Here is a 55,835-nt window from a genome sequence, read left to right on the forward strand (position 1 = left end):
CGCTGCGCGAAGTGGCCATGCGCCACGACATGTTCGCCACGTTCATGGCCAAGCCCATCGCCGGCGAGCCTGGCAGCTCGATGCACATCCACCAGAACATCATCGATACGGCAACCGGACGCAATCTGTTCAGCAATCCGGATGGCAGCCCCAGCCGCGAGTTCTACTGGTACATCGGGGGCCTGCAGAAATATGTTCCGGCGGCCATGGCCATCTTCGCCCCCTACGTGAATTCCTATCGCCGACTGGTCCGCGACAGCGCGGCGCCCATCAACATCCAGTGGGGCGGCGACAACCGCACCGTCGGCATTCGCTCGCCGGTCTCCGAGGCGCCGGCGCGGCGAGTCGAGAACCGGGTCATCGGCGCCGATGCCAACCCATACGTCTCCTTCGCCGCCACGCTCGCCTGCGGCTACCTCGGCATCAAAAACCGCATCGAGCCGCAAACCGAATGCACGGGAAACGCCTACCACGGTGACTACGAACTGCCCCGCTCCCTGGGAGAAGCGCTAACCCTGCTGCGCAAGGATGCCGACCTGAGCAGCGTGCTGGGTGAGGCCTTCGTCACCGTCTACACGGAGGTGAAGGAAGTCGAGCACGCGGAGTTCATGAAAGTCATCTCGCCGTGGGAGCGAGAGCACCTCTTGCTCCACGTCTGAGACCCGTGCGTGTCGGTACCGACCCGGCGCCCGCGTCGGCCGGCCCCAGCGACGATGTCCTCGACGATCAGGACGCGCGCAGGGTCGTCGAGCACCGCACGCACGGGGTCAAAGAGCCCCTCGGGTGGCAGAAGCCGGCCGCCGGAGGACATGAGCGGTTCTGCCATGAACTTTGTTATGCGATCGCAGATCGCGATTGCCCCCTTCGCAGGGTCCATCCCCAAGCTTCGTCGCGCGGGGCGTGGCCTGCCTGAGAGACAGCAATGACGACTGACCAGTTCTATATCGACGGGCGCTGGGTTGCGCCCCTGGGCACCGAGACGATGGCCATCATGTCACCGGCCACCGGGCAAGCGCTCGGGCAACTCAGCCTGGGTAGCAAGGACGACGTGGATCGCGCCGTCGCAGCGGCAACCCGCGCTTTCACGACATGGGGGCAAACCTCCCCTCGGGAACGCTGTGCGCTACTCGAACGCATCGTCAAGGTCTACACCCGCCGTCGCGACGAGATCGCCGAGGCCATGCGCATCGAGATGGGTGCACCGATCGGCTTGGCGCGCGGCGCGCAAAGCGGCGCCGGCCTCGGCCATCTGCGTGATTTCGTCCATGCCATGCAGAAGATCGAATGGGAAGCACCCCTCGCCCCCGGCGACACGGCCAATCGCATCGTGATGGAACCCAAGGGCGTGGCCGCGCTGATCACACCCTGGAACTGGCCGATGAACCAGATCACCCTCAAGGTCGGTGCAGCACTCGCGGCCGGTTGCACGATGGTGCTCAAACCGTCCGAACTCGCACCCCTGTCCGCCGAGCTGTTTTCACAGATCCTCGACGAAGCCGGGGTGCCCGCCGGCGTGTACAACATGGTCCATGGCACCGGGCCGCTCGTCGGCGAAGCGCTGTGCGCACACCCCGATGTGGATGTGATCTCGCTCACCGGCTCCACCCGTGCGGGAACGGCCGTCCTCAAGACCGCGGCCGACAACATCAAACGCGTCGGCCTCGAACTGGGCGGCAAGGGCGCCGCCATCATTTTTGCCGACACCGATGTCGAACAGGCCGCCGCCGGCACTGCACGCGCGCTCTTTCAGAACAGCGGCCAATCCTGCAACGCGCCGGCGCGCATGCTGGTCGAGCGGGCGGCCTACGATCGCGCCGTGGAAGTGGCCGCCGAGGTCGCCCGCAGCGTGACCGTCGGCGATCCGGCGTCAGACGCAACACAGGTCGGACCCGTCGTCAGCGCCGCCCAGTACGAACGGATCGAAGCGCTCATCGAGGTCGGCATGTCGGAAGGCGCCCGTCTCGTCGCCGGCGGCCCCGGACGTCCGGATGGGCTCAAGTCCGGCTACTACGTCCGACCCACGGTGTTCGCCGATGCCACCAACGCCATGACCATCGCCCGCGAGGAGATCTTCGGCCCGGTACTCACCATCATGCCCTTCGACACGGAGGCCGAAGCGGTTTCGATCTCCAACGACAGCGTGTATGGCTTGGCCGCCTACGTGTGGACCACGGACGGCGAACGCGCGCGCCGCATCGCTCGCCGACTGCGCAGCGGCATGGTTCGGCTCAATGGCACCGATCTGCCCTTCGGCAGTCCGTTCGGTGGTTTCGGACAGTCGGGAATCGGTCGAGAAGGCGGCGTCTGGGGGATCGAGGAGTTCCTCGAGGTGAAGGCCGTCAGCGGCTGGCCACCAGAGTAGCGCCACCACACCTCGGGGTTCATCCCGGCGATGTCCGCCACCTTTGCCGGACGCCCCCCAACCATCGGCCTCGACGGCCCGGAAGAGTATTGCTTCGCGCAGACAACGCGCGCCACATGAGAGTTGTGAGGAAACCATGAACACAGTACGCACCACCGCAGCACTTCGCGCGCTTGACGCGGCGCACCACCTGCATCCCTTCACCAACGCACGGGAACTCAACGCCCAGGGCGTGCGCATCATCGAGTCGGCACGCGGCGTCTACCTGACCGACAGCGACGGCCAAAAGATCCTCGACGGCATGAGCGGCCTGTGGTGCTCGACCCTCGGTTACGGACGTCGCGAGATCCTCGACGCAGTGACCAAGCAGATGGAGGTGCTGCCCTTCTACAACACCTTCTTCAAAACCTCCCACCCCCCGGTGATCCAACTGTCCAAGCGGCTGGCCGAAGTGACCCCGAGCCAGTTCAACCACTTCATGTTCACTGGATCGGGGTCGGAGTCGAACGACACGATCTTCCGCCTTGTGCGCTACTACTGGGACCTGGTCGGCCAGCCCGACAAGACCGTCTTCATCTCGCGCCACAACAGCTACCATGGCTCCACCGTCGCCGCCGCCTCGCTCGGTGGCCTCAGCGCCATGCACAAACAAGGAGGGCTGCCGATTCCCGGCATCGTCCACGCCCCCCAACCCGCATGGTGGGCCGAAGGCGGCGACATGAGCCCGGACAGCTTCGGCCTCCATGTGGCACGCCAGACCCTCGACATGATCGACGAAATCGGCGCGGACAAGGTCGCGGCGATGTTCGCCGAGCCCATCCAGGGGGCCGGCGGCGTCATCATTCCGCCAGCCACCTACTGGCCCGAGTTGTCCAAGGGCCTGAAGGAACGGGACATCCTGCTGATCTCCGATGAAGTCATCTGCGGCTTCGGCAGGACCGGGCACTGGTTCGGCTGCGAGTTGATGAACACCCAGCCCGACTTCATGACCCTGGCCAAGGGCATCACCTCCGGCTACATACCGCTCGGCGCCGTGGCGGTCTCCGACCGCATTGCCTCCGCCCTGCTCGCGCATGGGGACGAATTCGCCCACGGATTCACCTACTCCGGCCATCCGGCCGCGTGCGCCGCGGCCCTCGCCACGCTAGACATCATGCAATCCGAAGACGTCGTGCGCCGCGTTCACGACGACATCGGGCCGTATCTCCAGGAAAAATGGCGAAGCCTTGCGGAACATCCGATGATCGGGGAGGCGACCATGGAAGGCCTGATCGGCTCCTTCCAGTTCTGCGCCGACAAGCAGGCGCGCACCACCTTCCCCGCGTCGGCGAACATCGGACTTGCCGCGCGCGACTTCTCGTTCGACAACGGCTTGGTGATGCGCGCCGTCGGCGACCGCATGGTCATCGCTCCGCCCTTCGTCCTCTCCCGCGGCGAAGTCGACGAGTTGATAAGCAAGGCATCCCAGACCATCGACCAGACCTACCAGCACGCGCGCAAGCTCGGGCTGATCGCTTGATTGTCACGCCGGGAGCCTCAATGGAAATCGCCTCGCACTCCGGAGCCTCCCTGGCGGAAGCCCAAGCGTTCCTGGAGCGATATCCGGACGTTCAAGCCATCGACATCGTGTTGACCGACTGCCACGGCATCGGGCGCGGCAAGTCGATCCGGCGACACGAGTTGGAATCCCTCTATCGTTCCGGGCGGGCGATGCCCAGCTCCATGTTCGGGCAGGACGTGGCCGGCGACGACGTCGACGACTCCGGTCAGGTGCTGAACGACGGGGGCGGCGACAAGCGCTGCTGGCCCCTGCCCGGCACGCTCGGCATGCAGCCGCACAGCCAGCGCGGCCAGGTGCTGGTCAGCATGTACAACGCCGACGGCACGCCGTTCAGCGCCGAGCCCCGGCACGCGCTCGTTCGCCAGATCGACAAGGCGCTGGCCGCGGGCTACCGGCCGCAAGGTGCCTTCGAGCTCGAGTTCTACCTGATCGACCGGGAGCGCGACGCGCACGGCAAGCACCAGCCTGCGCGCTACGCGCTGAGCCACCGGCGTTCGTTGAACCGCAACACCATGTCGGTGGACGAAATCGACGAAATGTCCCCGTTCTTCGACGCGGTGTACGAAGGCGCCAGGCACCTGGACGTTCCCCTCGAAGCGCTGATTTCGGAATACGCGGTCGGACAATACGAACTGACCATCCGCTATCGGGACCTCCTGCGCGCGGCGGACGACGTCATCATCGCAAAACGCCTCGTCCGCGCCGTGGCCCGCCGCTTCGGCTTCGAGGCCTGCTTCATGGCCAAGCCCTTCGGCCAGCAGGCGGGCTCGGGCATGCACTTGCACCTGTCGCTCGCCGACGGGACGGGCGAGAACCTGTTCGGCGATCGCGCGGACGGAACGCTGAGTCCGCTCATGCTGCAGGCCATCGGCGGCATCCGCCACACCATTGCGGAAACGATGCTGATCCTCGCCCCCCATCTGAATTCCTGGCGACGCTTCGCCTCCGTGCTCTACTCGCCCGCCTCGGACACCTGGGGCATCGAAAACCGCACCGTCGCGCTGCGCGTCCCCGAAACGCCGGGAAGTGCGCGCCATTTCGAGCATCGCGTCGCCGGCGTCGACGCCAATCCCTATCTGGTCGCCGCGGTCACCCTCGCGGGAGCGCTCAAGGGCATCGAGGACCACCTCGACCCTGGCCCCGCCGCGGAAGGCAACAGCTATGGCAACACGCGCGCAGCCCACCTGCCCCGAAGCTGGCTGGACGCGATCGATCGCCTGGACGACTCCGAATTCGTCCGCCAGGTGCTGGGCGAATCCTTGCACCAGGGTTTTGTCGCGATCAAACGCGCCGAATGGCAGCGGTTGGCGATCGATGTTTCGGAAGCGGAATGGGACTTGTATGGCTTCGTCATCTGAGAGCTTGTGAAGGAGCAATTCACTCTCGGCCCCCAGGCTTGCATGACTGTGGAGAGGTGGCCGCGGATTCGAGCCGGAAGATGACGAGAATGACGGCTGTCGATGACGGTCACGAGCCGCGGAGATCATGCCCCGCCGAGAACGACTCGGCGGGGCGTCTTTCTTGCTGGGTGGCGGAAAAGGCCTACTCACATCCGGGAGTCAGTCTTGCCTGAAGCGAACCGGCCAGTTGCCTCTCGCCGCCCCCTTGTATGTCAGAAGGTATGGCGAAGGCCTGCCGCCAGCGAGGTGGAGGCAGCCCCATCATCGGTGGCGAGCACGCCACGCGCGGCGTTGTCGTCGTTGGTGGTACGGTTTGCCATCACATAGACGGTGGTTCGCTTCGACAACCCATAGGTGTAGGCAAGCGACAACGACGTCGAGTCGTTGTCAGCATTTTCGTCGTCGCTTAGACGGCCAATGTCAGCATGAATCTTGCCCTTTCCGACCGGAACGACCACGCCGAGATAAGCAACCTGTGCATCCACTACGCCGTTCTCCTTGGCGGTTTGGTAGCTTGCAGACAGCTTCGCCACACCAAAATCCATTGTGCCGCCCAGATAGATCTCTTTCAGGTTGTCTTTGGCACGACGCGAGTTATGGTAGATCGCGCCCACGGTCACTGGCCCTGCCGCATAGGCGGCAGCCACCCCCATCTTGTCGTCCTGCCCCCTGTCGTCGCCGCTCTCTGCCGTCTGAAAGGAGTAGATCGCTTCGGCAGAGAAAGCCCCCATTTTGGGAAGCTTATAAGTGATCGAGTTGTCCCAGCGGGCATCCGTCCCGGGCTGAATTGATGCTCCGGGGATCGAGTTGGTGAGAAATGCCTGGCTGTTGAAGGTAGCGCCGGGGACTGCCTGAGAGAACTTGAGGGAATAGTTGTAACCGGGGGCGTATTGGCGCCCCAACCCCACGCTACCGAAATCGCCGCTCAAGCCAACCCAGGCCTGACGATGAAATTGCCTTGTCGCCGATGCAGGGGCTCCGGTATCGATGGAAAATCCTTGTTCAAGGGCGAATTCGGCCTTCAAGCCACCACCGAGATCTTCCGAGCCCTTGAAACCGATCCGGGGGGCGGAGTACGGGCCGCTGACCACACCGTTGAAGGTCGTATCCCCTGCCTTGCCGTAGCCAATGCCGGCATCGACGATGCCATAGATCTTGACGTTCGATTGTGCAAACACCGGGGCCACCACAAGGCTGGCGGCGGCCGCAACGAGTAGTTTCTTTTTCATCTCTATTCCTCTTTTGATCAGGTCTTGAGTCACTGGTGCTGGCTCCTTGTGCCCTCTCACTCACGAGGCGGCGCACAGAGCCTTTGGCGTGAAATTCATAAAATTCGGATCTGTCTCCTCCCCTCTGACGTGTTGGCATTGCTAAAGAAGGTCGTTCCGGCCCCTCAGCGGCTATCCCTCCCGGAAGGGAAGGTTCATCGCGGTAGGAAAAAGGCCCCAGAGACGGTCATGCCCAGCCATGAAGATCGAACGGCATCCGTTCAGCACCGGGCTCTCGCTTGACAACACGCCCTCGCCCACACGAAGGGCTTTCTCCTGGCAGCCATCAGCCACTTCCGAGCGCGCTCCCTTCGAGATGGGCGGGGAAAACGGCAACACGGAGCCCTGGCAGCTTCCCGCGGAGCGCGGGCTGCCAACGTGTTCTTCAAATTTGGGGTACGACGACGTGAGGCCTAGACGCCCTCTGGACCAAAAGGGAACGCCGACGCGAAACGCGCCGACGTGATCAGTGGATCAGTTGGTCGTGATATGAGCAGCCTTGATGACCTTGGCCCAGCGATCGATCTCGCCGCGCACATACTGGTCGTAGGCCTCAGGCGTACTGGCGCTGATCATGAGCCCCTCCGGCTGCACCCGGTTGCGGAACGCTTCGCTCTGCGCCGCTTTCTTGGCCGCCGCATTGAGCTTGGCGATCACCTCGGGCGGTGTTCCCGCCGGGGCGTAGATGCCATACCAGCTATCCGCGACATAGCCCGCAAGACCCGATTCGGCCATCGTCGGCAGCTCGGGATGTGCCGGCGAGCGCTCTGCCGTGGTCACCGCAATCGCCCTCAGCTTGCCGCTCTCGACGAAGCCTCCCACGGCCGCAGCAGTACCGAACATCATGTCGACCTGCCCACCCAGCAGATCCGTCAGTGCGGGGCCCGCCCCCTTGTACGGCACATGGATCATGTCGATCTTGGCCAGATGCTTGAACAACTCGCCGGCCAGATGCGCCGAGGTGCCGTTCCCCTGCGAGGCAAAAGTCAGCGCACCAGGCTTGGCCGTCGCAGCCGCGACAATATCCTTCACCGATTTGTACGGACTGTCCGGACGAACGACCAGCACGTTGGGAGAGCGCGCGATCAGCATCACCGGCGCAAAGTCCTGGTCCGTGTTGTACGGTAGCTTGGCCATCAGGCTCGGATTGACCGCATGCGCGATCGTCGAGACCACCAGCGTGTAACCATCCGGATCGGCCTTGGCCACCGTGTCGGTGCCGATCACCGTGCTTGCACCCGGCTTGTTCTCGATGACCACCGGCTGGCCAAGCTCCTTGGACATCTCGGCACCGAGGGTGCGAGCCACCAGGTCGGTGCCGCCGCCGGGCGAAAACGGCACCACGATGCGAATCGGTTTATCGGGGAAGGCTGCCTGCGCCGAGGGCAGCATCACCCCAAGCGTAGTCACTGCAACTGCAGCCAGACGCAGGCTGCCCATCAACGTGGAAATAAGGGTAGATCGCATGGTTGTCTCCTGATTTGCGATGTTGATCTCGTCCCACCGACCGATTTTTTTACCGGCGGCTTCGCTCTTGTTTTGCAAGTCCAATGTATGCCATCACACATCATGAAACACCCTCGCAATTCCATTCAGTGGAATTCACCGAACCCAAGCCCCGACGTACTCGGCACGAAAACGGATATATCGGGCAGCACGCCAAATCGATGGTCAGCGAAGAACCTCGGTTGCGAATGCGCCGGGCATGAAGACCGGCATCGTCCCCGGAGATACGCGGATGCTGGACGCCGCGTCGATTGACCGACCCAGATCGAACCGGCGCCGAAGACATCGCCGGCCGCCATATCCCCTACCGAACTTTCGGGGGGCCGGATATCCGGCTCTACCTTGGGGCAGGTATCGTCCACTTCTCCGTACCACAGTCCCCCCGAGAGGCCGGACGCTACCGATTTCAGTGAAGCACGAGCACCGGAAGCCGGGTCTTGGAGATCAATCTTTTTGCATGAGATCCAAAAACAAGCTCCCCGAGCGCCCCTCGTCCATGAGTAATGACCACGATCATGTCGCAGCCGAGCCGTTTGGCTTCTTCGGCGATCGTGCTATCGACCATATACGCGGTCACGGCAACGCCGGAAAAGTCGACGTCGGCCGCCTTGGCCCGGGCTTCGAACTGTCCGAGTAGTGACTGGGCGTGCATCTCGTTGCCGCTCTGATGCGCCTGAATTCGCTCCGAAAAAGTCTCGGCATCACGACTCGTGACCGCCAACGGAAGATCGGGCTCGACCACGAGTCCGGTAATGCGGGCCCCCAATTGCCGGGCCAGTTCAATACTGTCTTCCATCGCCCGCTTGGATAACGCCGATCCATCGATCGGTACCAACAGATGCTTGTACATAGTCAGAACCTCCATTCAGTGCACTAAACGCTCACCACGATTCATGAGCCAACCAGGGCGACTCCCTGTCGAGAGCGGAAATCAATGCCGGTGTGATCTATGGCTACCCACGCCCGGCAACGTGAAAATGCGCCACGCAACCCGCCAGTTTCTCCGCCAACGCGCGCAACTCGCCAGCAGCGACTGCCACGTCCTGTACCGCGCCCGAGTTTTCCGCAGCCATCCGGGCGACGCTCTCGACGCGGCGTGAGACGTCATTGGCACCCGTCGCCTGTGCCCGCAACCCCAAGTCAAGCTCGTCGATGAAACCGACCACTTTGCTCGAGGCTTGCTGGGCACGATGCACCACGTCAGTGGCCTGCCGGGATCTCACCGTCCCTTCGGCGACGGTCGCGACGGCGGTTTCCATTCGCGTCGCCATCGCACCCGAACCCGTGCGAATCGAAGCCACCAGATCAGTGATCTCCCTGGCGGCTTTTCCCGTCTTTTCGGCCAGACTGCGCACCTCATCGGCAACGACCGCGAAACCACGGCCATGCTCCCCAGCGCGCGCCGCCTCGATAGCCGCGTTGAGCGCCAGCAGATTCGTCTGTTCGGCCACCTCACGGATCATGTCGACCATGCCGGCAATGGCCCCGATCCGCCCGTCGAGCGACCGCGTTTCGACATGAGCCTCTTTCACGGTCTTCACGATGGAGTCGATCTCCCGACCGACCTGATGAATGGCATCAACGCCATCGGAGGACAATTCGCCCGATTCGACGCAGACCTGCCGCGCATCGCCCGCGAGCGTCGACACCCTGCCGATACTCACCGAGATATCCTCCAAGGCACTGGCAATATCCGCGGAGGTCTCGGCCTGCGAATCGCAACGTTTGCCAACGGCTTCTGACGAACGGGCAAGCTCACTGGCGGCTTCGTTGATACGGCGCACCGAACACTGGATTTCGACGATGACCGCGGTCAATGCACTGGCCATCCGCCCCATGCCCGCCTCCACCTGAGCCACCTCGTCAGAACCTACGACGACGGGCGCGACGCTCAGGTCGCCATTCCCGACCCGCGCCACCACGCTGGACAATCGGCGCATGGAACCGACGATCGACCGGGTCACGAGCCAACTGATCACGATCGCCAGCACCAAGGCACTCAGGGTCGCGCCAATCAACAGCTTCAGTGCCTGGTCGGCAGACTGGCCGATGCCTTCGATCCGAGAACGACTGCGCTCGGCAGCCACTGTCAGATAGGCATCCAGCGCCTGCTGCGCAAGCTGCAGCGCGGGTGCCACATCCTCAGAAAGAAGCAACCGGGCCGTGGACAACCCGCTCGGTTCCGTCAAGAGCCCACGGACCTCCACGAGCGTCGCCAAAGCGTCGGCATATTTCGATTTGAACAGCCCGAAAGTCCTGATCTCCTCCGCATCGGCACCGTCTCCGACCTGAGCGGCTTCAATCACCTTGGAGGCCCGCTGGACCATCTCGACGGACGCATCGACCGCCCTCAGGACCCGCGTGGCACCATCGATGGTCTCTGCGGTGCTCATGGAAGCGACCGCCAAGCGAATTCGCGTTGCCCCCTCGCTCAACTCGGTCGCGGCTTCGGCCTGCGACAGATACACGTCTTCAATGAAACGGGCATGGCCCTTGATGCCATGGAGCAGAACATACAAGCCCCCGCCGAGCGCCATCAGCAGGCAAACCAGGCAGCCGAACCCGAGCACCAGCCGCTGGCCGATACGCAAGCGCCCCGGCAAAAAACGCCGCCACCGCCCCAAGTGATGGACCGGCCGTTCAACAGGACGCATCGCCACGCCTCCCTACTTCACCAACGTGACAGGCACGGACGAGTGCTGCAGCACCTCCTCAGCGATTGAGCCGAGCAAGACCTGCATCAATCCCGTCCGGCCATGCGTCCCCATGACGATCTTGTCGAACCCCTTCTCTTCGGCGTAGCGCAAAATGGTGTCGGCCACATGCCCCACGGCGATATGCACCTGGCACGGCACGCCGGCCGCATCCAACGCTGCGCGCGCCCCCTCCAGGGCGGCAAAGCCTTCTTCACGGTAGTAGTCTTCCAGCGTGTCATGCTCGACGAACATGCGTACATGACCGGACTCGACGGGAATCTGCACATTGAGCAGGTGCACCTCGATCTGTGCAGACTGGCGATGCAGCTTGAGCACGTGAGCGATCGCCTTTTCGCCAAAAGCCGACCCATCAACTGGCACCAGAATCTTCAGCATGGAAATGCTCCTTCAATGATTGGACGTCGAGCTTTCGCCCGCCGCCAGGTCCACCAGGGGCGGCTCTTCTGCGCGCCCCCTGCCGGCGGCCAACAACCGCCCGATCACAACCACAAGCACAGCCCCGGCTGCGGCCGTGAGGTAGTGCAACCAGCTCGGCGCCCCTTCGAGATACGGTTGCACCACCACGTCGGAAACGATCATGCCGCCGGCGATCCACCCCAGCAACGCTGCCCCGCCGGTAATGACCATGGGAAAACGGTCCATCAGCCGCAGCACCAGCTTGCTGCCCCAGACGATGATCGGAATGCTCACCACGATGCCGAAGATGACCAGATTCAGGTCTCCCTTGGCTGCACCCGCCACGGCAATCACGTTGTCGAGGCTCATCACCGCATCGGCCACGATGATGGTCTTGATCGCCCCGAACAGCGTCGTGCCGCCGTGAACATTCGCGTGCCCATCGTCGTCTTCGGGCTGCAACAACTTGACGCCGATCCACAGCAGCAGCAGCCCGCCGACCACTTTCAGGAAGGGAAGCGCCAGCAGTTGCAGGGCGAAGAAGATCAACACCACACGCAAGAGGATCGCCCCCGCAACGCCCCACGCGATGCCCTGGCTGCGCTGCTTCGGGGGCAGCTTCCGGCACGCCAGGGCGATCACCACCGCGTTGTCCCCCCCCAACAGGATGTCGATGGCGATGATCTGGAGCACCGAGATCCAGAACGACGACTCCATCAAGAACTCAGGCATTTCCCTCTCCTTTCACGTTCATCCTCCAAACTTTCTGAGCGGCTTCACTCTTCCTCACGGAAAGCCTCCTCACGTTTCTTGCGAATGGCTGGCGAGATCACCACGACCAGCGCGATCACTGCGATCACGAGCATCGTTCCGCTGATCGGACGCTCGATGAACACCATCGGGTCGCCCCGCGACAGCAACAGGGCTCTGCGCAGGTATTCCTCCATCATCGGTCCCAGGATGAAGCCGAGCATCAGCGGCGCCGGTTCGCAGTCGAGCTTGCGGAACATGTAACCCACCAGGCCGAACGAGGCCATCAGATAGACGTCGAACGCGTTGTTGGAGAGGCTGAACACGCCGATCGCGCAGAACACCAGGATGGCCGGGAACAGCAGGTGGTAGGGCACCGAGATCATCTTCACCCACAAGCCGATCAGGGGCAGATTGAGCACCAGCAGCATTGCGTTGCCGATCCACATGGACACGATCAGCCCCCAGAACAGGGCGGGCTGCTCGGTCATCACCGACGGTCCGGGCTGGATGCCCTGGATCATCATCGCGCCGATCATCAACGCCATGACAGGATTGGACGGAATGCCCAGCGTCAGCATCGGGATGAACGACGCCTGTGCGCCGGCGTTGTTGGCCGACTCGGGCGCCGCCACGCCTTCGATGGCGCCTTTGCCGAAGTTCTCCGAATTCGGCGAGATCTTCTTCTCAAGGGCGTAGGAGGCGAATGAGGAGAGCATCGCACCGCCGCCGGGCAGGATGCCGAGCACCGTCCCCATCCCCGTCCCCCGCAACACCGGACCGACCATGCGCCGGAGGTCCGCCCAGCTGGGCAGCAGGCCGGTGATTTTGCTCGCTGTCATCGTACGGGTCGTTTCGTGCTGCAGATTGGCGATGATCTCGCCGAGCCCGAACACCCCCATCGCCACCACCACGAAGTTGATCCCGTCGGTGAGGTGGGGAGAATCGAAGGAATAGCGCGCCAGACCCGAGTTGATATCCGTCCCCACCATGCCGAGCAACAAGCCCAGCAAGATCATGCCGAGCGCGTGCAACAACGAGCCGCTGGCCAGAACGATGGATGCGACCAGGCCGAGCGTCATCAGCGAGAAGTACTCCGCCGGCCCGAACTTCAGTGCAACCTCGGTCAGCGGCGGCGCCGCCAGCGCAATCAGGAAAGTGCAGATGGTGCCGGCGACGAAGGAGCCGATGGCGGCCACCGCGAGCGCCTTGCCCGCTTGCCCCTTGCGTGCCATCTGATACCCGTCGATGGCGGTCACCACCGACGAGGACTCGCCCGGCAGGTTCACCAGGATCGCGGTTGTCGAGCCACCGTACTGCGCGCCGTAGTAGATCCCCGCGAGCATGATCAGCGCCGAAGTCGGTGGCAGACCGAAAGTGATGGGCAGCAACATCGCGATGGTCGCCACCGGACCGAGCCCGGGCAGCACACCGATCGCGGTGCCCAGGAATACCCCGATCAAACAATAGAGAAGGTTCGAGAGGCTCGCGGCCATTTCCAGGCCGAGCCCGAGATTCGCAAGAATTTCCATGATCTTTTCTCCTTAGCCGCCGAACCAGGTGCCGAACAAAGGCAGCGGGATGCCAAGCCCCTTGACGAAGACCAGCGAACAGAATGCGATCAGGCCGAACATGGCGGCCGTCGCCTTCCATTCGAAGCGAAACCGGCTGCTCGCCGACGCGCTGATCAGGATGAGTGCCGTCAGGGCAAGAACCAGACCCGCGGGCTTGATCAGATAGGCGAATGCCACCGTTGCGCCAACGATCAGCACAATGGGTTTCCAGGCAATCGCACCGATCGCCTCGCCCCGGCGAAACAGCGAGCGCCCCAGCGACGCGGCACCGAAGATCACCAGCAGTGCGCCCAGTACGGTAGGAAAGTAGCCCGGCCCCATGCGAGCGGCATCACCCATGCCGTAGTCGCGGGCCAGCACCACGCCCAGCCCCCCGATGGTCAAGTAGAGGAGCCCGGCCCAGAAATCCTTGGGGCCCTTGATCAATCCGTTCATCGTGTGTCTCCTTCCATCTATTTGTCGTCCGTCGGCGCGCGGAAAGGGTCGCCGACGGCGGGTTGTCGTCCCGTTTGTCCTTGGTCGGTCCCGTTCTCTGGCGAACGGCGCCTACTGCCCCCTCAAACCCGCTCCAGAATGACTGCCACCCCCTGCCCCACGCCGATGCACATGGTGCATAGCGCGAAGCGCCCTTTGATTCGATGCAACTGATTCACCGCGGTGGTCGCCAGCCGCGCCCCCGAGGCGCCGAGCGGATGGCCCAGCGCGATTGCGCCGCCGTTCGGATTGACGCGTGAATCGTCATCCGCCAAGCCCAGGTCGCGCAGTACCGCCAGCCCCTGTGCCGCGAAGGCCTCGTTGAGCTCGATCACGTCCATCTGATCGAGCGACAGGCCGGCCAGTGCCAGCACCTTGCGCGTGGCCGGCGCCGGCCCCATGCCCATGATGCGTGGCGGTACCCCGGCGGTGGCCATCGCCACCACGCGGGCGCGGGGGTTCAAGCCGTGGCGCGCCGCGCTGCCGGCGTCGGCCAGCAACAAGGCGCAGGCGCCGTCATTGACGCCGGAGGCGTTGCCGGCGGTGACCGTGCCGTCGGGGCGCACCACGCCCTTGAGACGGGCCAGGGCCTCGAGGCTGGTGTCGCGCGGATGCTCGTCGGTATCCACCACCGCCGGGTCGCCCTTGCGCTGGGGCACGCTCACCGGGGTGATCTCGGCATCGAAGTAACCGCTGCGCTGCGCCGCCAACGCCTTTTGCTGCGAGGCCAGCGCCATGCGGTCCTGCGCGGCCCGGTCGATGCCGAACTCGGTGGCCACGTTCTCGGCCGTCTCGGGCATCGAATCGACACCGTAGCGCGCCTTCATCAGCGGATTGACGAAGCGCCAGCCGATGGTGGTGTCCTCGATCGAATTGGCACGGGTGAAGGCGGCGCTCGCCTTGGGCAGCACGAAGGGCGCGCGGCTCATGCTCTCCACGCCGCCGGCGATCATCAGCCCCGCCTCGCCGCTCTTGATGGCCCGCGCCGCGGTGCCCAGGGCATCGAGCCCCGAGCCGCACAGGCGGTTGACCGTCGAACCGGGCACCGACACCGGCAGCCCGGCAAGCAAGGCGCTCATGCGGGCCACGTTGCGGTTGTCTTCGCCGGCCTGGTTGGCGCAGCCGTAGATCACGTCGGTCACGGCCTCCCAGTCCACGTCCGGGTTGCGCGCCATCAGGGCCTGTAGCGGCACCGCGCCCAGATCGTCGGCGCGCACCCCGGAAAGGGCGCCGCCATAGCGACCGAAGGGTGTCCGGATCGCGTCACAGATGAATGCATCGATTGTCATCATGATTTCCTCAATGGTTCGATCGGTGGCGCCGACCTACCAGTCCAGCGCCGGCACCGTGTCGAGCACACGCAGGCGTTCGAGCAAGGCCTGCGCCGCGCCGCTGCCAATCACCGGGGTGGCCAGCTCCAGCATCTTGTCCTCGAGCTCGGCATCGCTCAGCGGCGCCTCCGGATCGCCTTTCCGATTGGGCTGGAAGTACGAATGGCGTTCGCCCGAGTCGAGCTCGATCTCGATGCGCGCGGCGCGTTTGCCCGGGAAGGCGGCATCCAGTTCGGGATCGACCGCCACCTCGATGCGTGCCATCAGCGCCCGGGTGGCCGGGTCGTCGAGGCGTGCCGGCGCGTAGGCGGCCAGCCGCACGCTGCCATGCACCAGCGCCGTGGCGACCACGTACTTGAGGCTGAAGCGCGCCTCGTTGGCGGTGGTGGGTTCCAGGTAGCAGGCGATGTCCAGCGCCGGGCGATAGGTGCCGACCCGCACCCGGGCGATCCGCTCGGCGCGGATACCCTGCGCACGCTGCAGCGCCAGCGCGCCGTCGATGGCCGCAAAGGTGTGGCCGCAGCCGATATGGTTCTTGAAGGTCATGCGGGTGATGTGGAAGTCGCGCCCGAGCGTCTCGCCGATGCGCGACCAGTCCGGCCCATCGCTCATCGCCTTGCCCAGGCCGCTGTCGCCTTCGAGCACATCGAGCGAGCCGGTCACCCCGCGCGCGGCCAGTTGGGCCGCCAGCACCCCGCCCTCCGCCGCCCGCCCCGGGTGCAGGGGCTTGGACATCGAGTCCATGCGGAAGGCCTGTTGCAGGCCGGCGGCGAAGGTGGCCGCGGTGGCCAGCGCATGGGCAAACGGCCGGCCCTCGAGTCCGTACAGATAGGCGGCGACGGCGGCGGCCCCGAAGGTGCCGATCGTCCCGGTGCTGTGCCAGTAGGTGTAGTGCGGCCGGCCCATGACCACGCCGATGCGCGTCGAGATCTCGTAGCCCAGCACCACCGCACGCAGGAATTCGAGGCCGCTGGCGCCTGTCTCCTGGGCCACCGCCAGCGCGGCGGCCACGGTGGCGGCGCCGGGGTGGTACATGGCATCGCGGAAGCTGTCATCGATTTCCGCGGCATGGGCCGCAGCGCCGTTGATCAGCGCCGCCGTGCGCGCCGTCGCGAGGCGGCCGAAGGCCAGTCGCGCGCCGCCCCGGTCGAGATCGTCGGCCAGGGTGGCTTCGAGCAGGCGGACCGGCTCGGTGGCCAGACCCGGGAACAGCGAGGCGTACCAGTCGATCACCACCCGCTTGGCGTGGTGGACCACCTCGTCGCTCAGCGCGGTGCGGCGGAATTCGGCGGCATGGGCGCCGAACAGTTCGGTCACGGTCATGGGCGGATCACTCCTCGAACAGATGGGTCAGGTCACCGCGCACGAAGCCGGGACCACTCAAACGGGCCAGTTCATCGAGGTCTGCCGCGAGCGCGTCGCGCCCGCGTTCGCGCGCCCAGAACACCACGCCGCCTTCCCAGCGCGGAAAACCGTAGCCATTGACCAGCGCCACATCCACGTCGCCGGCATGTTGCGCCACGCCCTCACCCAAGAGCAGCGCGGCTTCGTTGGCCATCGCCAGCAGCGCGCGGCGCTGGATCTCCTCGGTGCCGAGCCGGCGCGGCGCCAAGCCCTTGGCTTCGCGTTCGCTCACGATGATGTCGTGCACCGCCGGATCGACCTCGCGCCCCTTGCCCTCGGGCGGATAGCGGTAATAGCCGGCGCCGGTCTTGCGGCCGAGCCGGCCCGCTTCGCACAGACGGTCGGGGATGGCGACATAGCGGGCGGACGGATCGCGCGTGGCGGCCTGGCTCTGACGCATCCGCCAAGCGATGTCCAGGCCCGACATGTCGGCCACCGCGAAGGGGCCCATGGCGAAGCCGAAGGCCTCCAGCGCGCTGTCCACCTCCTCTGGCCAGGCCCCCTCCTCGATCATGAATTCGCATTGGCGGCGGTAGGCGGCGTAGACGCGGTTGCCGACGAAGCCGAAGGCATTGGCGGTCACCACCGGCATCTTGCGCATGCGCTTGGCCACATCCAGGCCGGTGGCCAGGGCGTCGGGCGCGGTCTCGGCGCCACGCACCACTTCCACCAGGCGCATCACATTGGCCGGGCTGAAGAAGTGCAGACCGATCATGTCCTGCGGCCGTGCCGTGGCCGCGGCGATGGCATCGAGATCGAGATAGGAGGTGTTCGACGCCAGCACCGCACCGGGGCGCGCGCATTCATCGATACGCCGGAATACCGTCTGCTTCACCGACAGCTCTTCGAACACGGCCTCGATCACCAGATCGGCCGCGGCCAGGGTGGCCCAATCCAGACTGGTCTCGAGTCGCGAGCGGCAGGCATCGGCCGCCTCCGGCCGGATCTTGCCGGCGGCGACACGGCCCTCGTAATGGGCCGCGATCCGCTCCGCGCCGCGGTTCAGGGCCGCCGCATCCTGCTCCAGCAGACTCACCCGGTATCCTGCGTCCAGCGCGGCGATGGCGATGCCCGAGCCCATGGTGCCGGCGCCGATCACCGCGATGCGCTCGACCGCACGCGCTTCGATGCCTTGCAGGTCGGGCTGCTTGGCCGCCTCGCGCTCTGCAAAGAACTGATGGCGCAGCGCGCGGGCCTCGCGCGTCAGTCTCAGTTCCTGGAACACCAGGCGCTCGTGCGCCAGGGCTTGGTCGAAGGGCTGTCGCGCCGCGGCCACGATGGCGTCGATGGCCGCCTGCACGGCCGGGCGGCGTTTGCCCTTGCGCAGCGCGGCCTGACTCGCCGCCTCGATGTCGGCCTCGGTGGCCGGGGGCACGGCACGATCCCGCACCCGCGCCTTGGCGCCGCCGAGCGAACGGGCATGCGCGACCGCGGCGGCGCGCAACTCGCCCTCCGCCACCGCGTCGATCATGCCCATCCGGTAGGCCGCATCGGCTTTGACACGGGTGCCGGCGCAGATCAGTTCGATGGCCTTGGGCACCCCGACCAGCCGCGGCAGTCGCTGCGTGCCGCCGGCACCGGGAATGATGCCCAGGGTGACTTCGGGCAAACCGACCACGGTACCGGGCGCGGCAATGCGCGCATCGCAACCGAGCGCCAACTCGTAGCCCCCGCCGAGAGCCGCGCCATGCAGCGCCGCCACGACCGGTTTGGTACAGGCCTCGATGGCGGAAATCACGGTGGGCAGTTGCGGCTCGGCCAAGGGTTGGCCGAACTCCTTGAGATCGGAACCGGCAATGAAGGTCTTGCCGGCGCCGATGATGACGGCCGCGCTCAGTTGCGGATCGGCATCGACGGCGACAACCGCCGCCAGCAGCCCTTGCCGCACTTCGGTCGACCCGGCATTGATCGGGGGGTTGTCGATCACGAGCACGGCAACATCGCCGTCCCGCTCCATGCGCACAGGCGTGCTCATATCATGTCTCCAGCAACGCGTCGCCCAGCCAGTCGATCAGCAGGCGATTCACAAGATGGGGCTGCTCGTACTGCAGCCAGTGGCCGGCATCGGGCACGATGACGGTACGGCGCTCGGGGTGACCGGCGGTGAGGGCGGCGGCCACCGGTCCCGGCTCGACGGTCACGTCGTGCTCGCCCCAGGCCAGCAGCAGCGGTCCGGACAGGGTGTCCAGCACGTCGGCAAGACCGCCGCCGCGGGAGATCTCCTTGCTGCGAAAGCGCGTCCGCAGGCACGAATCGGTATGGATGCGGACGGCCAGGGCATCCACCGCGGCGGCGGCGTGCAACATCTGAACCGCCAGGTTGTGCCGCATGATGTCCGCGAGGCTGGCCGTGTCGCGCGCACCGGCCGCGGCGCGCCAACTGCGCAGTTCGCCACGCGGCCGGCGCGCACCGCGATGACCGGCCGGCGCCAGCAGCGCCAGTCGCCGCACCCCCGGCCAGCGCGACGCCAGGTGCGCGGCGACAAGGGCGCCAAAGGAGAACCCGACCACATCGACCGCCTCCCGCGCACCGAACAAGGCCTCCATACCAGCCACCAACGGATCGAGCACGGCCGCCAGATCCTTGCCCGCCGGGGCATCCGAATCCCCGTAGCCGGGCAGTTCCGGCAGCCACACCTGGGCCTGTCCGGCCAGCGCTTCGATGTTGTGAATCCAGTGCATCCAGCTGCCGTGGCCACCATGGATCAGCACCAGCGGCCGCCCCTGGCCGAAACGCCGCCAGCACATGGCCTGACCGTCATGGACCACGCTGTGCCGCACGGACTGTGCTTCCAGCGCACGAATGCGGGCGCGGGCCATGTCTTCCGTGTTCGGGCTCGGGGTCGAGGTCGGGGCGCACATGGTGGGTTCTCCGGACACCGGTCGATCCGCTCAGGCGCCCAGCACCACGACGCCGTCGGCGGCGCGCACGCCCTGCCCTTCGGTCAGCACGAAGACGGGGTTGATCTCGGCTTCGATCAGCCGCTCGCCCATCTGCGCCGCCATCCGGGAGAAGGCCACGATCGCCCCGACCAACGCGTCCACATCCGCCTTGGGACGACCGCGGAAGCCGTCGAGCAGCGGCCAGGTCTTGAGATCCTTCGCCAAGGCCAGGGCCTCGTCCCGGCTCAGGCCGCTGCCCGGCGGCAGCAGCCGCATGGCGGTGTCCTTGAACAGCTCGGCGGTCACGCCCCCCATGCCCAGCAGCACCGCGGTGCCCAGCGGATCGCGATGCATGCCGAGGATCAGTTCGGTACCGCCGGACACCATTTCCTGCACCAGGAAGCGCTGCGGCGTCGTGCCGGTGGCCGCCTGGACATCGGCCGCCATGCGCGCCAGGCGGGCGCCGATCTCCTCGGCGGGCACATTGACGGCGACGCCACCGACGTCGCTCTTGTGCGTGATCTGGCCGGAGAGAATCTTCAACACCACCCGGCCGCCCAATTCGCGGGCCGCCTGCTCGGCCTCGGCCGCCGATTCGACGACGCGCTCGCGCACGCAGGGCAGACCGAAGCGGGAGAACAGTTGCTTGGCCTGGGCTTCGTCGAGCGAGCCGGCCGGGAAATCCGCCACGTCCACCGGCGCCGGCAGCGCCTCGGCCGTTGCCCCGGGGGTCCAGGTCGAGGCCTGCAGCATGGCTTCGAGCGCCACGGTGCAGCTCTCCGGCGCGGTAAAGGCCGGCACCCCCCGCTGGTTGAGCAGCGCCGCCAGATCGGGCGCATGCGGGCTCACGTAGGCGAGCACGGGTTTGTCGCTGTTGGGCAGGCAATCCTTGATCGCGCCGACCATCAGCTCGGGCATCGCCAGGCTCGACGAGCCGACGATGATCACCAGCGCATCGTAACTGGGGCTGTCGAGCAGGGTATTGATCGCCCCGCGCAGCAGGTCCGGCTGCAGGCCGGCCAGGGTCACGTCGATGGGGTTGCGGTCGAGCGCGGCATGGTCGCCGGTCTGCAGGGCGCGCAACCGCTCGGCGGTCGCCTCGTCGGGCGCCGGGGTATCGAAACCGGACACGCCGAGGCTGTCGGACACCAGCGTGCCCGCCCCACCGGTGGAGGTGAGGATGGCCACCCGCCGGCCCTTGAGCACCCGCGCGGTCGACAACGCGGCGGGGATGTCGAGCAGATCGCCGAAGGTCTGCGCGCGGATCACACCGACCTGACGGAACAGCGCGTCGTACATCCGGTCGGCGCCAGCGAGCGCGCCGGTGTGCGACACCGCGGCCTTGGCACCGGCCTCGGAGCGGCCGATCTTGAAAGCCACCACCGGCTTGCCGGCGCGGGCCGCCTTGAGCGCGGCGGCGCGGAACTTCTCCGGATTGCGGATGGTTTCCACATACAGCGCGATCACACGGGTGGCCTCGTCGTCGGCCAGGTGATCGATGAAATCCGCCAGTTCGAGATCGACTTCGTTGCTGGTGGAAATCAGTTTCGACAGGCCGATGCCGCGCGCCGCGGCGCGCGACAGGAAGGCCCCGAGAATGCCGCCGCTTTGCGACACCACACCGATCGAACCGACCGGAAAGTGTTCCATTTCGAGCGCGCCGCTGGCCGACAGCGGAATGTTGTCGGTGAGGTTCACCAGGCCGATGGTGTTCGGCCCCAACAGGCGCATGGCACCGGCGGCCTCGATCAGCTCCTTCTGCCGACGGGCGCCCTCGGCGCCGGTCTCGGTGTAGCCGCTGGCGAGCACGATGGCCGCTGCCGTGCCCCGTGCGGCCAGGTCGCGCACCGCCAGGTGGGCGCGCTCGGCACCGAGCAGCACGATGCCCACATCGGGCACCGCCGGCAGCGAGGCCACATCCGGATAGCAGGGCAAGCCGTCGATGAACTCGGCACGCGGGTTGACCGGATAGATGTCCCCGTCGAAGCCGTGCTTGCGCAGGTAGGACACCGGCCGGCCGGCGGTCTTGTTGAGGTCGGCAGACGCGCCGATGATGGCCACGCTGCGGGGTTTGATCAGTTTCGAGATGGCATCCATGGGGCTTATTCCTTGTTCCCGGATTGGGCTTTCTTGGCGTCTCGCTTGGCGAGGAAATCCATCACCGACGCGCGGTGCTCGGTGCTCGTGTAGCAGATGCCCTGCGCCTGACTGCCCTGCGCGAACACCTGGCTGGCCGACAGTTCAAAGCTCTGGTTGAGGATGGTCTTGCCCAAGGCCAGCGCGGTGGCCGACCCCCGGCTCAATTCGGCGGCCCAGGCCTGTGCGTCGGCCACCAGGGTGTCGGCGCCGGTGCGCCGATCGACGATGCCCAGCTGCTGCGCTTCGTCGATGTCCACCGTGCGCCCGCTGAAGATCAGCTCCTTGGCCTTCGACAGGCCAACGCGGCGCGGCAGGAAGTACATGCCGCCGCCGTCGGGGATGATTCCGCGCTTGATGTAGGACCAGGTGAAGCTGGCCGCCTCGCTGGCGATGATGAAATCGCAGGCCAGCGCGGTATCGGCGCCCAGCCCCGAGGCCGCGCCGTTGACCGCCGCGATGGTCGGCTTCGGCAGCGTATGCAGCAGGGTCTGGGTGTGATGGACGCGCTGCTGGCGATGCCAGCCGTTGAAGCCCACTTCGCCCGCAGGCGCCTGCATGCGCCGCTCCATGCCGGTGATGTCGCCGCCAGCGCAGAAGCCCTTGCCGTTGCCGGTCAGGACCAGAGCCCGGATCGCCTTGTCGGCCGCCACGCGCTCGAGCGCATGGATGAACTGGGTGCGCATCTCGTCGCTCATGGCGTTGCGCTTGTCGGGACGATTCAGATAGAGGGTGGCGATGCCATCGCGAACCTGAAGATCGATGAAGGTCTGCGTATCCAATGGAGTCTTCCTTGAATGTCTGGACGGATTTCGGGATGGGCGGACGCGCGCAGGCGTCGGTCCGGTCGTTCAGTTGGTGGTGATGTGGGCGGCCTTGATGACCTTGGCCCAGCGATCGATCTCGCCGCGGACGTACTGCTCGTAGGCTTCGGGCGTATCGACGCTGATCATCAGGCCTTCGGGCTGCACCCGATTGCGGAAGGCTTCGCTCTGCGCAGCCTTCTTCGCCGCCGCGTTGAGCTTGGCGATCACCTCCGGCGGCGTACCCGCCGGGGCGTACATGCCGTACCAGCTGTCCGCGACGAAACCGCTCAGGCCCGCCTCGGCGACGGTGGGCAGTTCGGGATGCGCCGGCGAACGCACCGCCGTGGTCACCGCGAGCGCCCGCAGCTTGCCGCTATCGAGGAAACCGCCAACGGCCGCCGCGGTGGCGAACATCATGTCCACCTGCCCGCCGAGCAGATCCGTCAGCGCCGGGCCGGCGCCCTTGTAGGGCACATGGATCAAATCCACCTTGCCTAGGTGCTTGAACAGCTCACCGGCCAGATGCGCCGAGGTGCCGCTGCCCTGCGAGGCAAACGTCAGCGCGCCGGGCTTGGCGGCGGCGGCCGCAAGGATGTCCTTCACCGACGTGTAGGGGCTGTCCGGGCGCACCACCAGGATGTTGGGTGAGCGCGCGATCAGGATCACCGGCGCGAAATCGGTGTCGGTGTTGTACGGCAGCTTGGTCATCAGGCTCGGATTGACCGCGTGCGCCGCGGTGGAAATCACCAGCGTGTAGCCGTCGGGATCGGCCTTGGCCACGGTGTCGGTCCCGATGATGGTGCTCGCGCCCGGCTTGTTTTCGATGACGACCGTCTGACCCAGCTCCTTGGACATCTCGGCACCGAGGGTACGGGCGACCAGATCGGTGCCCCCGCCGGGCGAGAACGGCACCACGAAGCGGATCGGCTTCTCGGGGAACGTGGCGGCCTGCGCAGCAGGCAGACTGAAGGCGCCGAGCACGGCGGAAAGCGTGAGGGTGAGAGCCCGTTGGAAACGGCGCCCAAAATAGCGTGACATCCTTTGTCTCCTGATCCAGTGTGATCCGATAGGCGCTTTCCGCTGCCCCATTGGCATCCGGTTTTCGCGCTCTTGTTTCGTGGTTCCACTATATGCATCCTCACCCGCCGAAACACGCTGCCAATTCCACTCAGTGGAAAACATTGGGCGCTGTTCAGCGAGCCGGACAAGGGGCCCCGAACAACGGGAACATGCCCCACGGCAATGATCGCCATGCACGGGAGCGAGATCGCCCCCTTCGCTTTGCGCGGGGATATGCACCGGCTCGGAATCCCTGCTGGCGGCGGGCAGCGGCCAGGGCCGCCACCACGCCGGGCCAACCCCGACTACGCCGGATCCGAGTGGGTATCGAGGAACAAGCGCAGCGCACGGTTGAACTGCGCCGGCTGCTCCACGCAGCTCATGTGTGCCGCATCCGACACCACCGCGAGCACCGAGTCCTGCAAGTGGCGATGAATGTCGAGCGCGGCGCTCAGCGGCGTACCGATGTCGTGCTCACCGACCATCACCAGCACCGGGCACTGGATCTCGCCCAGACGCTCGGTGGTATGCACCTCGGCAATGGCCGCGCAGCAACCGCACCATCCATCGACCGACGTGGCGCGGATCATCTGCGCGATGCGTTCGGTCTCCTCGGGCTCGTCGGTGCGGAATCGCTCGGTGAACCAGCGCCCGATGGCGGGCGCCACCAGAGGTGCGATGCCGCCCTCGCGGGCGGTGCGGATCCTTTCGGCCCACATCGACGCGGGCGTGGCGGTATGGGCGCTGGTGGTGTCGGCCAGCACCAGCGAACGCAGACGCTCGCCATGCTTCAGGGCGAAGACCTGACCGATCATCCCGCCCATCGAAAACCCGACCCAGTGCGCCCGGTCCGCACCGACGTGATCCATCAGTTTGAGCGCGTCGTCGGCGAGCAGATCGAGGGAGTACGGCGCCGGCGTGGCGCCGCTCGCTCCGTGCCCGCGGGTGTCGTAGCGCAACACGCGATACCGACCTGCCAAGGCATCGAGTTGGTGATCCCACATGCGCTGATCGCATCCGAGCGAATGGGACATGATCACCCAGGGGCCGGACTCGCCAATCACCGAATACGCCATGCTGACGCCGTTGATCTCGACCTGCATGCTGCTCTCCTGTTCGTCAGTTGGGCTGGATGTTGGCGGCCGTGGCGATGGCTTTGAACTTCGCCACTTCTTCCGTCAGCAAGGCCTGAAACGCTTCCGGAGAACTGGCCGCGATCGCCACCCCCATCTCGCCCAGCCGCGTCTGGATATCAGGCTCGTGGAGGATGGCCACCACCTCCCGATTGAGCCGCGCGACGGCTTCCGGCGGCGTCTTCGCGGACACCAGCAGGCCGTACCAGAAGCTCCATTCATAGCCCGGCACCCCCGACTCCGGGACAGTGGGCACATCGGGCATTTCAGGCATGTGCTGTTTGCCCGCGACGGCCAATGCACGCACCTTGCCGGCCTGCACCAGTTTGACGGCCGCCACATAGGGGGCAACGGTGAAGTCCACCCGGCCAGCCACCACTTCGGTCATGGCTTGAGCCACACCCTTGTAGGGCACATGCAGCACCTCGATGCCGGCCTTCTGACGCAGCAGCTCGGCCGCAAAATGCGTGCTCCCGCCGACGCCCGCGGAGGAATAGGTCAGACGTCCCGGCTCGGCCTTGGCGCGGCGCACCAGATCGGCCATGTCGACCACCGTCGACGCCGCCGGCACGATCACCACCGCAGGGCCGTCGCCGATGAGGGTCACCGGAGCGAAATCCTTGAGGGTGTCGTAGCGAAGATTGCGGTAGACGGCCGGCGCGGTCGCATGTGCCGGCGTCACGCTCAACAAGGTCGAGCCGTCCGGCGTCGCATCGAGTACATCTTGAGCGGCCAGCATGCCACCGACACCCGGTTTGTTGACCACAACAGCAGGGATCTGATGCCGCGCCTGGATCTTTTCTGCAATCAGGCGGGCGGCCAGATCCGGCACCCCGCCCGGCCCGAATCCGACGAAGAAGGTGTAGCGGGATGCCTCCGGTACCGGCGCGGCGCCCTCCTGGGCCGATGCGGCCATACCGGCATTGGCGGCAGTCCCCATGGCCAAGGCCAGCAGCATGCATCCGAGCGCAGACAAGCGCGTGCGATTTTTGCGTGTCATGACATGTCTCCTGATGGTTTTATGATTTGACCGAGGACGCATCCTCGCAAACCAGTCTGACCAACACCGCGATCCCCTCAAACCCCTCAATTCCACTTAATGGAATTGATGGCGGCTCAGCGGGGAATCCGTTCGGCAATGCAGCGGGTCACCATCGGCTGCGCCTCGGGCCGGTGGAACGACAGTTTCTGTCGCTTGAGCGCCACGTGGGTGGCAGTGATTCGTTCGTGGCGACGCAGGTAGTCGGCCCAGGACTCATCGACGAACTGCTCGAAGAAGCGTCCCGAATCGCTCACGTCGCGCAGCAGATTCCACGACAGGACGCCGTTTTGCAGCCACACGCGGCGACTCTCGGACATGAGCTGGACAAAATCGTCCGCCCGGGCCGGATCGATGCGGTACTCCACCGTCACCTGAACCGGCCCACGTCGAAAGTCGATGGGAATGGCCGCTTCCGGCGCCTTCCAGACCGGTGGCATCAGCGGCCCCTCCTCCGGATCGCCCAGGATCGGCAAACGCCGGGTCAGCAACCAGCCGACCACGGTCGCGCACGCCGCCGCGAGCAGGCCGGTGCGCAGGCTGAAACTGCCGGCCACCTGTCCCCAGCAGGCCGCGCCCAGGGCGTTGCCCCCCATCATCGCCATCTGGTAGAAGGCCATGCCCCTCGCCCGCACCCAATCGGGCAGGGCGAAATGCGCCGACACGTTGAGGGCGTTGGCCGTCGAGATCCAGCCCAAACCGCCGGCGAACAGGGCCGGCAGGGCCACATAGAGGTTCGGCGCCAGCGCCGCGCCGACGGCGGCCGAGGCATGCAGCACACAGCCCAGGTCCACCAGGCGGTCGCGCCCGAAGCGGCGTCGAATGCGCGGCAGCAGCATGGCGCCACAAATGGCCCCTCCGCCCATTGCCGCCATCAGTATCGTGAAGGTCTGCGCCCCACCACCGTATTGCTGTTTCGCCAGCAGCGGCAACATCGCCAACAAGGCGATCGACGAGAAGGCGAATGCGAACGCCCGACGCAGCACCGCCCGCATCCGGGTCGAGGCCCGTACATGCTGCAGGCCGACACGGATCGCCCCGAAGAAGCGCTCGCTCGGCAGTGCCGTCACCACCCGCGGGCGCCGCCAACGGTAGATCGCCGCACCCGCCAGGACGGAGACCATCGCATTCAGCGCGAAGACCGCGACCGGCCCTAGCGTGGCGATGAGCATGCCGGCGAGCAAGGGCCCGAGGATCCGGGAGGTATTCATGGCCATGCCGCTCAATGCCGTCGCCACCGGCAACTGTTCGCGCGGCACCAGCTCGGCGATCACCGCCGCGAACACCGGCCAGCGCATCGCCAGGCCCAGGCCGTTGGCGAAGGTCAACACCAGCAGCACGCCCGGCGACATCAGGTCGAAGGCCATCGCCAGACAGATCAGCAGCGCCACCGCCGCCACCCAGAACTGGGTGAACATCAGGTAACGCCGCCGGTCGACGATGTCGGCCAGGGCGCCACTGGGCACCCCGAACAGGAACACCGGCAGGGTCGAGGCCGACTGCACCAGCGCCACCATGAGCGGCGTCCCGCTCAGCGCGATCATCAGCCAGGCGGCGGCCACGTCATTCATCCACAAGCACAGGTTCGCGGCGAGCCACACCGCCCAGAGCGACCGGAAGACCGGATCAGCCAAGGGCAGAAACGGCGAGGTCGACGTGGCGTCAGGTCCGGTTTCAGTCATGGTGCGAGGTCGATGTCAGACACGGGAACACCGTCTGCGGCAACGGCCCGGTCGGCGCGCTCGCAGGTACGGCCCCAAACTGGCAGCGTATCTGGCATGCTCCTGAAAATCCCGACACATTTCCATCAGGTGAAATCAAGCGGAGGCGACGGAACACATGCCCTATAAGACATCGGCAACGCATGGAGAGACCGACTCACGAATCCAGAACCGCTCGCTGGAGCGCGGCATCGAGATTCTCCGGGCCTTCCGCCCCGGCTCGGATCTGCTCGGCAACGGAGAAATCGCGGAGCGCACCGGACTGTCACGGGCGACCGTCAGCCGTCTGACACAGACGCTGGCCGGCACCGGCGTGCTCGAGCATGACCGGCGCGCCCGCGCCTACCGACTCGGCGCGCCGGTCCTCTCCTTCGCCCTCGCCATGCGTAACAGCTACCCGATCCTCCAGATCGCCTCGCCCATGATGCAGCGAGTCGCCGAGACCCAACACATCAACGTCGGGCTCGCCACACCGGACCGGGACGAAATGGTCTATCTCGAATCGATCCGCTACAACCGCAAGGTCACCCTCCGCTCGGTCGTCGCCGGCCAACGCGTACCGACTGAACTGACCTCACTCGGCCGCGCCTACCTGTCGACCCTGACGCCGACAGAACGAACCCAGGTCTTGACCATGATCGACGCAAAACGCACCAACGCCTGCTCCGCAGAATTGAAAGCGCAGATCGACCGTTCCATGGCAGACGTTCAAGATCAAGGATTCTGCGCGGTTTCGTGGCAACCCGAAGTCGTTGCACTCTCGACACCATTGGTTGTTGAAAACAGCCCGGCTTATGTGCTGAATGTCAGCGTCACAACCCGATCGACGATAGACGACATTTCCAAAGAGCTGGCCCCAGAGCTACTGAAGCTCCGTGCAAAAATTCTTGAGCATTTCACCGAACAGTGAATCAACTGCGTCATCGCACCTTCGCATTGATGATCCTGTTCCAGGGTGTGGTGTAAGAGCGGACAACGTGGGAGGCAAACTGGTGTGAGCCAACATGGGCCAATGGCCCAAGCAGGCCAGAAAGCAAAAAACCCAACCACCGCTAGGTGATTGGGTTTTGCAGAATTTGGTTGCGGGGGCACGATTCGGTAGCCAGAGGCGAATCCTCGTGAGTTAGATCCATTCCAGACTTGTTTCAATCGACAGCCGCCCATGAGGCGGTTTTTTCGTGCACTCAACACAGATACGCGCAAGTGACATGCACGTCAACGACGCACGCAACGGCTAATCTGGCAGAGCGTCGGAAAAAGGTAACATCGGTAACATGATCGATAACACTACGCCGAAAGCCTTTGCAGATGCGGGTTTCTAGATGATCGGTGAAGGTAACTTCATGGTGACATTAAGGTAATCATGTTACCTATTCAGTGAGTCACAGAGCTGATAATAAACCCCTTTCAAATCAATGCGTTGCAGAAAGTTACCTTTGAGATTACCTTTTGTGACCCGTCGAAGGTGACCAATAGATTCGTTTAAATTCATGGGCTTGCAAGAGGCCCCGCGGGGACATTACCGAGGTTACCTTTTCCCGACATCGAACCCTCCAACCAATCGAATGTGAAGTTGAAACGAGCGCCGATCGGCATGTGCACGCCCTATGGCGCACGCATTCGGACGCCGATTCCTTCTGGTATCCCCGCGACCCGCCAGCAGCACTGCCCGAACTCAGGATTCGGCACGTACGCACGTTTTCCGACCCATGAAGCGGGCAGGCGGGGCGGGGTGCCGAGTGCGCGCGCGGGGTGCTTGGGCATGAAAAAAGGCCGCTCCGGCGGCCTGTGGGTGGTTGGGGGGTGGTCAGTAGTTGGTGAGGATGAGCTCGCGGGACTGCTGGGCCCGCCCTGCCCCTCCCACGTTGTAGGTGATTTCAGCGCTGCGACACTTGAGCCCGGAGAACACGCGCCGCATGTCGGGGTGGTCATTGACGGTGACGATGAAGCGCCCTTGCCTGGTGGTCGCCATCTCGGCAATGGCCTCGTACTGCTCAATGGCGAACGGCACCCCATACCCCTCGGTCTTCCAGTACGGTGGGTCGAGGAAGAACAGCGTGCCGTTGCGGTCGTAGCGCCGGATGCACTCCTGCCAATCCAGATGCTCGATCGTGGTGCGCGACAGGCGCAGGTGAGCCGCCGACATGTCCTCCTCCAGACGCATGCGGTTCAGCCGCGGCGGCGTCGTTGCCGATGTGCCGAATGTCAGCCCCGTCGCTTTGCCACCGAAGCACAGCTTCTGGAGGTAGTAGAACCGCACCGCGCGCTGGATGTCCGTCAGGCCATCGGGCGGTGTTTCCCTGGCATGCAGGAACGATTCCCGGCTTGGCAGAGCCCAGCGGAACTGGCGGACGAACTCATCCAGGTGATGCTGCACCACGCGGTAGAGATTCACGATATCTCCGTTGACGTCGTTGAGCACCTCGACGCGCGCCGGCGCCTTCATGAAGAACAGCGCCGCCGCACCACAGAACGGCTCAACGTAGCAGGTGTGATCCGGGAAGATCGGGAGGATGTGTTTAGCGAGTCGGCGCTTGCCGCCGATCCACGGGAAGAGTGGTCGAGCCTTCATGACGGTCTCCTGACTTGTCAGATGGGAGGCTCGAGGCCTTCAGGTGGTTGATCCTTCTGCAGCGCGGGCACTTGATCGACAGTGCCGTGAATATGCCCTCGCCAAGCTTTCTATTGCATGATCCGCATCGAATAATTTTCACTATTGCCTTCGGGTATCGTGTAGCCTCTGCGCGCCGTGTGCACGGTGGCGGCGCCTTGGCTGAAGGCAGGCCTGTTCTGCTGGAGGTGGCCGCGCGGGTGCTGCAACACCCGCGTCGGTCGCGCCGTCTCTCTTTCAGGCCGCCGACTTCGTCGGCAGCTGGTACTCATTGAAGGTCACCACCTCTTCGCCCAGCCAGGTGTTGATCTGCTGCATGTCGGACTGGAGCGGCTTGAGTTCGTTGGCGACGAAGACCCGGGCCGCGGTCTCCGCGTCGCCGAAGCCCGACGTGTTGGTCGGCACGATGCCGAGCAGCTGCGGTGGCACGCGGTGCGCTGCGAGCATGTCGTCGCGGGTCACCGCCTTGATGTTGAAGAACTCATCCTTGGCCGCCACCTCGCTCACCGGGATCAGCTGCAGCCCGTCCTTCTTGCCGTTCGGGCTGTACATGAACAGATTGCGGAAGTTGCCCGGGCCCTTGGCTTCCTTCAGCGCCTTGCGCAGGTTGTCCACGTCCTCCGGGTTCTGCGCCGCGTCAGTCAGGTAGAGGATGAATCCCGCGTGGCTGCCGTTCTTGTAGTACTTCCGGCGGAACAGCGTGGCCGCTTCGTTGAGCCAGGCGCTCTGCAGCGCCGACAGGTACTGCGGCAGGCCGTAGATTTCCTGGTTGATGTCCGGCTCCATCATGTGCAGCACGCTCCCGCGGCGCAGCTTCTGCATGTCCTTCCAGCCGCGGACGAACCAGTAGTCGGTCAGATTGGTCCCGCGCCGGATGTACTTCGCCGGCGCCGCCTCGATGCGCATCACCCGGCCTGACCGTGCCCGCACCATTTCCGGGTAGGCATTGCCAAACACCAGGTAGTCGAGCGCGATCTTCTTCAGCGTCGACGCGCTCAGCAGCGGGTGCGGCCGGTAGATGCTGGCAAGGATGTTCGCCTTCACGTTGATCGGGCTCGAGTGATGGATGCTCGCCCGCAGGCTCTTGGCCAGCCCATCGAAGCTGATCGGCGTCTCGAAGTACTCACCCATGTCCGCCGCCTCGAGGTAGTCGAGGATCTCGCGCCCTTCCAGCACCGGTTCCGGGTCGCCGAATGAAAAGGCGATGGTGCTCGCCGGGTTGTTGATCTGCTCGTCGCTCATCCGAAAATCTCCATCGAGCTGGTCGTCTGGGCGCTCTGCCCCTCCAGCGGTTCATTGATCAAACAGTGCATCGTTGCCCACGCCAGATCCGCGTGGCTCGCGTCCTCCGACCGGTCGGCATCGAAGGTCATCTGGTTGCCGCTCTGCGTCATCACCTTGCGGATCGCCATGAAGCTCTGGGCAATGTCCGTCCAGCCGGCATCGAACTGCAGCCGCCCGCGGCTGATCACGTTCTGCGCCTTCAGCACCATCCGCACCTTCTGGTCGACCGAGTAATTGATCGGCACCGCCGCCGGGAAGAACTTGCGCACCAGCTGGAAAACCCCGGCGCCCAGCCCCGTGTTGTCGATCGCGATGTGCGTCACCAAGTAGCGCTCGGTCACCTTTCGGATGAACTCCGCCTGGGCTTCGAAGTCACCCCCGCGCAGCTGGTGCCGCTCCAGAATGCGGAACGGCCCACCCGCCACCAGCGGCGGCGCCACGACAACCAGCCCGGCCGCATCGCCCGTGTGGCTCGGGTCATACCCGATCCACACCCCGCGCGAGCCAAACGGACGCATCGCGAAGGGCTTGAAGTCCTCCCACACCTCCCAGCTATCCACCATGCACAGCTGCAGCTGGGCCAGCGGAAAGGCGCTCATCGAGTCGTCCAAGAACATGCACATCAGCAGGTTCGCGAACTCCTCCGGCCCGTACTCCAGGCGCAACTGCTCGATATCGAACAGATCGCACCCGCCGGCGATTGCATCCTCCACCGTCACGATCTGGCGCCACTGGCCATCGGCGCACAGCAGGCCGCCACGAAGCGCCTCATGGCTCACGTCGATCTCGACCCGGTCCTCCTTCTTCCGCCCGCGGTTGTAGAGCGCACCGGTCCAGAACGGATACGCCTCGTGGCTCGTCGCGCTGGGGGTCGAAAAGTAGGTCTGGCGCCACTTCTTGTGGATCGCCATGCCGGACGCCACCTTGCGCAGCTCGGCAAAGCGCGGCACCCAGAAGATCTCGTCGAAGTAAAGGTTCCCGTGGTAGCTCTGAGCAGTGCGCGCGTTCGTGCCCAGGAAGTACAGGGTCGCGCCGTTCGGCAACACCATCGGGTCGCCCTTCAGCTCCACATCGCACACCTCGCGGGCAAACTCGATGATGTACTGGCGGAACACATAGGCCTGCGCCTTCGAGGCCGACAGGAAAATCTGGTTGCGCCCAGTTCTCAGCGCGTCGTCCAGCGCCTCGCGGGCGAAATACCAAGTCGCCCCAATCTGCCGGCTCTTGAGCAAGTCGCGGATGCGGTACTTCTCGCCAGCATCGAACCACACCCGCTGGTATTCAAAGATCGAATCCAGAAACGCGTCATGAAGCGCCTTGATCTGCTCATCCGTGAAAGCGTTCTTCTCCGGACGCTTCTTCGGCCCCGCATTCCGGTTCGCCACCTTTGGATTCAAGTCGGTCTCGTTACCGCCCTCCCGGTACCGCCGGATCCGCTCCGAGCGCTCCAGCTGCCGGTGCAGCAGGTCGATCTCCTTGAAATCGCGCCCTTCCTTCACGTCCTTCGCAATCAGCTGCACCAGGCGCAGTTCCAGCGTCGCCTCGATCTTCTGCAGCGACGTCGCCTTGTCCCACTCCCCGCGCCGCTTCCAGCTCATCACGGTATTGACGTTCACGCCCAGATGTCGCGCAATGGCCGTCAGCCGCCACCCCTGCCAGTACAGCGCGCGCCCCTGCCACCGCGGATCCGTTGGATCTGCGGGCAATCTGGCCTCAATCGAATCTGCCGGTACCGGCCCTGCAGGAGCATTCATGGCGGCCATGTTGCCCGCCGCGCGCGCGCGGCCCGGACACGCCTTGCCGTAACGGCTCACCACACAACCCGGGCGCGTTGCCGCCCATCCCACCGCGCCCGACCATGCCGTCAAACGTCACCCGACAACCCCGAGGGGCAGATGGCAAAGACCAAGTTTTTCCGCGTCATGACCGAAGGCGCCACCACCGACGGCCGCAAGATCCCGCGCAAGTGGATCGAGCAGATGGCCGCCAACTACGACCCCGCCATCTACGGCGCCCGCATCTGGCTCGAGCACCTGCGCGGGCTGTGGCCCGACAGCGAATTCCGCGCCTATGGCGACGTGCTCGCGCTCGAATCCCGTGCTGTCGAAGACGGCAAGCTCGCGCTGTTCGCCCAGTTCGACGTCACCGACGACCTCATCGCCATCAACAAGAAGCGACAGAAGATCTACTCCAGCGCCGAGGTATCCGACGACTTCGCCGAAACCGGAGAGGCCTACCTCGTCGGCATGGCCTTCACCGACTCCCCCGCAAGTCTCGGCACCGAAATGCTGCAGTTCTCCGCCCAGGCCAAGGACAACCCCCTCGCGGCCCGCAAGCAGCACCCGGACAACCTGTTTACCGCCGCCACCCCCTTCATTATCGAACTCGAGGACGACATGACCACCGAAGACAAAGACACCGCCTCCAAGGACGGCGGCACCAAGACCCTGCTCTCCAAGATCACCGGCATCCTCAGCAAGGATCGCGAAGAGCAGAAAGAGACCGTCCAGAAGCACAGCGCCGACGTCGGCGAAGCCATGGAAGCGCTCGCCACCGCCCACGCCGAACTGGCCGAGAAATTCAGCGCCGCCACCAAGGCCGACAAGGCCACCATCGACGCCCTCTCCAAGCAGGTCGAAACCCTGTCCGCCGATCTGAAGAAGGTCACCGACGACTTCGTCGCCTTCCGCGATCAGCTGGACAACACCGAAGACGACGGCGCTGGCCGCAACAAGGCCACCGGCGGCGACACCAAGGACCCGGACGCCGGTCTCTGACCGCCTCGCCCCGGAACCAAACGACCCCACGCCGCCACAGGAGCCCCCTCATGCGTAACGAAACCCGCGTCCTCTTCAACGCCTACCTGGCCGCCATCGCCGCCGGCAACGGCATCGCCGACGCATCCCAGAAATTCGCCGCCACGCCCAGCGTTCAGCAGCGCCTCGAAACCAAGATGCAGGAGTCGAGCGACTTCCTGTCGCGGATCAACGTCATCGGCGTCACCGAGCAGTCCGGCGAGAAACTCGGCCTCGGCATCGGCGGCCCCATCGCCCGCCGCACCGACACCACCTCGACCGATCGCCCCACCAGCGACCCGACCAGCATCGACGACAGCGGCTACACCTGCAAGCAGACCAACTACGACACCCACATCAGCTACAGCAAGCTCGATGCCTGGGCCAAGTTCCCCGACTTCCAGGCGCGCATCCGCGACGTCATCGTCAAGCGCATGGCGCTCGATCGCATCATGATCGGCTTCAACGGCGCCAGCGCCGCCGCCACCACCGACCCGGTCACCAACACCCTGCTGCAAGACGTCAACATCGGCTGGTACCAGAAATACGTCACCGACGCCGCTGCCCGCGTCATGACCGGCGGCGCCACCCCTGGCACCATCAAGATCGGCGCCTCCAGCGCCGACTACGCCACGCTCGACGCCCTCGTGTTCGACCTGGTCAACAACCTCATCGACCCGTGGTTCCGCGAAGACACCGCACTGGTGTGCATCCTCGGCCGCGATCTCATGGCCGACAAGTACTTCCCGCTCATCAACGCCACCCAGCCGCCCAGCGAGCAGATGGCGGCCGACATGATCATCAGCCAGAAACGCGTCGGCGGCCTGCAAGGGGTCCGCGTCCCCTTCGTCCCGGCCGGCTCGCTCATGGTCACCACCCTGGACAACCTCTCCATCTACTACCAGGAAGGGGCCCGCCGCCGCACCATCGTCGACAACGCCAAGCGCGACCGCATCGAAAATTACGAATCGTCCAACGACGCCTTCGTGGTCGAAGACTACGGCCGCGGCTGCATCGCCAAGAACATCGCCTTCGTCTGATCGCGAGCGCAGCACAAAGCCCCCGCCCGGCGGGGGCTTGATGATGCCCTTGCCGAACCCAAAGGAGCCCACAATGCGCCACAGCCCCGCCCGCGCCCACATGCAACATCACGTCGCCGCCGCCCGCGCCTCCGCAGACGACGGCACCATTGCCGACCGTGCCCTCGCCACCGGCTACGAACTCATGCTTGCCCAGCTCGGCGAGCACAAGCGCCGCCTGCGCGATATCAAGAGCAACGAGGCCAAGGCCGAGGCCAAGGCCAAGCTGCTGCCCGAGTACGACGCCTACATCGCCGCCGCGCTGGCCACCGACGCCGGCGGGCAGGACGACGTGCTCAGCACCCTCATGGTCTGGCACATCGACGCCGGCAACTACGCCCAGGCCATCAAGATCGGCGCCTACGTCATCCGCCACGGCCTGGCCATGCCCGACCAATACAAGCGCGACCCGGCCGGCGCGCTCGTCGAAGAGACCGCCGACGCTGCCCTCAAAGCCAAGGCCGCCGGCGAGCCCTTCGACGTCAGCCTGCTGGTCACCCTCGTGGTCATGACCGAGCCGTGCGACATGCACGACGAGATCCGCGCCAAGCTGCACAAGGCCATCGGCCTCACCCTCGCCACCGACGACGCCGACCAGATCGACCTGGAGGCCGCCGTCAAGCACCTCACCCGCGCGCTCGAACTGCACGACAAATCCGGCGTCAAGCGCGACATCGAACTCATCCAGCGCCGCATCAAAGCGCTGGGCAAAGAACAAGCCGGCGCCACCGACGGCGCCGGCTGACCGGGCGGTCCCCGCAGCCTGGCGGCGGGCGGGGCTTCGGCAGGGTTCCCTCCTTTTCCCCACCGATCGCCCCGCCCCCACCGCCACCTGACCGGAGCCACACATGAGCACCATCGCCATCGGCCAGCCATCCGCCACCGAACGCACCATCACCCTGGGCGCGTTCTGGCCAGAGATCGACCCCGCCGCTGCCCGCGCCGCCCAGCGCATCGACGGCACCGTCACCACCGAGCGCTGGCGCGACGCGCTCATGGATGCCGCTGCCACCGTCATGGGTCAGCTGTCCAGCTGGCGCGTCACCCAGACCGCCGCCGGCTACACCACCCTCGACGCCGTGCCCGCCGACCAGATCGACGACGAATCAATCCACGTCCAGCGCTTCCTCCGCGCCGTGTACTGCCTCGCCGCCGCCAGCGTCACCGAGCGCTACCGAGGCTTCGACGCCACCGACAGCGGCAACCGCCTCGCCGACGAGCTCGAAACCCCCATCGACGACCTGCGTCGCGACGCCCACTGGGCCATCAACGACATCCTCGGCCGATCGCGCAGCACCGTGGAGCTCATCTGATGCAAGTCCGCGCGCGCCAGGGCGACACGCTCGACCTCCTGTGCCACCGCCACCTCGGCGCCACCGCCGGCGTCACCGAGCAGGCGCTCGCGCTCAACCCCGGCTTGCCCGCGCTCGGCGCCGAGTTGCCAATGGGCACCGCCGTCCAACTCCCCGAGGCGCCAGACGCCCCGGTCAAGACCCGCACCAAGCTCTGGGATTGACATGACAGAACCCACCACCACCGGCACCGCCGCCATCCTTCTGAAGCTCGGCAGCGTCTTCCCCGGCGTCATCGGCGCCGCCATCGCCCTGCGCTTCAACACCGCCGACCTCTCCGCCCGCAAGCGGATCAGCGCCTTCCTCGCCAGCATCGCCATTGCCCACTACCTCGGCGGCGCCGTCGTCGAACACTGGGCCCTGGCAGGCATGGTGGCTGAAGCCGCCAAGCTCGCCGCCGGCCTCTTCGGCCTGTCCATCATCGCCAGCCTCATGGCCGAAGTGCCCACCATCGTCGGCCAACTGCGCCGCCGCTATCTCGGAGAACGCCCATGACAACGCTCATCGCGCTCCTGCAGATCTTCATCATCGGCCTGTGCGTATGGGGCGAACTGGCCCGTACCGTGCATCGCTCAAGCCCCGTCAGCACCGCGCTCGGCATCATCGCCATGTCCGCCATCGTCGGCCTCGCCAAGGGCGGCGCCGGGGCCGGCGCCGTCCTGCTCTGGCTACTCGTCCTCGCCGTCCTCGTCGCCCTGCTGCGATGGGCCAGCCACCGCAACCACCACCGGAGGCTGCACCTGTGACCATTCTGCGAAAGGGCGCCACCGGCCGCGCCGTCACCCACCTGCAAGGCCTTCTCGGCGCTGCCGGCTTCCCCGTCGTCAATGACGGCTGGTTCGGCGACACCACCGAAGCCGCCGTGCTGCGCGCCCAGATCCACCTCGGCATCATTCCCGACGGCATCGCCGGCCCGCAGACCATCACCGCGCTCACCGCCGGTCGCCGCGACCCGCGGCACATGACCTACGCCGCCATCGAGCGCGCCGCCGCCGAACTGGACGCCCCGATCAGCCACATCCTCGCCATCGCCCAGGTCGAAAGCGCCGGCGACGGTTTCTTGCCCGACGGCCGGCCCAAGATCCTCTACGAGCGCCATGTCATGTACCGGCGCCTGGCCGCCGCCGGGCTCGACGCCGACGCCCTGGCCGACCGCTACCCCGCCCTGGTCAATCCAAGGCGCGGCGGCTACATGGGCGGCGCCTTCGAACACGGCCGGCTCAAATCCGCCCGCATGATCGACGACACCGCCGCGCTGGAATCCTGCAGCTGGGGCGCATTCCAGATCATGGGCCACCACTGGCAAATCCTCGGCTACGACAGCGTTCAGCACTTCGTGCTGTGCATGCAGAAAGACGAAGACCACCACCTCGCCGCCCTCGTCCGCTTCATCGTCGCCGACCCCAAGCTCCACGCCGCCGTCAAGTCCGGCAAGTGGCCCACTGTCGCCCGGCTCTACAACGGCCCCGCCTACGCCGAACACGCCTACGACACCCGGCTGGCCACCGCAGCGCGCCGCTATGCCGTACTCGAGGCGTCGGCGTGAAAATCTACCGCGCCGCCGGCGTCGCCATCGGCATCGAGCCCACCAGCGAGAAGATCCGCTTCTTAGGCTCGGCCGACCCCGCTGACCCGCGCCCGCCATACATCGGCAGCGCCACCGCCATCCACCTCAACGCCGCCGAACTGCTCATCGCCAACATGAGCGTCACCGGCGTCACCCGCGCCCACCTGCGCCTCATCGCCGGCTGGGCCATCGCACGCGGCTACCGCTGGATCTACGCCGAGCGCCTGCCAGGCCACACCCTGCCGCTCGCTCGCCGCCGCACCGAGCGCCCCTTTGCCGACCACTTCGAGATCGACCTCGCCGCCATCGCGCGGCACGTCCTGCCGCCGGAGGTGCAATGTGCTGGCTAAGCTACTGGGCAACCCTTGGATCCTGCTGGGTCTCGTGTTGGCGCTTGGCGGCTCACACCTGGCCGCCTGGCGCCTGGGCGCCACACACACCGAAAACGCCGCTGCATCCGCGCGTGAAGCCCGGCTCGCGGCCGATCTCATCCTTGCCGCCGCCGCACTCGCCGACGAATCCGACCGTGCCGCCGAAGCGGAACGCAGTCGTGATCGCCTTTCCCGACGCCTACAGGAGATAGACCGTGCGCCCCCTCCACCTCCGCGCCCTGAGTGCCGCCTTACTGATGGCGAATACGGCCTGCTCGATCAACGCCGCCGCGCCATCGTCGATACCCATCGCGCCGCCGGCGCCGACCCGCTGCCTGATCCTCTGCCCGGAACCCCCAACGATCGACCGCGACCCGATCCAGACCATCAAGGACCTGCAGGACTGGGGCTCCGACTGCCGCCTGCGGCAGATGGAATGCCGCCGATGGGCCATCGACCGCAATGAGCACCTTCGACCCCACTGAGCACGGATGGGCGCGCACCGGCGCCGACCACATCGAGCGTGACGGCTACCGCATCGTCAAGTCCGGCGTCAGCACAGGCCCGCTCAGCAACCCCACCCACGGCCCCATCTATCACGCCTACGCCCCGGTCGGCGCCTTCATCGCCGCCGGCGGCTGCCTGAAAAACGTCTGCGAGATCTGCCTCCGACATGAAAAAGCCCGCTAGCCTCCGCGACGCCCTCGAAGCATCCAGCGCCTGGCTCAAAAAGCACCCCGACAACCTGCTCATATTCGCCGAAGGCGGGCGCGTCGCCGCCCGCTACGGCGACACCAGCTATCTCACCAGCTACACCCTCGAAATCGTCATCACAGACTTCCCCGAAGACCACGCCACCATCTACGTGCCGCTGATCGCATGGCTCGCCGTCAACCAGCCAGACGCCCTGCTCAATCACGACACCGGCAACCGCCTCATCGAGTTCGAGGCTGACATCCTCAACCACACCACCTGCGACCTCTCGCTCAAGATCGACCTCACCGAGACCGTCGTCGTCACCACCGTCGACGGCGCCACCTCCGCCACCTACACCGACGAGCCGCCCGTCGATCCCTATCACGACGTCAGCGCCTGGGAAGCCATCTACAACCAGCCCGACACCGCCCCCGACTTCACCGTGCCCGACCCCACCCCGGTCTGATCCATGGAAGACCTGCAACAGCTCGACGCCCGCCTCGGCCAGCTGCTCGCCGCCGTTGGCGACGCCCGGCGCCGGCACCTCGCCAGGCGCATCGCCATCGCCCTGCGAAAATCCCAGGCCGAGCGCATCGCCGCCCAGCAGAACCCCGACGGCAGCGCCTTCGAGCCCCGCAAACCCCAGCCCCAGCTGCGCGGCAAGCGCGGGCGCATCAAGCGCATGTTCGAGTCCATCCGCACCCGCCGCCACCTCAAGGCCACGTCCAACGCAGACGGCGCCACAATCGGCTTCTCGGGCCGCGCCGGCCGCATCGCCCGCGTGCACCAGGAGGGCCTCATCGACGCCGTCAACCGCCGCGGGCTCAAGGTGCGCTACCCCGTGCGAACCCTGCTCGGTTTCAGCCCCGCCGACCTCCGCACCATCCGCGACACCGCCATCGACCACCTCGGGTCGTAAGGGCGCGCACCACAACACGCCAGCCGCCCATCGCCGCGCGCGCGCGGCATCCTGCCCGACATGGACGCGCACCTCATCGAACTGGCCCGCCGGCTCGACAACCTCATCCGCCTCGGCACCATCCACAGCGTGGATCTGCCGAACGCGCGCGCCCGCGTCACCATCGGCGGCCTCACCACCGCCTGGCTGCCGTGGATGGCCGAGCGCGCCGGCACCACCCGCCAATGGTCCGCCCCCACCGTCGGCGAGCAGGTTATGGTGCTCTCCCCGGGAGGCGACTTCGCCGCCGGCGTCATCCTCATGAGCGCCTACAGCACCGCCAGCGCGGCCCCCAGCAACAGCGACACCGAACACCTCACCGTCTATCCCGACGGCGCCCGCATCGCCTACGACCACGCCACCGGCGCCCTCACCGCCACCGGCGTGCAAACCGCCACCTTGCAGTCCGCCGGGCTGGTCACCATCGACGCCCCCGACACCCACATCACCGGCACCCTCACCGTCGACCAGCTGCTCACCTATGGCAACGGCCTGTCCGGCACCGGTGGTAGCAACGGCAACCAGATCAGCGGCGACTTCACCCACGCCTCCGGCCAGCTCTCCAGCAACGGCATCGTGCTCGACAGCCACCAGCACACCGGCGTGCAGCCCGGCGGCAGCACCACCGGAGGCCCGGTATGAGCTGGCTGGGCATCGCCACCACCGACGGCACACGCCTCGACGGGCTCGACCACATCGCCCAGTCCGTGCGCGACATCCTCACCACCGCCGTTGGCTCGCGCCTCATGCGCCGAAGCTACGGCAGCAACATCCCGGACCTCATCGACCAGCCCATGAACGGCACCACCCTGCTGCGCCTGTCCGCCGCCGCCGTCGTCGCCCTGCGCCGCTGGGAGCCGCGCATCCGCCTGACGCGGGTCCGCTTCACCGTCGGCGGCGCCGGTGTGCTCACCGTCGACATGGACATCGCCCTGGCTGACCAGAGCGCCGCCCAGTCGCTCACGCTCGCCCTCGGAGCCGCCTGATGGCCGACCTCATCGACCTCTCCCTGCTCCCCGCGCCGGCCGTCATCGAGCCGCTCGACTACGAGACCATCCTCGCCAAGCGCAAAGCGCGCCTCATCGCCCTCACCCCGGCCGAAGACCAGGCCGCCATGGCCGCCACGCTCGCGCTCGAATCCGAGCCCATCGTCAAGCTGCTCGAAGAAAACGCCTACCGCGAACTCATCCTGCGCGGCCGCATCAACGACGCCGCCCGCGCCTGCATGCTCCCCTGGGCCACCGGCGCAGACCTCGACAACCTCGCCGCCCTCTACGAGGTCGAGCGCCTCACCATCGTCCCCGCCGACCCCGAGGCAATCCCGCCGGTCGCCGCGGTCATGGAGTCCGACACCGCCCTGCGCCGTCGCGTCCAGCTCGCCCCCGCCGCCATGACCAACGCAGGCACCCGCGACGCCTACGTGTTTCACGCCCTGTCGGCCGACGGCCTGGTCAAGGACGTCAAGGTCTCCAGCCCCGCCGGCGGCGACGTGCTCGTCACCGTCCTCTCCCACGATGGGGACGGCACCGCCGACGTTGCCCTGCTCGGCATCGTCGGCACCGCACTGGCCGCCGATGACGTCAAGGCACTGTGCGACACCGTCATCGTCCAGAGCGCAACCATCGTTACCTACAGCATCGACGCCACCATCACCGTGCTGCCCGGACCCTCGCCGCAGTCGGTACTCGACGCCGCCCAAGCCGCCATCGACGCCGCCGTGGCCGAGCTGCACGCCATCGGGCGTGACGTCACCCTGTCCGCCCTCTACGCCGCCATCCACCAGCCCGGCGCCCAGGGCGTCGCGCTCGCAAGCCCGGTGGCCGACATCGTCGTCAGCGACACCGAAGCCGCCTGGTGCACCGGCATCACCCTCACCCTTGCCGGGGTGGGAGAATGACCCTGCTGCCGCCCAGCGCCAGCACGCTCGAGCGCCGCCTCGCCGAAACGCTCGCCGACGCCCAGGCGCTTGCCGTGCCCGCCAACCTGTGGGATCCGTGGGCCTGCCCCGCTGTCGCCCTGCCTGCGCTCGCCTGGGCGTTGCGCGTTGATGAGTGGGACGACGCCTGGCCCGAGCCGGTACGCCGCCAGGTGTGCGCCGACGCCATCGAGACCCACCGCCGCCGCGGCACCCGTGCCAGCCTCCAGCGCGCCCTGCGCGCCGTCGGCCTGGTCAACGACGCCTTCGGCTGGACCGCAGAAATCGTCGAAGGCGTCGCCGCCCTGCGCTACGACGCCACCGCCAACTACGACGGCACCCGCGACCACGGTTCCGACGTCAACTGGGCCGCCTACACCGTCACCCTCAACCGCCCGGTCACTGTCGAGCAGGCCGCCTCCGCCCGCCGCCTGCTCGAAGCCACCGCCCCAGCCCGCTGTGAGCTCTACGAGTTCAACTACGAGGCCACCGCCTATCTCTACGGCGGGCAAACCACCTACGACGGGTCGATCACCCATGGAGCAGTCTGATGGCAAACCTCACCGAAATCGCCCAATGGGAAAACGGCATCTACCGCATCGAGACCACCGACCCGGTCCTCGGCGGCGAGAACGGCATCGCCAACGCCGGCATCAAGCAGCTCGCCAACCGCACCGCCTACCTCAAGGCGCTTGTCGACGCCATCAACGGCAACTACGCCACCCAGGCCTATGTCGCCGCTCAAATCGCTGCCCTGCTCGACAGCTCGCCGGCAGCGCTCGACACCCTCAATGAACTGGCCGCCGCGCTGGGAGACGACCCCAACTTCGCCACCACCATGACCAACGCGCTGGCCGGCAAGCAGCCGCTCGACGCCACGCTCACCGCGCTGGCTGCGCTGGCCACGTCGGCCGACAAGCTCATCTACGCGACGGGCGCTGACAGCTTCGCGCTCGCCTCCCTGACGGCCTTTGGCCGATCGCTCATTGCGTCGGCTTCCGCGAGCGCTGCCAAAGCGACGATGGGCATCGTCGATGCCCCGGTCGGCTCGTTGATCATCATGCCGGGCACCTCGGCGCCGACCGGCTACATCAAGGCCAACGGATCACTGCTGTCTCGCGCCACGTATGCCGACCTGTGGGCCTATGCATCGGGCAGCGGGAACATGGCGGCGTCCGACGGCGCATGGCAAGACGGCCAATTTTCCCCCGGCGACGGCAGCACCACATTCCGCATCCCTGACTGGCGCGGCAATCACTTGCGCGGCTGGGACGACGGCCGAGGCGTCAACTCAGGTCGGGGCATTGGCACCCTGGAGCTCGACGACATCAAGGGGCACTCCCACAGCTTCAATTACGCCGCGGGGAATTGGAATATTGGCAACGCGTCGCCGTTCTCTACCGTAAACGCGAACCGTGACATCTATGGATCGGGTACCACCGAGTCGACGGGAATCGCTGAGAACCGAGTCAGAAACATCGCTCAGCTCATCTGCATCAAATACTGAGGCCGATCATGGACATTTATCACTATCACCCAGACTCTGGCGAGTTCATTGGCGTATCCATTGCAGACCCATCCCCACTTGAACCCGGCACCTATCTAATCCCCGCCTTCGCCACGTCTGCGCCGCCACCGGAGCCAGAGCTTGGCAAAATCGCCGCTTGGGTCGGCGGCGCATGGCGCCTTGACCCCGCCCCCGCTCCGCAGCCGCCAATAGAGCCGCCAGAGCCCACTGAACCCACGGAAGAAGAAATCATTGCCGAGCTCGCCGCCGCAGTGCAGTCCCACCTCGACACCGCTGCGCGCGCCGTCGGCTACGACAGCATCGCCTCCGCCGTCACCTACGCAGAAGAGCCCGCTGTCGCCAAGTTTCAGGCAGAAGGCCGCACCTTCCGCGCCTGGCGCTCGCTGGTTTGGGAGGCGTGCTACCAGATCATGGCCGACGTGCAGTCCAACGCCAGGCCCATCCCGTCAGCTGCCGAGCTGATCGCTGAGCTGCCCGCGCTGGTCTTGCCATAACACCTTCCGGAGAAACCCCATGACACTCCTCGACCGCCTCCGCGCCATCAAGCCCACCGCCTGGGCCGTGCTGGCCTTCATCGTCGCCATCATCCTCGGCATTCTCTCGGCCATTGAAGCCCATGCCGAACAGGGCTTCCGCGTCGCGCTCGGGCGCACCGTCGTCAATTCCTCGGCCACCTTCGGCGAGTTCGGCTACGAATTCCCCTCCGGCTGGGAACTCACCGGCACCGCCATGGGCGCCACCGACACCAAGCGCGGCCAGCAGGGCGAGGTACAAGCCCTGTCCTTCAGCCGCCTCGTACGGCCCGACTGGCACCTGGCCGGCGCCAACGTCTACCTGCGACTCGGCGTCGCCTACGTCGATGGTGCCGAGCTGATCGGCGACACCAACTTCCGCCTCGGGATCGGCCTCGAGTGGCAGCGCGCGCTGCAGATCGAGTATGTGCACTGGTCGTCCGCCGGCATACACCAGCCCAACACCGGCATCGACGGAGTGCAACTGCGCTTTATCTACTGACCCCTCGCCACACAACACCGCGCGCCCAAAAACCCGCGCGCGCACGGCAAGCTGGCCCCGTATTGATTGACTGACATCCGGCCGCGACGCTCACAGGAGACCCGCCCATGCCCACCGATTACCACCACGGCGTCCGCGTCGTCGAGATCAACGAGGGCACCCGCCCCATCCGGCTGATTGCCACCGCCATCATCGGAATCGTCTGCACCGCCGACGACGCCGACGCCACCGTCTTCCCGCTCGACACCCCGGTGCTCGTCACCAACGCGCTCACCGCGATCGGCAGCGCCGGCAGCGCCGGAACGCTCGCCAAAACGCTCGACGCCATCGCCGACCAGGGCGGCCCGGTCGTCGTCGTGGTGCGCGTCGCCGAAGGCATCGACGAAGCGGCCACCACCACCAACGTCATCGGCACCGTCACCGCCGGCGGCCAATACACCGGCATGCAGGCCCTGCTCGCCGCCGAGACCAAGGTCGGCGTGCGCCCGCGCATCCTCGCCTGCCCGGGCGTCGATACCCTCGCCGTCGCCACTGCCCTAGCCACGATTGCCGAGAAGCTGCGCGCCTTTGCCTACGTGTCCGCCTGGGGCTGCGACACCGTGTCTGACGCCATCGCCTACCGCGCCAACTTCAGCCAGCGCGAGCTCATGCTCATCTGGCCCGACTTCCTCGAGTGGGACGTCGTCGCCAGCGCAGAAGCCACCGCCTGGGCCACCGCCCGCGCCGTCGGCCTGCGCGCCAAGATCGACGAGCAAGTCGGCTGGCACAAAACCCTGTCCAACGTCGGCGTCAATGGCGTCACCGGCATCAGCAAAGACGTCTTCTTCGAGCTGCAGAACCCGGCCAGCGACGCCACCTTGCTCAATGCCGACGAGGTCACCACCCTCATCCGCCGCGACGGCTTCCGCTTCTGGGGCTCGCGCACCTGCTCGGCCGACCCGCTCTTCGCCTTCGAGAACTACGTGCGCACCGCCCAGGTGCTGGCCGACTCCATCGCCGAGGCCCACTTCTGGGCCGTCGACAAGCCCATGCACCCCTCGCTGGTCAAGGACATCATCGAGGGCGTGAACGCCAAGTTCCGCGAACTCAAGGCGCTGGGCTACATCATCGACGGCCAGGCGTGGTACGACGCCGAGGTCAATAGCGAGACCACCCTCAAGAGCGGCAAGCTCTACATCGACTACGACTACACCCCCGTGCCGCCGCTGGAAAACCTCGTCTTCCAGCAGCGCATCACCGACCGCTACCTCATCGACTTCGCCGACCGCATCAACGCCTGATCGCCTGACCCCGGCCACAACGGAGAACGCCAATGCTCCCCCGCAAACTGAAAAACTTCGCCTGGTTCGCCGATGGTGTCAGCTACGTCGGCCAGGCCTCCGAAATCACCCTGCCCAGCCTCTCGCGCAAGACCGAAGAGATGCGCAACGGCGGCATGAACGCCCCCATCGACAGCGACATGGGCATGGAAGGCATGACCATGGAGGTCACCACCGGCCTGGCGCGCGAGCTCTTCACCGGCTTCGGGCACCCCAAGGCCGACGGCGTGCTGTGGCGCTTCACCGGTGCCTACCAGGAAAGCACCTCCGGCGCTGTCACCGCCGTCGAGATCGTTGCCCGTGGCCGTTACAAGGAAATCAACATGGGCAACGCCAAGGCCGGCGAAGACGCGCCCATCAAGCTGTCCATGTCGCTCGCCTACTACAAGCTCACCATCGACAACGAGGTGGTCGTCGAAGTCGACCCGATCAACTTCGTCGAAGTCATCAACGGCGAAGACCGCCTGGCGGCCCAGAAAGCCGCGCTCGGCATCTGACCCATCACCTGGAGACCTTCATGAGCACCTCGCGCGAACGTACCGGGCTCGAGCCCCAGGACCTCACGAACTGGAAGACCGAGCAGAAAACCGACATGGGCTTCGTCGCGGGTAAGAAGTCGAGCACCTCCGTTACCCTTCCGTCACCCCCTCACCAGGTCGCAGATCAACTCGAGCAGCTCTATGCCAAGCGCACCCTCACCGGGGAGATTGAAATTTTCGGGCCGGGCGGCGAGAAAATCCCGCTCGGCGGAAGCTACGGTGATTTGTACCTGGATCGCGTCATCAGCGGTCTAGCGCTCCCGCCGAGCGGCGGACTTGCAAACGTCGTCGGTCCGGGTGTCGCGTATGTCAACGGTGCTCGTGTCGCGTCGGTCGGGGCGAGCATCACGCTATCGGCGAACTCAGACAACTACATCGACTTTACATCTTCAGGCGCGTTTGTCGTGTCGCCTGTCGCCGCCGCCGCTGCGGCGCCTTCGGTCGCGTCCGACAGCATCCGACTCGGCTACGTCACCACCAACGCGACGACCGTCACAGCCCGCGTGACTGCTGCGCTCGACAGCCTCGGCAACTGGATGGGCAATACCATGCAAATGGACGCCTGCCAGCTACGGCGGGCAAATAACGCCAGCCTTGGCGGGACTGTCGTCAGTCTGTCATTCCCGGCCGGGAGCGTGCTGCTCGACAACGCGCACATGTACGACTCGACGCTTCCGACACGCATCACGATCCAGCGGGCCGGGCTGTACAAGGTCAGCTATTCGGCGGTGCTCGGCAACGGCGCGATTGATTCTGTCCGGCTGCGCCTCAACGGTGCAACTGACACCCGATTCCCGACGCTCTTTACTCCGGCCGGCCTGCTGACGCCGCAGTCTGCATGGGAGGTCTATCTTGCGGTCGGAGACTACATCGAGTGCCAGATCACGCCCAATACGACGACGCAGCCCTACGCGTATTACACCTATTTCTCAGCCGTGAGGATTGGCTGATGGCAAAGCTGCTCATGCCTGAGCACATCAAACTGATCGGCACGAACCTATGCAGCGACGTTACCTATAGCGGCGTGGGTGAGGCCGGATGGCGGTTGATGTGGGGCGCGAATTGGGATTGGGACGGATGGGTCAAACCACAGATTGACCTGATGATCGGCAACGGCGTCGGATGCAATGCGGTACGAGTACAAGGCGCGGCATATGCTGTGCAGAACGGCACGATTGCAATGTCCGACTACCTCGCGCGCTGGTCACAGGTCATCGAATACTGTCGCGACCGTGGCGTCTATGTGTATCCATGCGGATGCACGATTGATCTGGATACGAATTTCACGCTGCCCATCGCAACCATCGGGGCTGTGTTTGCCGAGATTTTCCGGCATCACCAGCAGTACGACAACGTGATTGGCATCGACATCATCCAAGAGACGACGAACACCGACACGGACGGATGGACGGCCATGAAGCCGCGCATGGCTTCGCTGATCGCTGACATCAAGTCTCGCGGGGTAACACTGCCGCTGACGTTCTCGTCGTCTGAGTTTCTGGATTCCGGGTATCCGCGCCTGCTCGAAGTCGCGCACTTGTTTGACTACATCGACCTGCACCCGTACTACCGCGCGGCGAACATCTACGACCTCGATTCACTGCTCGCAGCCTACCCTGACAAAGACATCATCATGGCTGAGTCGGGGGCCGAAGTGAGCTGGACGACGCGCGACAACCAACTCACGCAGATTCGCCGCATGCTCGATCTTGCGCGCATTGGACATCCGCGCATGCGCGGGCTGTTTGTCTGGTCCTCGACCGATCCGGCCGACCCCAACATTCTGGCCGGCAAAGCGTGGGGGCAATACGATTGGGACCACATCCCGCGCCATGACCGGCTGAACTTGATCCGGCGCTATACGGGTGGCAGCGTGTCACGTGCCAACCGCGTGCGTTAATTTCTAATCCCCTCAGCACGTGGCGACCGCGGATGTCCCGTCTTCTCGCAGCAACACTGGGCAGGCTGGCTCCGCGGTACCGCACCCTGAATCAGTGGGCAGAGGTCTATAAACAGATCCTCGCCGCCCGCCCCATCAGCGACAAGACAAGGGCGAACCGGCGCTGCGCACAGGCGAGGGTGTTTTCCGAGTTCGGTGATCGCACGATCTCATCCATTCGCCCGCATGAAGTCGGCGCCATGATCCTCCGCCTGCATGCGCGCTACCCGCAGGCCGCCAAGCGAACGCTGTTCGAGGCGCGCGATATCTTCGACGAAGCGATCCACTACGGGTGGCTCGACCGCAACCCGGCCGGACCAATCAAAGCGCCCAGGGTGCGCGTTCGCCGGCGCCGACTGTCGCTTGATCAATGGCAGCAGATCCATGGCTACGCCGCTGCGAATTTGCCCCCGTGGGTATCTCGAATGATGGTGCTGGCACTGGTGACAGGGCAGCGCAGGTCAGACCTGGTGGCCATGCGCTTTGATCACATCTGGGATGGGCGTCTGCATGTCGAGCAGGTGAAAACCGGCACACGCATCGCCCTGCCGCTACAGCTGCGCCTGGATGCAATCGGCGTCTCGCTGGAAGACGCCGTGGATGACTGCCGGGCCTATGCCGCTGGCGATGGTCACCTGCTGCGCAAGCACAACGGCCGCCCGCCCGGCCTGGCATCGCTTTCGTCGCGGTTCGAAGAATCGCGCGAGGCAGTCATGCAGCATCATGACGACGGGCTCCCCCCGTCCCTGCATGAATGCCGCTCACTGGCAGAGCGCCTGTACCGCGCGCAGGGCATCGACACCCGGATCCTGCTCGGCCACAAGCATCAATCCATGACCGACCTCTATCACGACGATCGCGGCCTCACCGCCGCCAGCTGGCAGCTTGTGCATCTGCCAAACTGACGCGGCTGCTCTTCCCCGCGCAGTCACATCGATCAATGGAGGCATTCGCGCGCGCGCGGTGCCATGCTCCGGCACAGATCCACGCCAAAGGAGCCCCCGTGAAGACCATCACCCTCGAAAAGCCCATCGTCCGCGGCAAGGACGACAAGATCTCCGAGATCACCGAAATCGCCCTGCGCAAGCCGGCCTCCGGCGAGCTGCGCGGCATCGTCCTGTCCGATCTGCTCAAGATGCATGCCGACGCCACCATGGCCGTGCTGCCGCGCATCTGCGAGCCAAAGCTCACCCCGCCCGAGGTGGCCGCAATGGACCCGGCCGACCTCTTCGCCTGCGCCGTGGAGATCTCCAATTTTTTGCTACCGACGTCGACGCAGCCGGCAGATGCATCGACGCAGAACCCGGAATCACCCGCCGAGTAGAAGACGCCATGGCCGACATCGCCACCGTCTTCCACTGGCCGCCAAGCGAGATGGACCACATGCCGCTGGGCGAACTGCTCGCCTGGCGCCACCGCGCCTGGGAGCGCAACCACGTGGAGGATGAGGACTGATGGCATCGGCCACCGAATCGCTCAAGCTGCAGGTCCTGTTCGACGCTATCGACAAGCTCTCCGGCCCGCTGCGCGGCATGCGCGGCGGCACCGACCGCCTGTCGCGCGCGCTCAAGGCATCGCGCGACGAACTCAAGGGCTTCGAAGCCCAGCAGCGCAAGCTGGACGTCCTCGACAAGACCACCCGCGATCTTGCGGAGAACTCCCGCGCGCTCGACACCAACCGCGGCAAGCTGCGCGAACTGCGCGACGCCCTCGTCGCAGCCGAGAACCCGTCCAAGAACCTGCGCGAGCAGTACAAGGCCCAGCTGCGCGAGATTCGCCAGCTTGAACGCCGCAATGAAACCCTCACCCGCAGCCAGGCCGACGTGCGCCGCGAGCTGGAGCGCGCCGGCGTGCCGCTCAACCAGCTCACTCAGCACCAGGCGCGCCTGCGCAGCCAGATGGCCCGCGCCAACACCGCCATCGACCAGCAAGCCGCGCGGCTCGAAAAGCTGCGCACCGCCCAGCGCAGCTACGACCGCATCATGGCCGTGCGCGGCCAGATCGCCGGCACCGGCGCCGGCATGGTCGCCGGTGGTGCTGCCATGGGCGCCCCGGTGCTCGCCGCCATCCGCAACTTCGCCAGCTTTGAAGACGCCATGCTCGGCGTCGCCCGCCAGGTGCAAGGCGCACGCGACGCCAACGGCCAGCTCACCGCCACCTACTACGAACTGGCCGACGCCATCCAGGCGCTTTCCACCGACGCCCGCATCGGCCTGGCCACCAACGATGTCGCCGCGCTCATCGAGGCCGGCGCCCGCATGGGCATCGAGGGCAAGGACAACCTGCTCGCCTTCGCCCGCTCAGCCGCCTACAGCGCCGTAGCATTCGACGCCATGGCCGGCGACATCGGCGAATCCATGGCCCGCATCGCTGGCCTGTACAAGATCCCCATCGCCAACATCGAGCAGCTCGGCGACACCATCAACTGGCTCGACGACCAAGCGCAGTCCAAGGGCGCCGACATCATCGAGGTCATGAGCCGCATCGCCGGTATGAGCCAAACGGTGGGCATGAGCTTCAAGGACGCCGCCGCCCTCGGCAGCACCTTCCTCAGCCTCGGCGCCAGCGCCGAAGTGGCCGCCACCGCCTCCAACGCGCTCATCCGCGAGCTGTCCATCGCCGCCAACCAGCCCAATCGATTCCAGGCAGCGCTGCAGTCCATCGGCCTGTCGCCCGACGCCGTGCAGGCCGGCATGATCAAGGACAGCACCGGCACCATCATGCAGGTGCTCGAAGCCATCAAGGCACTACCCAAGGAACAGCAGCTCTCGGCCACCGTCGGCCTGTTCGGGAAGGAATACGGCGACGACGTCGCCAAGCTCGCCGAAAACATGGAGGAGTACCGGCGCCAGCTCAAGGTGGCCAACGACGAATCCGCCCGCGGCTCGCAGCTGCGCGAGGCTGAAGCCCGCGCAAACTCCCTCAACGCCCGCTGGCAAGCCGCCGTCAACCGGCTCTACAACGTCAGCGCCAACGCCGCCGCCACGCTCAAGGGCAGCATCGTCGGCCTCATCGAAATCGCCGCCGACTGGCTCGACGGGCTCAACGGCTGGATCCAGGCAAATCCGGCGCTGGTCGCCGGCATCATGAAGGCCGTGGCCGTGGTCGCCGCGCTGGTGACCGGGTTCGGGGCGCTGGCCCTCGGCCTGGCCGCCGTTCTAGGGCCAATGGCAATCGTCAAGGTGTCTGTCGCCGTTCTTGGTCCGCTGTTCGCCGGTCTCGCTGGCCCCATCGGCATCGCCGTAGCCGCCATCGCCGGCATCGGCGCCGCTGCCTACGCCGTCTACGACAACTGGGACCGCATCAAACAGGCCTTCGTCGACGTTTTCAAGTTCATCGGCGACGGCATCAAGCGCTACTTCACCGACAAACTGCAGTGGGCGCTCGACAAGCTCGACGCCGTCAAACGCTTCGCCGGCAACGCCGTGGATTGGGCCTTCGGCGACGACGAGTCCGCCGCCCCCACCAAGCCCCTGCGCACCCGCTACGCCAGCGGCAACATCACCACCAACAACCATGTAGCCGTCACCGCCGCGCCCGGCCAGAGCGCCGAAGAAGTCGGCAAGGAAGTCACCCGCCAGCTCGACGAGCGCGACCGCCGGCAAGGCCGCGCGCGGCGCAGCCGCTATGGAGATATCGACTGATGACGAAGGGCATCCTCATTCTCGCCTTCTGGGCCTTTGGATCAATGATTCTCGGCTATGCGGTTTTCACAAACCCGGGGCATGACGTCAAGTTCGGCCTCCAGTTCCTCGGCTTTACCATGGCCTTTATGCTGCTCGGCGCGCTGATCACGCTGGCATGCTGGAAACTGTTCAGCTGATGGACGATTCAGACCGCGCCACCGCCCACGAAGAACTCCGCCGCGACATCGCCCTGCGCGAGCGCCGCCCGGAAGGCCCGCCCTACACCGGCCAATGCCACAACTGCGACGCACCCCTGCCGCCGCCCATGCGCTGGTGCGACCCTGACTGCCGCACCGACTGGAGCGCCCGCCAATGATGCTCGCCTACGGACTGTTCGTGTTTGGCCTGCACACCCTCGCCTACAGCGAGTTCCAACGCCAGATGGCCTGGCGCCACCCCACCGCCAGCCGCGTCGGCGAGCGCCCCACCAGCCAGTACGTGGGGCCGGACGTCGAAACCATTACCCTGCCCGGCACCCTGCACCCCGGCATTGCCGGCGCTCGCATCAACCTCGACATCCTCGAGGCCATGGCCGACGCCGGCGACGCCTGGCCGCTCATCGACGGCGCCAGCGGCAAGATCTACGGCGCCTACAAGATCGTCCGCTTCGAGCACACCGGCAGCGTCCACTTTGCCGATGGCACCCCCCGCAAGATCGACTTCACCCTCACCCTGCAGCGCGAGCCCGACGACGCCGCCCAGCTCGGCACCATCGACGCCGCCCTGCTCGCCCTGATCTGACCCGCATCTGCCAATGACCCGGCCCGCATACCGCCTGCTGCTCGACGGCACCGACATCACCACCCGCCTGCAGGGCCGGCTCATCCGCCTCACCCTCGCCGACAACCGCGGCTTCGAAACCGACCAGCTCGACATCGAGCTCGACGACGGCGACGACGGCCTGGCCCTCCCCCGGCGCGGAGCCACCGTCGCCCTCCACCTCGGCTGGGCCGGCCAGGCGCTCGAAGACAAGGGCACCTACATCGTCGACGAAATCGAGCACAGCGGCGCCCCCGACCGCCTCACCATCCACGCCCGCAGCGCAGACCTGCGCACCGGCATCACCACCAAGCGCCAGCGATCGTTCCACGGCCACACCGTGGGCGACATCGTGCGCAGCGTCGCCGCCGCCAACGACCTCACCCCCGCCATCGGCGCCGCGCTGGCCAGCATCGCGCTCGAGCACATCGACCAGACCGACGAGAGCGACGCCAACCTACTCACCCGCATCGCGCTCGATCTCGACGCCATCACCACCGTCAAGGCCGGCCGCCTGCTATTCGTCAAGGCCGGCCAGGCCACCACCGCCAGCGGCAAGCCCCTCGACACCGTCACCATCACCCGCGCCAGCGGAGACAACCACCGCTACCACGTCGCCGACCGGGCCGGATACACCGCAGTGCGCGCCCACTACCACGACAAAGCCAGCGCCACCCAGAAAAGCGTGCTCGTCGGCAACGAGACCATCGACGAAGACGAAGAAAACCCCAACGAACCCACCGCCGCCAACACCAAGACCCTGCGCCACATCTACGCCAGCGCCGCCAACGCCACCCGCGCCGCCAAGGCCGAATGGCAACGCATCCAGCGCGGCGTAGCCACCTTCCAGCTCACCCTCGCCACCGGCCGGACGGATCTGTTCCCAGAGATCCCGGTCAAGGTCGCAGGCTTCAAACCCGAGATCGACGACGCCGACTGGCTCATCACCCGCGCCACCCACACGCTGGACGACAGCGGGCTGATCACGGCGCTGGAGATGGAGTACAAGCCGGAGGGGTAGGCGGATCAGCCGATGCGGCCTGTCTGGGCCACCAGCGCGTCAGCACGGCAAAGGCGCAGCAACGCGCGCCTGTCCGGCTCTGAACTGGCAGACAACCAGGCGTCGATCTGATCGAGATCCAGAACCACGACGGATCGCTTCTCGTCGCCCGGTTTGTGGAAACGCCGCATCACGGGATGCGCATCGGCATTGACGGTCAGCATCGTGTACGACCAACTGGGTGCGTCGTCGCCCCACTGCTTGCGCTCCCACAGCCCCGCCAACGCCATGGGGTGGCCGTCCGCGCGTTGAATACGCCACCACACGGCCTTGCCGCTCTCGTAGCAGGGTTCGTAGATGGCCTCGGCTGGCACGATGCACAGTTGCCGCTTCTGCCAGGCGTGGCGAAATGAGGGCTTTTCGGCGACGGTCTCCGACCTGGCGTTGTACGTCCGCTTTGAGAAGGCTCGATCCTTGGCCCACGCCGGCAACAGGCCGAACGTGCCGAGCACCGAAGATCGAGGTGCGCCGTCTCCTGGACGGTAGATCAGCGGCCCCGCTCCGCCCGGGTAGATATCCCTGGGCAGGATGTCATCATCAAGTGGCGCGGCGCCGAAGTAGTCGATGCCACGCTTTCCGACCGGTCGGTAGTTTGAACACATGGTGTCATCCTATCGAAGCCTGTTCGGCGGCGCCAAGACGCCGGGTCAGTCGCCCGGCTGCCGATTGCTCAGAAAGTCGCTGGTGTGCCCAGACGGCCCTGTGATCACTCGCGCGGTGTAGTCCAGACGCTCGATCACCGTATGACTCTCGTGTTCCTCCTGTTCCGTCATCTCATAGCGCGTCACCACCGGCTTCCCGCTCATCGGATTCACAACGCGAAAGCGATAGACAGTGAATGGATAGCTTGTCATCGTTTTGACCTGCTCAGCGCGCTCCAGCCAACTGCCTCACCGGATCGAGCGGATCTTCATCTATCTTCCGGGCTGACAGCACGCGCGCACCGACCACTGATCCGCGGAGCTCAGCTGCTTCGATCTCGAGATGGACCGCCACGCCGCCTTTGCTCCACTCGGCTTCTTGAATCAGCTGCTTTTGGTCGGCCGGCAACTCGAACGGCACCGCAGCCGAGAAGGTTAGGTTGTCGTCCACACGGGTCACACGAATCGTGAAACCATCGCCACGCGAGGCATCGTTCGCCAAAATCAGGAAGGCCCCAGAGATATCGATCGACTCGGACCGAGCGCGCTCATGCTGCGTTATCTCTGCCGCATCTGATGCCTTCAGCGGCACGCCTCGAATTACCGTGGTGTCGTTCGGCTTCAGCGTTTTCAGCAACCGGTTAGTGCTCTGTTGGACGTCAGCCTGTGCTTCTTTCAGCACAGGCTGCTGACGGGTCGCATCTGCAAGAATCTGCATTCGCGCAGTCTCTTGTTTCGACAGTTCGAGCTTTACCTCAGCGTCAACTTCGTTCTGCCGGCTTGCAATCCAGTCCTTCGCTACCACAGTCGTTCCAACTATGGTCGCAATGCCGAGAATGGTTACTACTGCCTGGCGTGATGTCATTTTCTCAACCGCCTTCTCCGCCAGAACAGAAAATTGCTTTCCTAGATCCGCAGTGAAGTCCGACGACCCTTCGCCGACATGGACAATGATCTCAAGGGACTCACGATCTTCGTCGCGCATCTTCTTGAGGTTTGCAGATCCATAGGATATGGCAACAAAGTTCCGATGCAAATCCTTCTGAACTTCGAGGAGTGGCCCCATGATTCTCGTGGGGACCGTACTCTTCCAGTCTTTTCCGTCGACCTTTAGATCAAAGCGCGGCCAACCATCGAACCTGATATCAAGCCGCTCAGGAATATCGCCTCCACTTGTTGCGTGCTCAAGTAGGCGCCAAGCAT

Annotated in this window: 62 protein-coding genes (2 of these 62 only partly in view); 37 read left to right on the plus strand and 25 right to left on the minus strand. The window is 65.7% G+C overall.

All coding sequences use genetic code 11. From position 1 onward, the window contains the following. The 4 genes from I8J34_RS10640 to I8J34_RS10655 form a co-directional block, all read left to right on the plus strand. On the plus strand, positions 1-659 hold the end of the coding sequence (locus tag I8J34_RS10640; protein WP_214361382.1) for a glutamine synthetase family protein. The gene continues 706 nt to the left of window position 1, outside the view; 659 of the gene's 1,365 nt are visible here — the last part of the coding sequence; its start codon lies beyond the left edge, outside the window; its stop codon occupies positions 657-659. 263 nt (positions 660-922) lie between these two features. Continuing rightward, positions 923-2,362 (plus strand): aldehyde dehydrogenase family protein, encoded by a 1,440-nt coding sequence (locus I8J34_RS10645; RefSeq protein WP_214361383.1) that lies wholly within the window; start codon positions 923-925, stop codon positions 2,360-2,362. A gap of 136 nt (positions 2,363-2,498) precedes the next feature. Continuing rightward, positions 2,499-3,881: an aspartate aminotransferase family protein gene (locus I8J34_RS10650; RefSeq protein ID WP_214361384.1), complete on the plus strand. Its 1,383-nt coding sequence runs from the start codon at positions 2,499-2,501 to the stop codon at positions 3,879-3,881. A gap of 20 nt (positions 3,882-3,901) precedes the next feature. Continuing rightward, positions 3,902-5,281: a glutamine synthetase family protein gene (locus I8J34_RS10655; RefSeq protein ID WP_214361385.1), complete on the plus strand. Its 1,380-nt coding sequence runs from the start codon at positions 3,902-3,904 to the stop codon at positions 5,279-5,281. A gap of 254 nt (positions 5,282-5,535) precedes the next feature. Here the strand turns inward: I8J34_RS10655 and I8J34_RS10660 are convergent, their stop codons facing one another. The 18 genes from I8J34_RS10660 to I8J34_RS10745 all read right to left on the minus strand — a co-directional run bounded on the left by I8J34_RS10660 (position 5,536) and on the right by I8J34_RS10745 (position 27,480). After that, entirely contained in the window at positions 5,536-6,585 is a 1,050-nt protein-coding gene (locus I8J34_RS10660; protein ID WP_214361386.1) for a porin, read from the minus strand. A 480-nt stretch (positions 6,586-7,065) separates the two neighbouring features. Beyond that, positions 7,066-8,136 (minus strand): tripartite tricarboxylate transporter substrate binding protein, encoded by a 1,071-nt coding sequence (locus tag I8J34_RS10665; RefSeq protein WP_214361387.1) that lies wholly within the window; start codon positions 8,134-8,136, stop codon positions 7,066-7,068. Positions 8,137-8,503: 367 nt separating this feature from the next. Beyond that, entirely contained in the window at positions 8,504-8,947 is a 444-nt protein-coding gene (locus I8J34_RS10670) for a universal stress protein (RefSeq protein WP_214361388.1), read from the minus strand. Positions 8,948-9,050: 103 nt separating this feature from the next. Next, on the minus strand, positions 9,051-10,751 hold the full coding sequence (locus I8J34_RS10675; RefSeq protein WP_214361389.1) for a methyl-accepting chemotaxis protein: 1,701 nt from the start codon (positions 10,749-10,751) through the stop codon (positions 9,051-9,053). Between the two features lie 12 nt (positions 10,752-10,763). Beyond that, complete coding sequence (locus I8J34_RS10680; protein ID WP_214361390.1) at positions 10,764-11,189, minus strand: universal stress protein; 426 nt, start codon at positions 11,187-11,189, stop codon at positions 10,764-10,766. 12 nt (positions 11,190-11,201) lie between these two features. After that, positions 11,202-11,942: a TerC family protein gene (locus I8J34_RS10685; protein ID WP_214361391.1), complete on the minus strand. Its 741-nt coding sequence runs from the start codon at positions 11,940-11,942 to the stop codon at positions 11,202-11,204. A gap of 44 nt (positions 11,943-11,986) precedes the next feature. Further along, positions 11,987-13,492 carry a tripartite tricarboxylate transporter permease gene (locus I8J34_RS10690; RefSeq protein ID WP_214361392.1) on the minus strand — a complete coding sequence of 502 codons (1,506 nt, stop codon included), beginning with the start codon at positions 13,490-13,492 and terminating at the stop codon, positions 11,987-11,989. Between the two features lie 12 nt (positions 13,493-13,504). Next, entirely contained in the window at positions 13,505-13,969 is a 465-nt protein-coding gene (locus I8J34_RS10695; RefSeq protein WP_214361393.1) for a tripartite tricarboxylate transporter TctB family protein, read from the minus strand. Positions 13,970-14,091: 122 nt separating this feature from the next. Continuing rightward, positions 14,092-15,297, minus strand: coding sequence for a 3-oxoadipyl-CoA thiolase (pcaF, locus tag I8J34_RS10700; protein ID WP_214361394.1), 1,206 nt, complete (start codon positions 15,295-15,297; stop codon positions 14,092-14,094). 36 nt (positions 15,298-15,333) lie between these two features. Beyond that, positions 15,334-16,662: an MmgE/PrpD family protein gene (locus tag I8J34_RS10705; RefSeq protein ID WP_214361395.1), complete on the minus strand. Its 1,329-nt coding sequence runs from the start codon at positions 16,660-16,662 to the stop codon at positions 15,334-15,336. A gap of 7 nt (positions 16,663-16,669) precedes the next feature. Further along, a complete protein-coding gene (locus I8J34_RS10710) occupies positions 16,670-18,718 on the minus strand; it encodes a 3-hydroxyacyl-CoA dehydrogenase NAD-binding domain-containing protein (RefSeq protein WP_214361396.1) in 2,049 nt (682 codons plus the stop codon). Position 18,719: 1 nt separating this feature from the next. Continuing rightward, complete coding sequence (locus tag I8J34_RS10715) at positions 18,720-19,604, minus strand: alpha/beta fold hydrolase (RefSeq protein WP_214361397.1); 885 nt, start codon at positions 19,602-19,604, stop codon at positions 18,720-18,722. Positions 19,605-19,634: 30 nt separating this feature from the next. Further along, positions 19,635-21,722 carry an acetate--CoA ligase family protein gene (locus I8J34_RS10720; protein ID WP_214361398.1) on the minus strand — a complete coding sequence of 696 codons (2,088 nt, stop codon included), beginning with the start codon at positions 21,720-21,722 and terminating at the stop codon, positions 19,635-19,637. Positions 21,723-21,727: 5 nt separating this feature from the next. After that, on the minus strand, positions 21,728-22,543 hold the full coding sequence (locus I8J34_RS10725) for an enoyl-CoA hydratase/isomerase family protein (protein ID WP_214361399.1): 816 nt from the start codon (positions 22,541-22,543) through the stop codon (positions 21,728-21,730). Between the two features lie 69 nt (positions 22,544-22,612). Further along, positions 22,613-23,605, minus strand: coding sequence for a tripartite tricarboxylate transporter substrate binding protein (locus I8J34_RS10730; protein WP_214361400.1), 993 nt, complete (start codon positions 23,603-23,605; stop codon positions 22,613-22,615). Between the two features lie 326 nt (positions 23,606-23,931). Continuing rightward, positions 23,932-24,729 (minus strand): 3-oxoadipate enol-lactonase, encoded by a 798-nt coding sequence (gene pcaD, locus I8J34_RS10735; protein ID WP_214361401.1) that lies wholly within the window; start codon positions 24,727-24,729, stop codon positions 23,932-23,934. A gap of 16 nt (positions 24,730-24,745) precedes the next feature. Beyond that, positions 24,746-25,717: a tripartite tricarboxylate transporter substrate-binding protein gene (locus I8J34_RS10740; RefSeq protein WP_214361402.1), complete on the minus strand. Its 972-nt coding sequence runs from the start codon at positions 25,715-25,717 to the stop codon at positions 24,746-24,748. Between the two features lie 158 nt (positions 25,718-25,875). Next, entirely contained in the window at positions 25,876-27,480 is a 1,605-nt protein-coding gene (locus I8J34_RS10745; protein WP_214361403.1) for an MFS transporter, read from the minus strand. A gap of 157 nt (positions 27,481-27,637) precedes the next feature. Between I8J34_RS10745 and I8J34_RS10750 the strand changes: the two genes are divergently transcribed. Continuing rightward, on the plus strand, positions 27,638-28,429 hold the full coding sequence (locus I8J34_RS10750) for an IclR family transcriptional regulator (RefSeq protein ID WP_214361404.1): 792 nt from the start codon (positions 27,638-27,640) through the stop codon (positions 28,427-28,429). Positions 28,430-29,326: 897 nt separating this feature from the next. Here I8J34_RS10750 and I8J34_RS10755 read toward each other — a convergent pair. From I8J34_RS10755 to I8J34_RS10770, 4 genes are all read right to left on the minus strand, one after another. Then, complete coding sequence (locus I8J34_RS10755) at positions 29,327-30,091, minus strand: DNA adenine methylase (protein ID WP_214361405.1); 765 nt, start codon at positions 30,089-30,091, stop codon at positions 29,327-29,329. Beyond that, positions 30,039-30,233 (minus strand): Com family DNA-binding transcriptional regulator, encoded by a 195-nt coding sequence (locus I8J34_RS25090; RefSeq protein ID WP_214361406.1) that lies wholly within the window; start codon positions 30,231-30,233, stop codon positions 30,039-30,041. The genes I8J34_RS10755 and I8J34_RS25090 overlap by 53 nt, the downstream gene beginning before the upstream one ends. Positions 30,234-30,367: 134 nt before the next feature. Next, positions 30,368-31,372, minus strand: a complete 1,005-nt coding sequence (locus I8J34_RS10765) for a phage portal protein (RefSeq protein WP_214361407.1) — start codon at positions 31,370-31,372, stop codon at positions 30,368-30,370. After that, positions 31,369-33,228: a terminase ATPase subunit family protein gene (locus tag I8J34_RS10770; protein WP_230411792.1), complete on the minus strand. Its 1,860-nt coding sequence runs from the start codon at positions 33,226-33,228 to the stop codon at positions 31,369-31,371. The genes I8J34_RS10765 and I8J34_RS10770 overlap by 4 nt, the downstream gene beginning before the upstream one ends. 81 nt (positions 33,229-33,309) lie before the next feature. Here I8J34_RS10770 and I8J34_RS10775 point away from each other — a divergent pair, with 81 nt between their 5' ends. From I8J34_RS10775 to I8J34_RS10930, 32 genes are all read left to right on the plus strand, one after another. Further along, on the plus strand, positions 33,310-34,191 hold the full coding sequence (locus I8J34_RS10775) for a GPO family capsid scaffolding protein (RefSeq protein ID WP_214361408.1): 882 nt from the start codon (positions 33,310-33,312) through the stop codon (positions 34,189-34,191). 50 nt (positions 34,192-34,241) lie between these two features. Continuing rightward, positions 34,242-35,249 (plus strand): phage major capsid protein, P2 family, encoded by a 1,008-nt coding sequence (locus I8J34_RS10780; protein ID WP_214361409.1) that lies wholly within the window; start codon positions 34,242-34,244, stop codon positions 35,247-35,249. 73 nt (positions 35,250-35,322) lie between these two features. Beyond that, positions 35,323-36,033: a phage terminase small subunit gene (gene gpM, locus I8J34_RS10785; RefSeq protein WP_214361410.1), complete on the plus strand. Its 711-nt coding sequence runs from the start codon at positions 35,323-35,325 to the stop codon at positions 36,031-36,033. Positions 36,034-36,136: 103 nt separating this feature from the next. Next, entirely contained in the window at positions 36,137-36,601 is a 465-nt protein-coding gene (locus I8J34_RS10790; RefSeq protein WP_214361411.1) for a head completion/stabilization protein, read from the plus strand. Beyond that, positions 36,601-36,804 carry a tail protein X gene (locus tag I8J34_RS10795; protein ID WP_214361412.1) on the plus strand — a complete coding sequence of 68 codons (204 nt, stop codon included), beginning with the start codon at positions 36,601-36,603 and terminating at the stop codon, positions 36,802-36,804. The genes I8J34_RS10790 and I8J34_RS10795 overlap by 1 nt, the downstream gene beginning before the upstream one ends. A gap of 1 nt (position 36,805) precedes the next feature. After that, complete coding sequence (locus I8J34_RS10800; protein WP_214361413.1) at positions 36,806-37,135, plus strand: hypothetical protein; 330 nt, start codon at positions 36,806-36,808, stop codon at positions 37,133-37,135. Then, positions 37,132-37,386 carry a hypothetical protein gene (locus I8J34_RS10805; RefSeq protein WP_214361414.1) on the plus strand — a complete coding sequence of 85 codons (255 nt, stop codon included), beginning with the start codon at positions 37,132-37,134 and terminating at the stop codon, positions 37,384-37,386. The genes I8J34_RS10800 and I8J34_RS10805 overlap by 4 nt, the downstream gene beginning before the upstream one ends. Further along, a complete protein-coding gene (locus I8J34_RS10810) occupies positions 37,383-38,186 on the plus strand; it encodes an N-acetylmuramidase domain-containing protein (protein ID WP_214361415.1) in 804 nt (267 codons plus the stop codon). Before I8J34_RS10805 ends, I8J34_RS10810 begins: the two co-directional genes overlap by 4 nt. Further along, a complete protein-coding gene (locus I8J34_RS10815; protein WP_214361416.1) occupies positions 38,183-38,557 on the plus strand; it encodes a hypothetical protein in 375 nt (124 codons plus the stop codon). Before I8J34_RS10810 ends, I8J34_RS10815 begins: the two co-directional genes overlap by 4 nt. 236 nt (positions 38,558-38,793) lie before the next feature. Next, positions 38,794-39,063: a hypothetical protein gene (locus tag I8J34_RS10820; RefSeq protein WP_214361417.1), complete on the plus strand. Its 270-nt coding sequence runs from the start codon at positions 38,794-38,796 to the stop codon at positions 39,061-39,063. Next, positions 39,041-39,268 (plus strand): hypothetical protein, encoded by a 228-nt coding sequence (locus tag I8J34_RS10825; protein ID WP_214361418.1) that lies wholly within the window; start codon positions 39,041-39,043, stop codon positions 39,266-39,268. The genes I8J34_RS10820 and I8J34_RS10825 overlap by 23 nt, the downstream gene beginning before the upstream one ends. Further along, a complete protein-coding gene (locus tag I8J34_RS10830; protein WP_214361419.1) occupies positions 39,252-39,740 on the plus strand; it encodes a phage tail protein in 489 nt (162 codons plus the stop codon). The genes I8J34_RS10825 and I8J34_RS10830 overlap by 17 nt, the downstream gene beginning before the upstream one ends. A gap of 3 nt (positions 39,741-39,743) precedes the next feature. Next, the gene (locus I8J34_RS10835; protein WP_214361420.1) at positions 39,744-40,193 is read left to right on the plus strand and encodes a phage virion morphogenesis protein; all 450 of its coding nucleotides are present in this window, start codon (positions 39,744-39,746) and stop codon (positions 40,191-40,193) included. A gap of 60 nt (positions 40,194-40,253) precedes the next feature. Beyond that, positions 40,254-40,874 (plus strand): phage baseplate assembly protein V, encoded by a 621-nt coding sequence (locus tag I8J34_RS10840; protein WP_214361421.1) that lies wholly within the window; start codon positions 40,254-40,256, stop codon positions 40,872-40,874. Continuing rightward, entirely contained in the window at positions 40,871-41,218 is a 348-nt protein-coding gene (locus tag I8J34_RS10845) for a GPW/gp25 family protein (RefSeq protein ID WP_214361422.1), read from the plus strand. The genes I8J34_RS10840 and I8J34_RS10845 overlap by 4 nt, the downstream gene beginning before the upstream one ends. Next, positions 41,218-42,129, plus strand: a complete 912-nt coding sequence (locus tag I8J34_RS10850) for a baseplate assembly protein (RefSeq protein ID WP_214361423.1) — start codon at positions 41,218-41,220, stop codon at positions 42,127-42,129. The genes I8J34_RS10845 and I8J34_RS10850 overlap by 1 nt, the downstream gene beginning before the upstream one ends. Further along, on the plus strand, positions 42,126-42,698 hold the full coding sequence (locus I8J34_RS10855; protein ID WP_214361424.1) for a phage tail protein I: 573 nt from the start codon (positions 42,126-42,128) through the stop codon (positions 42,696-42,698). Before I8J34_RS10850 ends, I8J34_RS10855 begins: the two co-directional genes overlap by 4 nt. Next, a complete protein-coding gene (locus I8J34_RS10860) occupies positions 42,698-43,654 on the plus strand; it encodes a phage tail protein (RefSeq protein WP_214361425.1) in 957 nt (318 codons plus the stop codon). Before I8J34_RS10855 ends, I8J34_RS10860 begins: the two co-directional genes overlap by 1 nt. Before the next feature lie 8 nt (positions 43,655-43,662). After that, positions 43,663-44,169 (plus strand): hypothetical protein, encoded by a 507-nt coding sequence (locus tag I8J34_RS10865; RefSeq protein WP_214361426.1) that lies wholly within the window; start codon positions 43,663-43,665, stop codon positions 44,167-44,169. 19 nt (positions 44,170-44,188) lie between these two features. Then, positions 44,189-44,689, plus strand: a complete 501-nt coding sequence (locus I8J34_RS10870; protein WP_214361427.1) for an acyloxyacyl hydrolase — start codon at positions 44,189-44,191, stop codon at positions 44,687-44,689. Between the two features lie 107 nt (positions 44,690-44,796). Further along, complete coding sequence (locus tag I8J34_RS10875) at positions 44,797-45,969, plus strand: phage tail sheath protein (RefSeq protein WP_214361428.1); 1,173 nt, start codon at positions 44,797-44,799, stop codon at positions 45,967-45,969. A gap of 32 nt (positions 45,970-46,001) precedes the next feature. Beyond that, positions 46,002-46,505 (plus strand): phage major tail tube protein, encoded by a 504-nt coding sequence (locus I8J34_RS10880; RefSeq protein WP_214361429.1) that lies wholly within the window; start codon positions 46,002-46,004, stop codon positions 46,503-46,505. 20 nt (positions 46,506-46,525) lie between these two features. Then, a complete protein-coding gene (locus I8J34_RS10885) occupies positions 46,526-47,497 on the plus strand; it encodes a hypothetical protein (protein ID WP_214361430.1) in 972 nt (323 codons plus the stop codon). Next, a complete protein-coding gene (locus I8J34_RS10890; RefSeq protein WP_214361431.1) occupies positions 47,497-48,447 on the plus strand; it encodes a hypothetical protein in 951 nt (316 codons plus the stop codon). The genes I8J34_RS10885 and I8J34_RS10890 overlap by 1 nt, the downstream gene beginning before the upstream one ends. Before the next feature lie 32 nt (positions 48,448-48,479). Beyond that, positions 48,480-49,391: a tyrosine-type recombinase/integrase gene (locus I8J34_RS10895; RefSeq protein ID WP_214361432.1), complete on the plus strand. Its 912-nt coding sequence runs from the start codon at positions 48,480-48,482 to the stop codon at positions 49,389-49,391. A gap of 98 nt (positions 49,392-49,489) precedes the next feature. Continuing rightward, a complete protein-coding gene (locus I8J34_RS10900; protein ID WP_214361433.1) occupies positions 49,490-49,810 on the plus strand; it encodes a phage tail assembly protein in 321 nt (106 codons plus the stop codon). 8 nt (positions 49,811-49,818) lie between these two features. After that, complete coding sequence (locus I8J34_RS10905) at positions 49,819-49,941, plus strand: GpE family phage tail protein (protein WP_214361434.1); 123 nt, start codon at positions 49,819-49,821, stop codon at positions 49,939-49,941. Next, positions 49,941-52,130, plus strand: a complete 2,190-nt coding sequence (locus tag I8J34_RS10910) for a phage tail tape measure protein (RefSeq protein ID WP_214361435.1) — start codon at positions 49,941-49,943, stop codon at positions 52,128-52,130. Before I8J34_RS10905 ends, I8J34_RS10910 begins: the two co-directional genes overlap by 1 nt. After that, positions 52,130-52,309 carry a hypothetical protein gene (locus I8J34_RS10915; RefSeq protein ID WP_214361436.1) on the plus strand — a complete coding sequence of 60 codons (180 nt, stop codon included), beginning with the start codon at positions 52,130-52,132 and terminating at the stop codon, positions 52,307-52,309. Before I8J34_RS10910 ends, I8J34_RS10915 begins: the two co-directional genes overlap by 1 nt. Continuing rightward, on the plus strand, positions 52,288-52,488 hold the full coding sequence (locus I8J34_RS10920) for a hypothetical protein (RefSeq protein WP_214361437.1): 201 nt from the start codon (positions 52,288-52,290) through the stop codon (positions 52,486-52,488). The genes I8J34_RS10915 and I8J34_RS10920 overlap by 22 nt, the downstream gene beginning before the upstream one ends. After that, complete coding sequence (locus I8J34_RS10925; protein ID WP_214361438.1) at positions 52,485-52,913, plus strand: phage tail protein; 429 nt, start codon at positions 52,485-52,487, stop codon at positions 52,911-52,913. The genes I8J34_RS10920 and I8J34_RS10925 overlap by 4 nt, the downstream gene beginning before the upstream one ends. A 13-nt stretch (positions 52,914-52,926) precedes the next feature. After that, the gene (locus I8J34_RS10930; protein ID WP_214361439.1) at positions 52,927-53,952 is read left to right on the plus strand and encodes a phage late control D family protein; all 1,026 of its coding nucleotides are present in this window, start codon (positions 52,927-52,929) and stop codon (positions 53,950-53,952) included. Between the two features lie 5 nt (positions 53,953-53,957). Here the strand turns inward: I8J34_RS10930 and I8J34_RS10935 are convergent, their stop codons facing one another. The 3 genes in view from I8J34_RS10935 to I8J34_RS10945 are tightly spaced (at most 45 nt apart) and all read right to left on the minus strand, a layout consistent with a single transcriptional unit that may run on beyond the window. Further along, a complete protein-coding gene (locus I8J34_RS10935; protein WP_214361440.1) occupies positions 53,958-54,593 on the minus strand; it encodes an SOS response-associated peptidase in 636 nt (211 codons plus the stop codon). Positions 54,594-54,638: 45 nt separating this feature from the next. Then, entirely contained in the window at positions 54,639-54,845 is a 207-nt protein-coding gene (locus tag I8J34_RS10940) for a hypothetical protein (RefSeq protein ID WP_214361441.1), read from the minus strand. Positions 54,846-54,858: 13 nt separating this feature from the next. Continuing rightward, positions 54,859-55,835: the 3' portion of a hypothetical protein gene (locus tag I8J34_RS10945; RefSeq protein ID WP_214361442.1), read on the minus strand. Its footprint extends 58 nt past the window's final position; only the last 977 of its 1,035 coding nucleotides appear in the window; its start codon lies off the right edge, out of view — the gene reads right to left on this strand; the stop codon is at positions 54,859-54,861.

The organism is Denitromonas iodatirespirans, assembly GCF_018524365.1.
GTDB lineage: Bacteria > Pseudomonadota > Gammaproteobacteria > Burkholderiales > Rhodocyclaceae > Nitrogeniibacter > Nitrogeniibacter iodatirespirans.

Excerpts from the sequence above, each read along its gene's own strand:
- I8J34_RS10645 (WP_214361383.1), top strand. The coding sequence starts at position 923 with ATGACGACTGACCAGTTCTATATCGACGGGCGCTGGGTTGCGCCCCTG.
- I8J34_RS10650 (WP_214361384.1), top strand. The coding sequence starts at position 2,499 with ATGAACACAGTACGCACCACCGCAGCACTTCGCGCGCTTGACGCGGCG.
- I8J34_RS10655 (WP_214361385.1), top strand. The coding sequence starts at position 3,902 with ATGGAAATCGCCTCGCACTCCGGAGCCTCCCTGGCGGAAGCCCAAGCG.
- I8J34_RS10670 (WP_214361388.1), bottom strand. The coding sequence starts at position 8,947 with ATGTACAAGCATCTGTTGGTACCGATCGATGGATCGGCGTTATCCAAG.
- I8J34_RS10675 (WP_214361389.1), bottom strand. The coding sequence starts at position 10,751 with ATGCGTCCTGTTGAACGGCCGGTCCATCACTTGGGGCGGTGGCGGCGT.
- I8J34_RS10680 (WP_214361390.1), bottom strand. The coding sequence starts at position 11,189 with ATGCTGAAGATTCTGGTGCCAGTTGATGGGTCGGCTTTTGGCGAAAAG.
- I8J34_RS10685 (WP_214361391.1), bottom strand. The coding sequence starts at position 11,942 with ATGCCTGAGTTCTTGATGGAGTCGTCGTTCTGGATCTCGGTGCTCCAG.
- I8J34_RS10690 (WP_214361392.1), bottom strand. The coding sequence starts at position 13,492 with ATGGAAATTCTTGCGAATCTCGGGCTCGGCCTGGAAATGGCCGCGAGC.
- I8J34_RS10695 (WP_214361393.1), bottom strand. The coding sequence starts at position 13,969 with ATGAACGGATTGATCAAGGGCCCCAAGGATTTCTGGGCCGGGCTCCTC.
- pcaF (WP_214361394.1), bottom strand. The coding sequence starts at position 15,297 with ATGACAATCGATGCATTCATCTGTGACGCGATCCGGACACCCTTCGGT.
- I8J34_RS10705 (WP_214361395.1), bottom strand. The coding sequence starts at position 16,662 with ATGACCGTGACCGAACTGTTCGGCGCCCATGCCGCCGAATTCCGCCGC.
- I8J34_RS10710 (WP_214361396.1), bottom strand. The coding sequence starts at position 18,718 with ATGAGCACGCCTGTGCGCATGGAGCGGGACGGCGATGTTGCCGTGCTC.
- I8J34_RS10715 (WP_214361397.1), bottom strand. The coding sequence starts at position 19,604 with ATGTGCGCCCCGACCTCGACCCCGAGCCCGAACACGGAAGACATGGCC.
- I8J34_RS10720 (WP_214361398.1), bottom strand. The coding sequence starts at position 21,722 with ATGGATGCCATCTCGAAACTGATCAAACCCCGCAGCGTGGCCATCATC.
- I8J34_RS10730 (WP_214361400.1), bottom strand. The coding sequence starts at position 23,605 with ATGTCACGCTATTTTGGGCGCCGTTTCCAACGGGCTCTCACCCTCACG.
- pcaD (WP_214361401.1), bottom strand. The coding sequence starts at position 24,729 with ATGCAGGTCGAGATCAACGGCGTCAGCATGGCGTATTCGGTGATTGGC.
- I8J34_RS10740 (WP_214361402.1), bottom strand. The coding sequence starts at position 25,717 with ATGCTGCTGGCCTTGGCCATGGGGACTGCCGCCAATGCCGGTATGGCC.
- I8J34_RS10745 (WP_214361403.1), bottom strand. The coding sequence starts at position 27,480 with ATGACTGAAACCGGACCTGACGCCACGTCGACCTCGCCGTTTCTGCCC.
- I8J34_RS10750 (WP_214361404.1), top strand. The coding sequence starts at position 27,638 with ATGCCCTATAAGACATCGGCAACGCATGGAGAGACCGACTCACGAATC.
- I8J34_RS10755 (WP_214361405.1), bottom strand. The coding sequence starts at position 30,091 with ATGAAGGCTCGACCACTCTTCCCGTGGATCGGCGGCAAGCGCCGACTC.
- I8J34_RS10765 (WP_214361407.1), bottom strand. The coding sequence starts at position 31,372 with ATGAGCGACGAGCAGATCAACAACCCGGCGAGCACCATCGCCTTTTCA.
- I8J34_RS10775 (WP_214361408.1), top strand. The coding sequence starts at position 33,310 with ATGGCAAAGACCAAGTTTTTCCGCGTCATGACCGAAGGCGCCACCACC.
- I8J34_RS10780 (WP_214361409.1), top strand. The coding sequence starts at position 34,242 with ATGCGTAACGAAACCCGCGTCCTCTTCAACGCCTACCTGGCCGCCATC.
- gpM (WP_214361410.1), top strand. The coding sequence starts at position 35,323 with ATGCGCCACAGCCCCGCCCGCGCCCACATGCAACATCACGTCGCCGCC.
- I8J34_RS10790 (WP_214361411.1), top strand. The coding sequence starts at position 36,137 with ATGAGCACCATCGCCATCGGCCAGCCATCCGCCACCGAACGCACCATC.
- I8J34_RS10795 (WP_214361412.1), top strand. The coding sequence starts at position 36,601 with ATGCAAGTCCGCGCGCGCCAGGGCGACACGCTCGACCTCCTGTGCCAC.
- I8J34_RS10800 (WP_214361413.1), top strand. The coding sequence starts at position 36,806 with ATGACAGAACCCACCACCACCGGCACCGCCGCCATCCTTCTGAAGCTC.
- I8J34_RS10805 (WP_214361414.1), top strand. The coding sequence starts at position 37,132 with ATGACAACGCTCATCGCGCTCCTGCAGATCTTCATCATCGGCCTGTGC.
- I8J34_RS10825 (WP_214361418.1), top strand. The coding sequence starts at position 39,041 with ATGAGCACCTTCGACCCCACTGAGCACGGATGGGCGCGCACCGGCGCC.
- I8J34_RS10830 (WP_214361419.1), top strand. The coding sequence starts at position 39,252 with ATGAAAAAGCCCGCTAGCCTCCGCGACGCCCTCGAAGCATCCAGCGCC.
- I8J34_RS10835 (WP_214361420.1), top strand. The coding sequence starts at position 39,744 with ATGGAAGACCTGCAACAGCTCGACGCCCGCCTCGGCCAGCTGCTCGCC.
- I8J34_RS10840 (WP_214361421.1), top strand. The coding sequence starts at position 40,254 with ATGGACGCGCACCTCATCGAACTGGCCCGCCGGCTCGACAACCTCATC.
- I8J34_RS10845 (WP_214361422.1), top strand. The coding sequence starts at position 40,871 with ATGAGCTGGCTGGGCATCGCCACCACCGACGGCACACGCCTCGACGGG.
- I8J34_RS10850 (WP_214361423.1), top strand. The coding sequence starts at position 41,218 with ATGGCCGACCTCATCGACCTCTCCCTGCTCCCCGCGCCGGCCGTCATC.
- I8J34_RS10855 (WP_214361424.1), top strand. The coding sequence starts at position 42,126 with ATGACCCTGCTGCCGCCCAGCGCCAGCACGCTCGAGCGCCGCCTCGCC.
- I8J34_RS10860 (WP_214361425.1), top strand. The coding sequence starts at position 42,698 with ATGGCAAACCTCACCGAAATCGCCCAATGGGAAAACGGCATCTACCGC.
- I8J34_RS10865 (WP_214361426.1), top strand. The coding sequence starts at position 43,663 with ATGGACATTTATCACTATCACCCAGACTCTGGCGAGTTCATTGGCGTA.
- I8J34_RS10870 (WP_214361427.1), top strand. The coding sequence starts at position 44,189 with ATGACACTCCTCGACCGCCTCCGCGCCATCAAGCCCACCGCCTGGGCC.
- I8J34_RS10875 (WP_214361428.1), top strand. The coding sequence starts at position 44,797 with ATGCCCACCGATTACCACCACGGCGTCCGCGTCGTCGAGATCAACGAG.
- I8J34_RS10880 (WP_214361429.1), top strand. The coding sequence starts at position 46,002 with ATGCTCCCCCGCAAACTGAAAAACTTCGCCTGGTTCGCCGATGGTGTC.
- I8J34_RS10885 (WP_214361430.1), top strand. The coding sequence starts at position 46,526 with ATGAGCACCTCGCGCGAACGTACCGGGCTCGAGCCCCAGGACCTCACG.
- I8J34_RS10890 (WP_214361431.1), top strand. The coding sequence starts at position 47,497 with ATGGCAAAGCTGCTCATGCCTGAGCACATCAAACTGATCGGCACGAAC.
- I8J34_RS10895 (WP_214361432.1), top strand. The coding sequence starts at position 48,480 with ATGTCCCGTCTTCTCGCAGCAACACTGGGCAGGCTGGCTCCGCGGTAC.
- I8J34_RS10905 (WP_214361434.1), top strand. The coding sequence starts at position 49,819 with ATGGCCGACATCGCCACCGTCTTCCACTGGCCGCCAAGCGAGATGGAC.
- I8J34_RS10910 (WP_214361435.1), top strand. The coding sequence starts at position 49,941 with ATGGCATCGGCCACCGAATCGCTCAAGCTGCAGGTCCTGTTCGACGCT.
- I8J34_RS10915 (WP_214361436.1), top strand. The coding sequence starts at position 52,130 with ATGACGAAGGGCATCCTCATTCTCGCCTTCTGGGCCTTTGGATCAATG.
- I8J34_RS10920 (WP_214361437.1), top strand. The coding sequence starts at position 52,288 with ATGCTGGAAACTGTTCAGCTGATGGACGATTCAGACCGCGCCACCGCC.
- I8J34_RS10925 (WP_214361438.1), top strand. The coding sequence starts at position 52,485 with ATGATGCTCGCCTACGGACTGTTCGTGTTTGGCCTGCACACCCTCGCC.
- I8J34_RS10930 (WP_214361439.1), top strand. The coding sequence starts at position 52,927 with ATGACCCGGCCCGCATACCGCCTGCTGCTCGACGGCACCGACATCACC.
- I8J34_RS10935 (WP_214361440.1), bottom strand. The coding sequence starts at position 54,593 with ATGTGTTCAAACTACCGACCGGTCGGAAAGCGTGGCATCGACTACTTC.
- I8J34_RS10940 (WP_214361441.1), bottom strand. The coding sequence starts at position 54,845 with ATGACAAGCTATCCATTCACTGTCTATCGCTTTCGCGTTGTGAATCCG.